We start from the raw sequence: 57,671 nt of genomic DNA on the forward strand, positions 1-57,671 counted from the left end.
TGTGTATCCCGTTAGCTTGAGAAATTAATGGAGTTTCTTCATATGGGGAATTACATCAAACGTAAAATTAAAGGATGGAATTGGATTTACTTCCACAGAAATAGAGTCAGACACAAAACATCCAAGTGTATCAGTGAATTCATATCTTAAATCATATATTCCTTCGCCTGCAACAACAGGATCAAATTTATTGGCTGACACGGCAGGACCGGACCAAATCCCCCCGGCAGGCGTACCCTCAAGAACTAGGAGCTCTGGATAGAGACAAATTGCTGTATCATTACCAGCAAACACTGAAGGTGATGGCCAAACGTTGACTATTACTCTATCTGTATTCAGGCATTGGCCTAAATAGCTATACGTCAAATAATGCGTTCCCGTCCCCGCATTTGCCGGGAAAAATCTATTTCCGCTTACGCCAGGACCGGCCCAAGTCCCACCTGTTGGTGTAGCTGAAAGAATATGTATGGGTGCGTCTTCGCAAATATTAAAATTAGCTTCTGCAACGACCTCTGGTAGCGGCTTAACTTTAACCACAACCGTATCAGAACCTTCACAGCCGTTACCATCAGGAAACTCATATATAAGTTCATGAAAACCCGTATCTGCAACTCCAGGACTGAATTTATTGCCGCTATGCACGCCTGTTCCATTCCAACTTCCACCAGTGGGCAGTCCTACCAACGTCACCGAACTTTCATTCAAACAAGCTTCAAAATCTTTTCCTGCATAAACCGGGTTTAGGCTGAAAACACCGACTATAACCGAATCTGTTATTTGGCAATTACTATCATCAGTAATTAAAACCGAAATGGTGTCATCATTAATAGCTTGTAAATTAACAAAGGATAAAGTATCAGCAGTACTCCATAAATATGAATAAGGTGCTTTACCTCCAGAGGCCAATGCAGAAATTCCGACACTATTTCCCGGGCAAACCATGGTGTCTGATGAAACCTGAATTTCAAGCTGTGTTGTATTATAATTTATCGTAGTGGAATCAAAAAACAAAAGACAACCATTCCCTGAATGTATTTTTAAATAAGCCTTATAGTTACCAACACCGGGATAAATAAATTCAGGAGTCCTTGTGGAGTCTGCAAAGCCGGCTTCTCCATACCATTCGAATGACAATTCCGATCTCGCAGTATCAGTATTGGCCGAGAATTTCATAATCCCGCAATCATTATATGCGGTTATTGACGCATTAGCGGGAGGGTCATTATGAATCACAATATTATAAGCATAATCCCTGATCCCCAAAACATCGCAATGATTATCCTTTACCCTCGCCACAACAATATAGGGCGTAGCGCGCACATCTGATGAATCAGGAATCCATTTGAAGGATGCTGACTGCCTTCTGCCAGGATTAATAGTATAATTCGCCCCGGGTATATACTCGTTCCATTCAATAAATGTGGTGTCCGAAAAGGTGTTACCGTCAGAAGAATAAATACTGAAATCAATTGAATCACCAAGGCAAACTTCTATTTTATAATCCTGGGTATTGTTTATACCTGAAAGGGTAGGTATGCTATTGGCGCCAAAGTTATCCGTCCAAATGGTGAATTCCCTGGAAATCCTCCCAATCACTGTATCATTCCTAATCTCTGTAGCTTCTAATTTTATAATATGCTTTACACCACCAATAGGTCTGTAAATCATGCTGCCAGTTATGCTGTCAAGATCGAAACCTGCTAAACTGGTTTGAACAGGATCATTATAAGGGCGTCCTGAAGTGTGTGCAGTATTTTCATCCTCTAAATAAGGTGCAAGCTTATAAATGACAGTATCACCATCCACATCATAACCTCCCAGGTTTATCCGTGCCTGTTCGTTCAGGTAAAGCAATGAAGGATGTATAAAACTAAACTGAACCGAATTATTTCCGCCCAAGGCACATTTATCCAAAAAAGCATCAATATAGAAAGGCTTATTGTTAAAATTCAAATTCCTGCCACCTACCTTATAATAAGAGAAAATAACATCACAACAGCCAAACGCTGAAAGGTCTACTGTATCTTGATATACCCTTTCTATCGTTCCAATATAGCAAGCGCTTCCGCAAACGCAGGCACTCTTGCAAACTGGTGATATGACGGATGACGAAACCAAAGGGAGGGAAAAAATTGCAGTATCACAACTTGTTTTCGCCTTCAAATTCAAATAAGAATCCTGCCCTTGTGGGCAAGATAAATATACCCTCAGCGTAAGAAGGTACTTTTCACCGCCCAGCTTTGAATAGGTTATTTCTGCTCCTTCAACATTAGCCAGGGATTGACCATTTGACATTAGCAGAATGAAAAACAACAGAAGTAGCAGTTTTTTCATATTGAGTCGTATTTGTAGATCATTAAACTTAAATAATAATTTTTTAGTTCTCTTAATATTGAAAAAATCATGTAGGGCAAGATATCCCCCGCATGATTTTATATAACATTGTTAACTAAAGCTTTAGAGACTTAACCGTTTCTATTGTACCGCAGAAATCACAATTTACTGACAGAATCAGTCCTGAGATATTTCAGTGCCGTACATTTCACGGATATGACCGACAATATCCCGGTAACCCAGGCCAAGGCTATATAACCGTCTGCCGTTTCTCTACCAGTTCCGAATCAAAGCAACTTTTTCGGTCCTGGGGGGCGCCATATCAACCGAGCCGGCTGAACTCCTGATGGTCTTGCTGCCGTTGCGCTTGTTGCCCTGGCTGTGACCTGCCTCATTCAGGTGATCTCCATCTCTGCTTCCAATGTTTTTTCTATAAAGCTTTTAAGCATAGGGGAAAAAGCCCCATCCTTCCCAAATTGAGCAACACTTTCCTTACAGATTCTTTCCCGGAAGTCTTCATCTTCATGAAGTAAATACCGCTTCTTAAATTCTGTACGGAAATCATTTCTGTTTTTGTTTCAGAAACTTTTTCCTGTCAAGTCCATCAATTGATAAGAATTATTTTTACTTTCTTGCAACTTTTCTCCACCCTTGTGGCACTTACTCCCGAATCAAGGAAATCTAACATTCTGCGTGGCATCTGAAACTAATGAAAATGAAAAGGCAACGGCAGCTTTTTTCCGGCTATATGAGCCGGTACATGCTAACTTGAATCATTTTGTGAAAGCGATGATGCACAATTCGGATGACGCAAAGGATATAATTAGCGACACAGTATTGACGGCAGCGGACAATTTTGGCAAGCTCCGGAATCAGCAGGCTTTTTTAGGATTTCTGTTTGGTATAGCCAGCAGGCTCATTAAACGACATTACCGTAAAAATAAACAAACCACGGAATTGCTCAAGAGTGAACATGACACATTACATAGCGCAGAAAATGCTCCCGGCAGTATTGACGCAGCCATTTTACGGCAGGCGCTGGAGGAACTGCCCCCGGAGCAAAGAGAGGCAGTGGTGCTATTTGAACTAATGGGATTTTCATTAAATGAAATTGTAGAGATACAGCAAAGCAGCCTTTCTGCGGTAAAATCGAGGGTGGCGCGAGGCAGAGAAAAGCTGCGAAAACTACTCACCGACAAAGAATCAGCAACCAAAAGCCGGAAAAAATGAAAGAGGAAAACGCTGACATATTGAAACGATATTTCCATGCATTGCAGGAAGAAGCGCCCCTGGTGCCACTGGAAGAAGTGAAGGAATTAATTAATAACAGGACTTCAGAAAAGAAAAGATTGCCCCAACCATTTTTTAACAATTTAAAATTCTGGATTATGACAAGCTTAATTTTAGTTTTAACAACAACGTTATTTCTTTCAGGCTTTTTTGAACAAAAGCCCCTGGAAAATCGCCCTGTAGAAGAGGTGCCACAGAAAGTAATGCCTGATACAGACAAGCCGGAATTAACACAAGGATTTCCCATAAAGGGAATGAAGATGACCAAAGAAGAATTGGCGGATAAGGTGGCGGAGGATTCTTTGAAAATCTCAAATCCTACTAAACCTGTAGTGTATCAGAAAAATGCTGGACAAGAAGTCGGACAAGAAGCATCGTCAGAGATAGCTGACGATGGTACTCCTGACACAATGAAAACAAAACAATCCAGCACTTCGGTTTTAGAAAAGCCAAATGGTATTGATATTAGTGGAATTCCCTTTCTTGAATTAGCGCCAAAAGCGCTTGCATTATTGGGAATTGAGGTTTATAATAAAGAAATTTATTATGCCAATGAGAGCTGGCCTTTTATCTCTGCATTTTATCCCAGTGGTAGCCGACATGACTTTCTGAGTTCAAAGAATAAATTTTTGAGTGAACTTTCATTTATTGATTCTGCTAATTTGCCTTCTCTTGCACCAGTATTTATTTCAGACTATACCGGCAACACTGTACTTTCTTCCTATGATCCCGAAGAGGTTGAGAAAGAATTAAAAGAAGATTTTATTTCATTCTCAAAAGAAAAGGATAATTGGCAAGAGCATAAAGACATGATGAATCGCTATTATTCCAGAAAGCTCAACAGCTACCTCGGTATCCTAGTCCGTTCAGGCGCTGATCCTCTCCATCCTGACTCAAATGGATATCATCCTGATTTAATTTTCTGGTATGAGGTAAATGAAGAATTGCTAAATGCCCTGCCCAAAGAAACTGCTGAAAAGGTACGCCAGGATTATAGCAGCTTATTTTCACCCGAAATGTTTATTACCGGGAAAACAAATGCTACTGCTACCAATCAAAGCTGTACCTACTTCGAATCATGCAAAAATCGGAAAGGCGCGTTTCAGGAATTGTTCGTAAACCCAAATCCATTTACGGAGCAAACGCACCTTACCCTCACCTCCACTGAGGAAAGGCGAGTGACGATCCGGATTTATTCCATCCAGGGAAAATTGATGGCTACGGTGTTCAAAAATGTTTTACAACCGGTTGGTAAAAAGGAATATCTGCTACAATTACCCCATTCCGGGAAAGGAATTTATCTTATTTCCGTGACCACTGACCATGGTGAAATACTCTCTCAGCGTTTAATTAAACAGAACTGATTTTTAGTGAATAGTTCCTTTAAATACCGGATAATAAGTTCAAGAATTCGTTTTTTCAGAATTGAAAAATAACGGAATAAGCCCAATAAGCATTTATGAAGCGCATCATAAAAATTCACTTCTTCAATCAAATGATTCGTTGCCTATAAAAACAACCCGCCCAGGATAGCGATGATGCCGACAAAAGCACAATAATATCCGAACCAGGAAATCTTGCCTCTGCGTACAATGGTGATCATCCAGGTGCAGGCTACCATTCCCGCTACGAAGGCTGCGAGAAAACCGGCCACAAGCGGGGCCGCACCAATGCTGCCGGGATCGGGTGCATCAAAGAGGTCTTTGGCCTCAAGAGCCGTGGCGCCAAGAATGGGCAGCAGCACCATGAGAAATGAAAAACGGGTGGCGCGTTGCTTATCCACGCCCAGGAGCAGCGCCACACCAATGGTTGAGCCGGAGCGAGAGATACCCGGCAGGATGGCTATAGTTTGTGCCAGGCCAATAATCAATGCACGGGGGAAATTTACTTTTTTGTCATGCACCTTTACGAGGGAGGAGAGAAACAGGATGGCTGCAGTGAACAACAGCATGGCCCCAACAAAAATTATTTTTCCTTCAAACAGGGTTTCAAGTTCGTCTTTGAAAAGCAGCCCTACAATTCCCACGGGAATCATGGATACGACAATTTTAGCGATAAACTGCGTTTCCTCGTTCCATTTAAATTCAAAAAATCCTTTGATCAGGCCCCAGAGGTCTTTTCTGAAAACCACGATGGTGCTAAGTACGGTGGCGAAATGTACGAGAACCGAAAAAGCAAGGTTATCAGTGGTTTGTACGCCCAAAAGTACCTTGCCTATTTCGATGTGGCCACTGCTGCTGACGGGCAGGAATTCCGTCAATCCCTGGATTATTCCGAGGATCAGGGCTTGAATTACCGACATATATTTATGATGGGTTTAATTGACCTTAGTCGTCCACCTTTTTCAGGATCGCATAGATCTCGAAACAGAAGCCGAAAATGACGACAATAGGAGCGAGGGTGACTTTGCGAAAGCTGTAGATGTCTTCCGTACCGGCCATGAGGGTGAATCCAATGATGATAATAATAAAACCAATTGCCAGGAGAATGTAGTTCTGCCGGCCAAATGCAAAGCCGAGATGTTCAGGAGACTGTTGCGGGCCAGGGCCGGGTCGAACCTTGTCCATGGGCTTTACTGTCTTTTTAATTGCTTTCTTTTGTGACATTTAAATTCTTTGTGTTTTAATACAACTCGTCAAGCTTGAGCCGCAAATATCTGTTGAGCGCAAAATAACTGCTAATCCATGTGATAATCAAACCAAGAAAAACAATCGCAGCAAAAAGTATGAGCAGGTACTCATAGCGCTGCACAAACTCAGTTACCGGTATGTAATCACTGATGCCGTAAATGAGCAGCACGAGCAGCCCCACGGCAATGATGCTTCCCAGCAATCCATGAAAGATTGCCTTTGCCATAAAGGGCCTGCGAATGAAGCCGGGCGTAGCTCCCACAAGCTGCATGCTTTTGATAAGAAATCTTTTGGAAAAAAGCGTAAGCCGAATCGTGTTATTGATGATGGTAACCGCAATGATGAGAAAGAGGAGTGAAAAAACGCCAATGATCAGAGCCGCATTGCGCCAGATGGAATCCAGCCGGGAGATGAGCAGCCGCTGGTAGTTTACTTCGCGCACCAGCGGATTGGCTTCCAATTGTTGAATGATGGCTTCGAGGCTGTCAGAAGTCGCGAAGTCTGCATTAAAATTCACCACAATAGATGCAGGCAGAAAATCGTAGCCTACCATTTCTGCCGGATCTTCATCCAGCTTTTCCCGCATCAGGTCGTTGGCCTCTTCGCGCGTTACATAGCGTGTGGTTTTTACAAAAGGTTCCCGCTCCATTTCCTTGCGGATCCGCAGCATATCGGGTTCATTTACCCCATCTTTAAAGTATACGCTGAATTCAACGTTTTCACGCAAATAATTCTTCAACTGGTTTGCATAGATCACGATGATGCCAAAAAGGCCCAGCATGAACAGCACAAGGGTAATGCTGATCACGGTTGTGAAATAGGATACGCGTTTTCTCCTTACAGGTCTTGGTTTCGTGGCCAATGGATAAAAAGGTTTTTAACGCAGCAAAGGTAATATTCTGGAAAGAGTATAAAGGGCAGGGATCGGCAGCAAATCCATGTACTTAATTTCATAGTTGCGTTTTTTTAATTTTCTAAAAAAAGGAGTGAATTATTTGGCTCTCAATTTTTTGGGTTAAAATTTAAATTATAAAAAATATTTACTTTAGCTCCATGTTCAGAGCCATCCTTTTTATGATTCTTCTCTTACCTGCCTTGCTGAGGGCACAGATTACTCCCGTGGATGCCTACACGGCAGGCCTTGCAGGGAGCAGCCTGGGCAGTGAGGATCACTGGGCAGCTTTGCAAAATCAGGCGATGCTTTCGGAGGCAGAAGGCTTTTCCGCAGGATTGAGCACTTTCCGGCTCTATGGCCTGGCGGAGCTGACCGGTGGCGCAATGGCCGCAGCGATACCGGTAAAGGAAGTTGCAGTAATTGGTGCCAATGCTACATTCTTTGGCAACCAATATTTCACTCAATACCGGGTAGGATTAACAGGCGCAAGGAAATTCGGAAAGGTGCGGGCCGGGCTGCAGATCAACTGGATGACCAGCAACTGGCAGGGCTACGGAAGCGAATCAACTATCTACGCAGAAGCAGGCTTGGCTTATCAGGTGGAAGAACGGCTGATCATCGCTGCGCATATTTCCAATCCTGCATTATATGGAACCACCCCTGAAGAAGTACCGATGGTACCCATGAAATTTAATGGCGAAGGGCGCTATGAATTTTCAGAAACCATGCGGCTGATGGCAGGAATTGAAAAATCAATGGGCTATCCTGCGCGGGGGCGGGTTGCCTTTTCTTACAAGCCTGCCCAAAAGCTGGAACTTTATGCCGGTATCCTCACTTCGCCCGCAAATTCCAGTTTCGGACTGAACTACGCACTGAATAAGCTGCGGCTGGATCTCTCTTTTTCGCTGCACCAGCAACTGGGCCTCACTCCATACCTCACGCTGAATTACTTCGACAATATTGAGAATTGAAGTAATTATGATGCATTCGTTCTCACAGATTTATTTTTTAAAAACTTCGTTTCTGAAGTTGATTATAGTTTTAACCTCAGTTGTTTTCTCTTTAAATTTAAAAGCTCAGGAAACGAAGGATGAAATAATCAGTGAGATCATTGAGCAGTATCTTGAGAATGCCGATGAAGATATTGATTTTGCGGAGTTGGAACTGGATCTGAAATATTTTGCAGAAAACCCGCTCGATTTAAATGAGGTGGAACGTGAGGAATTGCAACGTCTGCGTTTCCTTACGGAACTCCAGATCAATTCCATTTTGAGCTATCGTCAGCAATTCGGGCTGTTCATGCATATTTTTGAGTTGCAGGCGGTGAGGGGCATAGATCGGGAAACCTGGCATTACTTACGTCATTTCGTAAGCCTGAAATCAGAAGGCGAACCGCAAGCTCTTCGGCTGCGGGATTTCTATCGTATTGGCCGGCATGAGTTGATGCCGCGCTACACACGCATTTTGGAGCAACAGAGAGGTTATGATCCTGATGATCCCAAATATCTCGGAAGTCCGGATTATCTCAGGTTTCGATATCTCTATACGCTGGGTACGCGGGTGAGCTACGGGATTACAGCCGAAAAAGATGCCGGTGAAGAATTCTTTCGGGGATCACAAAAAAGTGGCTTTGATTATTACTCCGCGCATCTTTTTGTCCAGGATGTGGCGGGGCTGGATAAAATAGCGGTAGGCGACTACCAGTTCCAGGCGGGGCAGGGGTTGATCATGGCCTCCGGGCTGGGATTCGGAAAATCGCCAGATGTGGTAAATATCGCCAGAAGTGCGCGCGGCCTTCTTCCTTATCGATCAGCAAACGAAAACCAGTTCCTGAGAGGAGCAGCCGCTACCGGCAGTTTCGAGAATCTGGAAGCAACTGCATTCTTTTCCTATAAAGCGGTAGATGGAAATCTCGATGCAACGGATACACTGGACGAAGAGGAATCAAAGTTTGCATCCCTTAATTATTCAGGATACCACCGCACGCCAGGCGAGTTTGCCGATAAAGACGCGCTGCAGGAAACAGTATTTGGCGGCAACCTGATATACCGGCCTAATAGCGGTGCGGCCATTGGTGCCACCGCTCTCCGCACCAGCTACGATCTGCCGCTGCAACCCTCCGGTCAGCCTTATGATATGTTCGACTTTTCCGGTACGCAGTTCTCCAATTTCTCGGTTGATTATAGCTGGCTGTACCGCAACTTTTACTTTTTTGGAGAGGCTGGAGTGGATGGGAATTTCACACCAGGGTTTCTTTCGGGAGTATTGTTGAGCCTGAGCAATCATGTGGATGGGGCAGTAGCGTATCGCCATTATCCAAAGAATTTCCAGGCTTTGTATGGCAATTCAATGAAGGAAAGCGGCAGAGTAATGAACGAACGGGGCGTTTACGTTGCAACGCAAATAAAGCTGTTGCCAAAGGTTCAGCTAAGAGCGTATGCCGACCATTATCGTTTTCCCTGGCTGCGCTACCGGGTGGACGCACCTTCTCACGGAAATGATTATCTGGTGGAACTTAGCTACACTAAGCGCAAGCATTATGAAATGTACCTGCGCTACCGTGATGAAACGAAACAGCAGAATACCCCATCCGAATCAAATTCATTGAACGTCTTGCAGGATATAAGGAGACGCAGCCTCCGGTATCATTTCAAAATTGACGTGAGTAAATGGTGGAATTTCGCTTCCCGAATAGAATTGAGTCGCTTTGATCAGGAGGAGGCAGCGCCCTCTAACGGGTTTCTGTGCTACCAAAATGTGGGTTACCGGATTCCACGCAGCCGCTGGACTTTCCGGGCCCGCTATACTTTTTTTGATATTGAGGATTTTAATGCGCGTATCTATACGTTTGAGAATGACGTATTGTATGCTTTTTCCATTCCCTTCTTCCAGCATGAGGGCCTTCGGTATTACATTCTCACAAAATATCAAATGAACCGGTATATTAGTTTTTGGCTCCGTTTTGCAAGGACGCGGCTTTATAATTAATCCACAATTGGCAGTGGACTCAATCAAATAGATGCGCCTCATCGCTCAGAAGTGAAAGTGCAGATGCGGGTGAGGTTTTAAAATGTGGCTACGAAAAACAGGAGTAGACACGAAGGCTCAAAGGCACTAAGGCTTTTATTTGGAAATAGACACGAAGGCTCAAAGGGCACTAAGGGGCACGAAGACTTTTGTTTGGAAATAGACACGAAGACTCAAAGGGCACTGAACTCCTTTGGGTAAACCTTTGCGTTCTCTGCCGTTAAAATTTAGGTAAAAATATAAAGGCTGTCACCCGTTCGAGGGACAGCCTTTATTTTGATGTGGAAGAAAACTCCTTATGCTTCGGAAGTAGGACCGCCAAAATTCATTGGAATGCCTTCAAAGCTCATGTCTTCGTCTATCTTTCCATGTGAATTTTCATACTTCGAGATGTTATCAGACATTGCTTTTAACAGTCGCTTGGCATGAACTGGCGTGAGCAGAATGCGGCTTTTCACCTTAGCTCTTGGCACGCCCGGCATCACGCGGATAAAGTCCACGATAAACTCAGTGTTGGAATGGGTAATAATGGCCAGGTTGGAATAAATTCCTTCTGACACCTCTTCACTGAGTTCAATGTCCAGTTGATTGCCTTTTTGCTGCTGTGGCTGCTGTTTCGGCTTGCTATCTTCCTTGTTACTCATGATTTTTCTTTGATTTAAAATATTTATTCAGCTTCTTCCTCTTCGGCTCTTACTGACATCAATTGTTCATATTCTTCTCTGGAGCCAACAATAATGTTATCATATTGGCGCATACCCGTACCTGCGGGAATCTTATGGCCCACGATCACATTTTCCTTCAGTCCTTTGAGGTAATCAGTTTTACCACTTATGGCAGCTTCATTCAGCACCTTAGTAGTTTCCTGGAAAGAAGCAGCGGAAAGGAAACTCTGCGTACCAAGACTTGATTTGGTGATACCCTGCAACAGTGGCCTGATGGTAGCTGCCACAGCATCTCTTGCCTCTACCTGCTTCATGTCTTTGCGTTTCAGATAAGAATTCTCTTCCCGCAATTGTCTGGTGTTAATGATCTGTCCGGGTTTCAGATTAGCTGAATCCCCGCCTTCAATCACTACTTTCTTATCATAGATCCAGTTGTTCTCTTCAATTACGCTGAATTTGTCCACTGCATCTCCTTCAAGAAATCTTGTGTCACCAGGATTCTCTACGGCTACTTTCTGCATCATTTGCCTGACGATCACCTCAATGTGCTTGTCATTGATGCCTACACCCTGAAGCCGGTATACTTCCTGAATTCCATTAAGAATATACTGCTGTACTGCAAAAGGACCTTTAATGCTGAGAATATCCGCAGGCGTGATGGCCCCGTCAGAAAGTGCTTCTCCAGCTTTAATAAAGTCATTTTCCTGCACCAGGATGTGACGGGAAAGAGGCACGAGATACTTTTTCTGTTCGCCATCCTTGCTTTCGATCATGATTTCACGGTTACCCCGTTTAATGCCACCGAAAGATACCACACCATCAATCTCAGAAATGACAGCCGGGTTGGATGGATTCCGTGCTTCAAACAACTCGGTTACCCGTGGTAAACCACCGGTAATGTCCCGTGTTTTGGCAGTTGCCCGTGGAATTTTTACCAGGATCTGTCCGGAGAATACATCCTTGCCGTTGTCCACCATGATGTGGGCACCCACCGGAACATTATATTCTCTCAGTACTTCATCCTTGTTATCCACTACTTTTATGGAAGGAATCCGTGTTTTATCTCGCAGTTCAGTTATAACTTTCTCCTTGTGACCGGTTTGTTCGTCTGATTCTTCCCGGAAGGTGACACCTTCAATGATATTCTCAAATTTGATCTTTCCTTTAAATTCAGAAAGGATTACGGCATTGTATGGATCCCATGAACAAATCCTGTCACCCTTCTTCACCTTCTGGCCGGTCTTTACAAAAAGCTGAGATCCGTAAGGAATATTGTTGGTGCTCAGGTAGCTCTTTGTTTTTGGATCAACGATTCTCACCTCTCCTGAACGACCAAGGACTACCGTTGAAGTTTTAGCTTTATTATCGTCAGTCAGGTTCAGCACCTCGGTGGTTCTCACACCTTCAAATTCCACAATACCGTCAAACTTCGCCAGGATCTGGCTCTCAGAGGCAATCTTTGAAGCCGTACCCCCAACGTGGAAAGTACGGAGTGTAAGCTGCGTACCTGGTTCACCAATGGATTGGGCTGCAATTACTCCTACTGCTTCTCCCTTTTTCACCATTGATCCGGTGGAAAGATTACGACCATAACATTTTTCACAAACGCCATGACGGGTTTCGCAAGTTAATACCGAGCGGATTTCAATGTTATCCAGCGGACTTTCCTCAATTGCCGTGGATATTTCTTCGGTAAGTTCGCTACCGGCCACAGCTATAAGATCCCCGCTTATGGGATCGAAAATGTCATGAAGTGCGGTACGTCCCAGGATTCGTTCATAAAGGGTTTCAACTACTTCTTCATTATCCTTTAAAGCAGAGGTACTAAGTCCTCGTAAAGTTCCACAGTCTTTTTCTCTTACTACCACGTCCTGAGCTACATCATGCAGCCTCCGAGTTAGATAACCGGCATCTGCTGTTTTCAAGGCAGTGTCAGCCAAACCCTTTCTTGCACCGTGTGTAGAAATAAAATATTCCAGTACCGAAAGTCCCTCCTTAAAGTTGGAAAGGATTGGGTTCTCAATGATTTCACCACCTCCGCCTGAAATGTGCTTTCTCGGTTTTGCCATGAGGCCCCGCATTCCGCCAAGCTGCCGGATTTGCTCTTTGGAACCCCGTGCACCGGAATCGAGCATCATATATATCGGGTTAAAGCCTTGTTTATCTTCAGACAAGTGGCGCATGAGATTTTCTGTTACCCGGTTCGTGATGCGGGTCCAGATGTCAATTACCTGATTATATCTTTCATTGTTAGTGATAAAACCGTTGTAATAGTTGTCCCATATTTCATCTACTTCTTGCTGAGCTTCTGCTATTAGTTCTTCCTTTTCTTTTGGAATCGGAACATCTGAAAGATTGAATGACAAGCCCCCTTTGAATGCGTAGTGAAATCCAAGATCTTTTATATCATCAAGAAAACGGGCTGTTCTTGCAAGACCTGTTTCTTTATAGATTCTGCCTATAATCTCCCGCATGTTTTTCTTGGTTAGGAGAATATTGATATATCCAACTTCATCCGGTACGATTTCATTGAATATAATTCGGCCAACGGTGGTTTCAATAAGCTGGTATTCAAGGTTTCCATCCTTGTCCTTTAACTTTACCCTTGCCTTTATGTGAGCATGCAGGTCAACCTTCTGCTGATCGTAAGCAATTAATACCTCTTCAGAAGAGTAGTAAACTCCGCCTTCGCCTTTTACGGCATCATTCCGAAGGTTCTTCTTTCCTTTTGTAATGTAATAAAGGCCCAGAACCATGTCCTGAGATGGTACGGCAATTGGGCTGCCGTTAGCCGGGTTCAGGATGTTGTGTGAAGCCAGCATCAGGAGTTGGGCTTCTAAAACTGCGGCATTGCTCAACGGAACGTGGATGGCCATCTGGTCACCGTCAAAGTCAGCGTTGAAGCCTGTACATACCAACGGGTGCAGTTGAATAGCTTTTCCTTCCACCAGTTTTGGCTGGAAGGACTGGATGCCCAGCCTGTGCAGCGTAGGTGCCCGGTTAAGCATAACCGGATGAGCCTTCAGAACATTCTCAAGGATCTCCCAGATTACAGGGTCTTTGCGATCTACTATTTTCTTTGCAGATTTTACGGTTTTTACAACGCCTCTTTCAATCAGTTTCCTGATAACGAAAGGTTTGAAAAGCTCTGCTGCCATTGCCTTGGGAAGGCCGCACTCATGCAACTTCAGCGTTGGACCCACTACGATTACAGAGCGGCCAGAGTAGTCTACCCGCTTACCGAGCAGGTTTTGGCGAAATCGCCCCTGTTTTCCTTTCAGCATATCGCTGAGGGATTTCAGCGGGCGGTTGCCTTCTGTTTTTACAGCGCTGATCCTGCGTGAGTTATCAAAAAGAGAATCCACCGCTTCCTGCAACATCCTTTTTTCATTTCTGAGGATTACTTCAGGCGCTTTAATTTCCATCAGTCGCTTCAGGCGGTTATTCCTGATAATTACCCTGCGGTAAAGATCATTAAGGTCAGAAGATGCGAACCGGCCACCATCCAAAGGCACTAAAGGTCTTAATTCAGGTGGGATAACAGGCAGCACTTTGATGATCATCCATTCCGGACGGTTCTCAAATTTAGCATTGGCTCTCCTGAAGCTTTCAATAACCTTCAGGCGTTTCAGTGCTTCATTCTTCCGTTGCTGCGAGGTTTCATTATCCGCCTGGTAACGGAGTTGGTAAGAAAGCTCATCGAGTTCTAGGCGGGCAAGCAATTCTATCAAAGCTTCGCCTCCCATTTTAGCGATGAACTTGTTGGGATCGTTGTTATCCAGCAGATGGTTTTCTTTTGGTAGGCTATCCATAATCTCCAGATACTCTTCTTCCGTGAGGAAGTCCAGTTTGGAAATGCCATCACCTTCTTTGATCCCCGGCTGTATCACTACATATCTTTCGTAATAAATGATCAGTTCCATTTTCTTGCTAGGCAATCCGAGCAGGTAACCGATTTTATTAGGAAGTGATTTAAAATACCAGATGTGGGCAACGGGAACCACAAGATTAATGTGTCCCATGCGCTCTCTGCGCACTCTCTTTTCAGTAACCTCTACACCGCAGCGATCACAAACGATCCCTTTGTAGCGGATCCTTTTGTATTTGCCGCAGTGGCATTCGTAGTCTTTTACCGGCCCGAAGATCCTTTCACAGAAAAGGCCTCCCATTTCCGGCTTAAATGTCCGGTAGTTAATGGTTTCCGGCTTCAGTACTTCACCGTGCGACCATTCGAGAATGGTTTCCGGAGAAGCTAAGCTGATTGTAACAGACTTAAAGTTGCTATTTAATTTTTGCTTTTCTCTTCTGAGTGACATGTGGTTCTCCTGTTTTCAGGTTAATCTAAGTTAAGTTGAAGTGCCAGTCCTTTCAGTTCGTGGATAAGTACATTGAAAGACTCAGGAATACCAGGATCGGGAAGATTATCGCCCTTCACGATGGCCTCGTATGTTTTAGCTCTGCCGATAATGTCGTCAGATTTAACGGTAAGCACTTCCTGCAAGATGTTAGAGGCACCAAATGCTTCTAGCGCCCACACCTCCATTTCACCGAAACGCTGTCCACCAAACTGGCTTTTACCGCCAAGTGGCTGTTGCGTAATGAGTGAGTACGGTCCGATAGAGCGGGCGTGCATCTTATCATCTATCATGTGGATGAGCTTAAGCATATAAATCACACCGACCGTTGTGGGCTGATCAAAGCGCTCACCACTCATTCCGTCAAAGAGATACGTTTTCCCGTGTTGCGGCAGTTTCGCATCCTTAATGTATCCATTGATCTCATCAATAGAAGCTCCATCAAAAATCGGAGTAGCGAATTTTACTCCCAGCTTTTTACCGGCCCAGGCCAGGACTGATTCGTAGATCTGCCCCAGGTTCATCCGGGAAGGTACACCCAACGGGTTCAGCACGATATCCACCGGAGATCCGTCCTCAAGGAACGGCATATCTTCCTGCGGAACTATCTTGGCAACCACACCTTTGTTTCCATGTCGGCCTGCCATTTTATCGCCTACCTTCAGCTTCCGCTTCTGCGCTATATAAACTTTCGCAAGTTTCAATACTCCAGCAGGGAGTTCATCTCCTATCGTAATGGCGAACTGTCTTCTCTTAAAGCGGCCCACTTCTTCATTCACTTTCCGCTTATAGTTCATCAACAACCTTTTTACCAACCCGTTCTTGTTTTCATCTGTAGTCCAGTCGTTTGGATCAACAAGCGAATAATCAATTTTAGCCAGTAATTTTTGGTTGAATTTTGATCCTTTTGGAATTAATTCTTCACCATAAATATTCTTGATGCCCTTAGTGGTTTTATTGCTCAGCACGGTCATCAGCTTCTCCACCAGCATATCCTTGATGGAAGCAATATTTTTTGAGTATTCGGCCTCAAGCTTTACCAAGAGTGCTTTGTCCTTGTCTTTGGAGCTTTTATCCTTTTTAGCCCGCTCAAAAAGTTGTTTTTTAATAACATACCCTGTAACGGAAGGAGGCACTCTCAGAGAAACATCCTTAACATCACCTGCCTTTTCACCAAAAATAGCACGCAGTAGTTTTTCTTCAGGAGATGGTTCTGTTTCACCTTTCGGAGTGATTTTGCCGATGAGAATATCGCCTTCTCTTATTTCCGCACCAATACGGATCAATCCGTTTTCGTCCAGATTTTTTGTGGCTTCTTCGCTAACATTGGGAATGTCATCCGTGAATTCTTCGGTCCCTCGCTTTGTATCCCGAACATCTAATTCATATTCCTGAACATGGATAGAGGTGAAGAGATCCTCACGCACCACGCGTTCGGATATTACAATTGCATCTTCAAAGTTGTAACCCTGCCAGGGCATAAAGGCCACCATCAGGTTACGGCCAAGTGCCAACTCTCCTTTTTCGGTAGCAAAACCATCCACCAGAATCTGGCCTGCTGAAACCCGGTCACCTTTTTTGACAATTGGCTTGAGGTTAATTGCGGTGTTCTGGTTGGTTCTCCTGAATTTAATCAGATCATAGGTTTTTGTATCACCCTCAAAATCGAGCAATTGCTCTTCTTCACTTTTATCATATCGTACAATGATCTTGGCTGAATCGGCATATTCCACCACGCCATCATGTTCGGCTGTAGCCAACATTCTGGAATCACGCGCAATGCGGCCTTCAATACCAGTACCTACAAATGGAGCTTCAGGACGGAGCAATGGCACGGCCTGCCGTTGCATGTTACTACCCATGAGCGCACGGTTGGCATCATCATGTTCCAGGAAAGGGATAAGCGAAGCCGCGATGGAAACGATCTGGTTTGGAGACACGTCCATGAAATGAACCTGCTTGTCGTCAACAATCAGGAATTCACCTCCCTGGCGTACTTTTACTTTATCGTTGGTAAACTTGCCATCTTCTTCCAGCGGAGCGTTTGCCTGTGCGATGATCTTATCATCCTCCTCCTCAGCACTGAGATAATGTACAGTTCCTGTGGTCTGAACTACGCCTTGCTGCACTTCGCGATAGGGCGTCTCAATAAAGCCCATGCTATTGATCTTTGCATATACGGAGAGTGAGGAGATCAAACCGATATTCGGACCTTCCGGTGTTTCGATGGTACAGAGGCGGCCATAGTGTGTATAGTGAACATCACGCACTTCAAAACCTGCGCGCTCACGCGAAAGTCCACCTGGCCCGAGGGCAGAAAGTCTTCTCTTGTGCGTAATTTCTGCCAGCGGATTGGTTTGATCCATGAACTGGCTGAGCTGGTTGGTTCCGAAAAATGAATTAATGACCGAGGAAAGCGTCCTGGAATTGATCAGGTCTGTGGGCGTAAATACTTCGTTGTCGCGAACGTTCATCCTTTCACGAATGGTTCTTGCCATACGCGCCAGGCCCACTCCAAACTGGGTGTAGAGCTGCTCGCCCACGGTTCTTACCCGCCTGTTGCTCAGGTGGTCAATATCGTCAACATCCGTCTTTGCATTGCTTAAGCGGATCAGGTATTTTATGATCGAAATGATGTCCTCTGTGGTGAGTACCCGTACATCCGAGGAAATTGTGAGCCCAAGTTTTTTATTGATCCGGTAACGGCCTACATCACCCAGGTCATAGCGTTTGTCGCTAAAAAACAGCCTGTCAATAATACCGCGGGCGGTTTCCTCATCCGGTGGATCAGCATTTCTGAGCTGGCGATAAATATGCTCCAACGCTTCTTTTCCGGAATTGGAAGGATCCTTTTGAAGCGTATTATAAATGATCTCATATTCACCGGCATCTGTGTCTTCCCTGTGAAGAATTACGGATTTGACACTTGCGTTCAGGATCAGATCAATATGATCTTCCTGCAGCACCGTGTCGCGCTCAAGGATAATCTCATTTCTTTCTATTGAAACTACCTCACCGGTATCTTCATCCACAAAATCCTCAATCCATTTCCTAAGAACCCTTGCTGCAAGTTTACGCCCCAATACCGATTTGAGTTTGGTCTTAGAAACCGCCACCTCTTCTGAGAGACCAAAGATCTCAAGAATGTCTTTATCAGATTCGAAACCGATAGCGCGGAGAAGCGTGGTGACCGGGAACTTTTTCCTTCTGTCAATATAGGAAAACATCACGTTATTGACGTCCGTGGCAAATTCCATCCATGATCCCTTGAAAGGAATGACCCGTGCGGAATAAAGCCGGGAACCGTTGGTATGGAAGCTCTGGCTGAAAAATACTCCCGGAGACCTGTGGAGTTGAGAAACGATGATCCTTTCAGAACCATTGATAATGAAAGTACCTCGGTCGGACATATAAGGGATGGTACCTAAATATACATCCTGCACGATGGTTTCAAAATCCTCGTGTTCTTCATCTGTGCAATATAGCTTCAGCTTTGCCTTGAGCGCTACATTATATGTAAGTCCGCGTTCAATGCATTCTTCCACTGAATATTTAGGAGGATCAATAAAATAATCGAGAAATTCCAGAACGAACAGGTTTCGTGCATCTGTGATGGGGAAATTCTCGGTAAATACTTTATATAACCCTTCGTTAATTCTTTGGTCAGGACTGGTTTCTAATTGAAAAAAGTCGTGGAACGACTGTACCTGTACCTCAAGAAAGTCAGGATAAGCAAGCGCATTTTCATCTTCAGCGAAGCTTATTCTGCTGGTTTTTATAGTGTCTTTCAAGGTGGTAAAATTTTAAATAAAGTGAAACTGGAATGCAATTGCCCCAAAACAGGAAAAGACCTGCCAATTTCTTGTCAGGTCTCCGCCCAAAACCTACTCGGGTTTTGGTATACAACTCTGGTTATTTAACTTCAACCTCGGCCCCTGCTTCTTCTAATTTAGCTTTAACACTTTCTGCTTCGTCTTTGGCTACGCCTTCTTTCACGGGCCTGGGTGCATTGTCTACCAATTCTTTAGCCTCCTTGAGACCAAGACCGGTAAGTTCTTTAACAAGCTTAACTACATTCAGCTTTGCGCCTCCTGGTGCCTTAAGAATGACATCGAATTCAGTCTGCACGGCTGCTTCAGCCGCTTCGCCACCACCTGCACCGGCAGCTACTGCAACCGGGGCTGCGGCAGGCTCAATACCATGCTCATCTTTCAGGATTTGCGCCAATTCGTTAACTTCTTTGACAGTCAGATTCACAAGTTGATCTGCTATTTCTTTAACGTCTGCCATTGTATTCTAAAAATTTAGAGTTAGTAAAATGAATAATTTCAATTGTAATTTCTTTCTTATTCCTCTTTCTCGGAAAGAGTCTTAAGGATTCCAGCGATTTTCTGTCCCTGGCCTGTAAGCCCGCTGATGACATTCTTTATCGGAGATTGCAGCAGTGCAATAACATCTGCAATGAGTTCTTCTTTTGACTTCAGACTGATCAATGCTTCTATCTGATCATCTCCCAGATAAAGTGATTCTTCAATGTAGGCTGCTTTAACAGATGGCTTCTCCTTATCCCTTCTGAATTCTTTGATGACTCTTGCCGGGGCATTTACGTTCTCAGAAAAAATCAGGGCAGAGGGGCCTACCAGCGCATCAGACAAGCCTTCTATTTCTATGTTCGCTTTTTCCAGTGCTTTCTTGATAAGTGTATTCTTTACCATTCGAATCGAAATACCCTTTTCAATGGCTTTCTTTCTGAAATCATTCGAAGTATTCACCGGAAGGGTGGAAATGTCCGCGATGTAAAAGTTCTTATTCTCTTGTAATTGTTCACTTAGTTCCTGAACAATCGTGTATTTATCTTCCTTTTTCATAGCCATTTTTATATACCGGGTACTGACTTAGCGTCTATTGAAATACCTGGGCTCATGGTGCTGCTCATTGTGATAGATTTAAAATAAGTACCCTTTGACGCAGAGGGCTTCAGCCTTGAAATAGTTTGAAGCAATTCCTTTGCATTTTCAAAGATCTTATCAGGAGTAAAGGATACCCGTCCTATGGTGGCATGAACGATTCCATAACGGTCAACTTTAAAATCAATCTTACCAGCTTTGATCTCTGTAATAGTTTTAGCCAGATCCATGGTTACGGTCCCGCTTTTGGGGTTTGGCATCAGTCCTCTTGGACCAAGTATCTTTCCATAGCGGCCTATTTTAGGCATAACATCCGGAGTGGTAACGATTACATCAAAATCGAGCCATCCCTGTTCAATTTTTTGCAGGAATTCATCAAGTCCGGCATGGTCCGCTCCGGCCTCTTTTGCTTCCTTTTCCTTATCTCCTGTAGCAAGCGCCAGGATCCTGACCTCCTTACCAATTCCATGTGGGAGAGCCACCGTGCCGCGCACCATTTGATTGGCCTTCCTCGGGTCTACCCCAAGCCGGATATCCAGATCAACAGCCGCGTCAAACTTCGTGAAGGTAATGTCCTTTAAAAGTCCGGATGCTTTTTCCAGATCATAAGCTTTATTCTGCTCAACCTTAGAAACTGCTTCTTTATATTTTTTCGTCAGCTTAACCATTTGTCTGCTGTGTTTTATTTATTCCAGGGTGGTGTTCCGGAGACTGTGATTCCCATACTTCTCGCAGTGCCTGCAACCATTCGCATGGCCGATTCAACTTTTGCCGTATTCAGGTCAGGCATTTTCTCTTCAGCAATAACTTTCACCTGATTCCAGCTTACGGAGGTCACTTTAAGCCGGTTGGGTTCGGCAGAACCCTTTTTGATTTTTGTTGCTTCCAAAAGTTGGGAAGCAACCGGTGGTGTCTTAATGATGAAGTCAAATGACTTATCAGCATATACTGTAATCACTACCGGTAACAGTTTCCCTTGATTTTCCTGAGTACGGGCATTAAAAGCCTTGCAGAACTCCATTATGTTCACGCCTTTCGCGCCCAATGCCGGACCTACCGGGGGAGAAGGGTTGGCTGCTCCGCCCCGGATTTGTAGTTTCACAAAACCTGTTACTTCTTTAGCCATAGCTTATTTTACTAATCTTTTTCTACTTGCATGTAATTCAATTCCACCGGAGTTCTCCGTCCAAAGATCTTGACAATGACCTTCAGCTTTTTCTTTTCTTCGTTGATATCTTCGATCACTCCTGTAAAACTGTTGAACGGCCCGTCAATTACCTTTACCGCTTCTCCTACCATGAAAGGAACTTCGAGGCTTTCACCCTCATCTACCAGTTCATCCACTTTTCCGAGGATACGGTTTACTTCTGCCGGACGCATTGGAATAGGTTCACCCTTGCTGCCTAGAAATCCCACAACTCCGTTAATTGACCGGATGGTGTGCTCCACTTCCCCGATCAGATTCGCTTCCACCAGAATATATCCGGGGTAATAATTTCTTTCCTTGGTAACCTTTTTCCCTTTGCGCAACTGCACCACCTTTTCCATTGGAATCAGGATCTGGTTTACATTTTCCAGCAGGTTACTCCTGTTCAGTTCCAGCTCAATATACTGCTTGAGTTTCTTTTCCTGACCAGTTATTACCCTTACCACATACCACTTAAATTCGCTCATTTTAGAAGCGCCTTATTTATTGAAAGATCTCATAAAACACCTCAAATGTATTTTCAAACACTGTGTCCATAATAAAAACCAACAGTGCGATTATCAAAGATGCAATCAATGTAATTATTGCGCTTTCCTGCAGCTCCTCCCAGGTAGGCCAGGTTACTTTGTACAGCAACTCGTCCACGGTGAGCTTTAAAGAATTTCTCCACTTTTCAAGCATAGAATTATTGCTTAGCACGGGTGGTAAGATTCGAACTCACGACCTTTGGTTTTGGAGACCACTGCTCTACCAACTGAGCTACACCCGTGTCCTGTTTAAAGGATTAATTATTTGTCAATCTCAGTAACCTGGCCGGCACCTACCGTACGTCCACCTTCGCGAATCGCAAAGCGAAGACCTTTGTCAAGTGCGACCGGAGCTATCAGCTTTACGCTTATGGTTACATTGTCTCCCGGCATAATCATTTCCACATTTTCAGGAAGCGTGATTTCTCCGGTAACATCTGTTGTACGCAGATAAAACTGAGGACGGTATTTGTTGAAAAAAGGAGTGTGGCGTCCGCCTTCTTCTTTTTTCAGGATATATACCTCGGCTTTAAATTCTGTGTGCGGAGTGATGGAGCCAGGTGCGGCAATTACCATCCCTCTTTTAATCTGTGTTTTTTCAATTCCTCTGAGCAGAATTCCAGCGTTATCGCCTGCTTCACCTCTGTCAAGCAACTTCCGGAACATTTCTACTCCGGTTACGGTGCTCTTCAGTGGTTGCTCTGAGAATCCAACTATTTCTACAGGATCCCCTGTGTTTATGATTCCTTTTTCAATTCTTCCGGTGGCGACAGTACCACGACCGGTGATTGAAAAAATATCTTCAATTGGCATGAGGAATTTAAGCTCTGTAGCGCGGGGTGGTACAGGGACAAATTCATCCACTGCCGTCATCAGTTCTTCAACTGTTTTCACCCACTGCTCTTCACCATTAAGGGCTCCTAATGCAGAGCCGCGAATGATGGGTGTGTTATCTCCGTCAAAATCGTAGAAAGAGAGCAGATCGCGAATTTCCATTTCAACAAGGTCCAGCAATTCTTCATCGTCTACCATATCCACCTTATTCATGAATACGACAAGCTTTGGTACACCTACCTGGCGGGCCAGCAAGATGTGTTCACGGGTTTGAGGCATAGGTCCATCCGTTGCTGCTACAACAAGGATAGCACCGTCCATTTGGGCAGCACCTGTAACCATGTTTTTAACATAGTCAGCGTGACCTGGACAGTCAACGTGAGCATAATGGCGACTATCCGTCTGATATTCTACATGCGAAGTATTAATGGTAATACCTCTTTCCTTTTCTTCAGGTGCGTTATCAATTGAATCGAATGAACGCGTTTCAGCAAAACCTTTTGATGATAATACAGTAGTGATGGCTGCAGTCAGGGTAGTTTTACCGTGGTCTACGTGGCCAATCGTACCAATGTTTACGTGAGGCTTACTCCTTTCAAATTTTTCCTTTGCCATAGCTAAACACTTAGATTGATTTCGGTGTGAAAATATTTTAGATTTAACGGAAATTCGAGCCAATGACGGGACTTGAACCCGTGACCTCGTCCTTACCAAGGACGCGCTCTACCACTGAGCTACATCGGCTACAAAAAAAGAGCGGGAAATGGGGCTCGAACCCACGACCCTCAGCTTGGAAGGCTGATGCTCTAGCCATCTGAGCTACTCCCGCTTTTTAACAAGATTTTGGATTAATAGATAGCAGATCGTTTGGAAGCGTTGATTTGCTAATTATAAACCTTTAATCGAACTACGTGGGGAGAGCAGGATTCGAACCTACGAAGGCATAAGCCAGCAGATTTACAGTCTGCCCCAGTTGGCCACTTTGGTATCTCCCCAAATTTGTATTTCTTTGAGCCGATGGAGGGATTCGAACCCCCGACCCGCTGATTACAAGTCAGCCGCTCTGGCCAGCTGAGCTACATCGGCAACAATTATTTTCAATAATTTAAAGAACATTATGGCGTGCCACCGCCAAAAAAAGGACTGCAAAGATATAGAAAAGGGCTGCGATTAAATGTAATCATTTTCCCTTTTATTTTTCCTTCAGTTTATCCTTGTACTTTTTGAGTTGCCGGCTCATTGTTTCTATGGCTTTTTCAAGCGCTTCTTCGAAGGTGGTGGCATCTTCTTTTACAAATAATGTCTGATCCTTCACTATTAGTTTTACCTCTAGCTCTTTACTCACACCGCCATTTTCTCGCAGATAAACTACGGTATGTACTATATTTTCATAGTAGCGCTCCAGCTTTTGAAGTTTGCGTTCAATCAGTTCAGTAAGTTGACTATTGACTCCTTCAGGTATTTTTTCGAATTCTACTTTCATGGAATGAGCTTTTACTTCTTGCCGGCTCTGGGATGAGCCTGCTTGTATGATTGTTTTAATTTTTCAATGGAGACGTGGGTATAAACCTGCGTTGCTGCCAGGCTATTATGGCCAAGTAATTCTTTTATCGCGTTGAGATCCGCACCCCGGTTCAGCAAATGAGTAGCAAAAGAATGACGGAGTATATGTGGGCTTCGCTTCTCAAGCGAAGTTACTTGCGACAAATAGTTTTTGATCGTCCTGTAAATAAGCATCTCGTATGCAGGCTTTCCTTTATCGGTTGTTATAACGTTGGCCGCTGAATTATGTCTTTCCTTCTGAACTTGGAGAAAAGTCTTGAATTCTTCAATCAGCTTTTTATGCAGCGGAATGAGGCGTTCTTTATTTCCTTTTCCGTGTACCTTAATAAAGCCATCTACCAGATTTACGTCTTCAATTTTAAGTTTTACCAATTCACCAAGCCGGATGCCGGTACCATAAAGCAACTCCAACATTAGTCTATCCCGGTGGCCTTCATACGTATCAGGGAATGCTATGCGGTCCAGAAGCTTCAGTAATTCCTTTTCAGAAGGATTGCGGATAACCGTTTCTGTCCTTTTTGGAGGGAGTACTCTCTTAGCCGGGTTTTCTGCTAATATGTTTGCTATCATCAGGTATCCAAAAAAAGTACTTAGTGAGGAACGTTTTCGGCCGATTGAGGATGCGGAAATACCATTTTGGCTAAGTGCGGCAATCCAGGATTTTACGTGCTGCTCCTCTATTTCCTGAATAGTTGAGATTTCGTAAAAGACACCGGCATACTCCAAAAATCCAGATACGTCATTAAGATAGGCAGTAATGGTGTGATGGGAATATTTCTTTTCATCTCTGAGCCAGGACGAGAAGTGCTCCAGGTGCCGGTCCATCAGGGCATGAATTAGCTTTCCTGTTGACGCATATGCTCGCGATAGCCCGCTTTAATAACTTCGGTACGCCTTTCAACTGAAGGCTTTACAAAGAACTGACGGCTACGATACTCACGGAAAACACCGCTCTTTTCAAGCTTTTTCTTGAAGCGTTTCAAGGCGCGGTCAATTGATTCATTCTCCTTAATAGACACTTTGATCATAATGTTATTTTATTTTGGCCCGCAAAGGTAGAAAAAAGGAATCGGGATTTGAACGACTGCTTCCTGCTCTTTAATTGCGAAGAAGTTCGCGGCTAATGACGAGCTTCTGTATCTCTGAAGTACCTTCTCCGATGGTGCAGAGTTTCGAATCGCGGTAAAATTTCTCTACCGGATAATCTTTGATGTAGCCATAACCACCAAAAATCTGCACGGCTTCATTGGAAATTTTGACACAGATCTCAGAAGCATAATATTTTGCCATTGAGGAAATAGTTGTGACTTTTTCTCCACGGTTCTTTATGTCGGCTGCTTTTAAAGTCAGGAGTTCTGCGTTTTCTATCTCTAGGGCCATGTCTGCCAGCTTGAACTGAATGGCCTGAAAATCCGCGATGGGCCGGTTAAATTGATGGCGCTCCTTGGAATAGTTCAGTGCGGCTTCATAAGCGCCTTTTGCAACACCCAGCGAAAGGGCAGCTATGGATATTCGTCCCCCGTCCAGCACTTTCATTGCCTGCACAAACCCTTCACCCTCTTTGTCAAGGATTTGATCTTTATGCACCCGGCAGTCCTCGAATATCAATTCAGTGGTTTCAGAGGCACGCATTCCCAGTTTATCTTCTTTTCGCCCGGCCTTAAATCCCGGAGTGCCCTTATCAATTATGAATGCTGTCATCCCGTGCGAATCTCCGGTTTCGCCTGTGCGAATTATTACGACTGCCACATCACCGCTTTTGCCATGAGTAATGAAATTTTTAGCACCGTTGATCACATAATGATCTCCATCCTTTACTGCAGTGGTTTTCATATTTCCGGCATCAGACCCCGTATTGGGTTCTGTAAGACCCCATGCACCAATCCATTCGGCTGTGGCAAGTTTAGGGAGGTATTTCTTCTTTTGCGCAGCGTTACCAAACTGCATTATATGGCCGGTACAAAGCGAATTATGCGCGGCCACCGATAGGCCGATTGAAGGATCAATTTTACCGATCTCGCTTATCACCGTCACATATTCCAGGTAGCCAAATCCGGATCCTTTATATTCCTGAGGAACCAGCACACCCATAAGTCCAAGTTCTCCAAGCTCTTTCATGACAGAGACAGGAAACTCCTGGGACTCGTCCCATTTCATAATATTCGGCCTGATCTTCTTTTCTCCAAAGTCACGGATCATTTCCGCAATCATGCGCTGGTTCTCATTCTGGCTAAAATCCATTTATTAAATTTTGGCAAAATTATGAAAAGAATTATTCGCTTGCTGATACTCCGGCAACCACATAGATTTCAAGTTTTTCAAACTGGTCCTTGTTTATAAGATGAATCTTCCTAAGCTCATTTATATCTGAATAGGCTCCATGCTGTTCCCTGTAGTTCACTATGGCATTCGCAATTTTATACCGGATATAAGGGTGGTTTTTAAGTTCATCAAACCCGGCTGTGTTAATATTTATCCTTTTAATGGAAGTGTCATTTAAAATGACCTGAGGGGCAATTTCCGGATAGCGGGTACTGTCTATTCCCCATACTTCCATTAATTGCTCCTTGGCTACAAAACCTCCCAACTGTTCGCGGTACGCAATGATCCTTGAAGAGAAAGCCGGGCCGATGCCTCTCACAAGTGTTAGTTCTGCAGAATCCGCCTGGTTAATATCTACTATGATTTTTTCGTCAGGCTTGCTCCAATCATCCCGGCTTTCATACTGATAGTTGTTTTCTGAATAAGAATCCGGCTTGCGTTCTGCTTCTTCAGGAAGATCAATGAATGGCCGGATTTTCCGGAATACTTCATCATCCAAGCCGTAAATGCGGGATAGATCATCTTTGGTTTTAAAGCTGCCGCCTTTGCTGCGGTATTTAATAATATTACCGGCCACATATCTTTTGAGTCCTAATTCTTCAAACTCAGCGGCAGAAGCTGTATTAGGATCAAATTTAAAATATCGTGGTTTTGTGGTTTCTGACGTTGTAAGTTCTTCATCCACGAAGTCATTATATTCTTCTACAGTAGTGTCATGGGTGGCCAATTGCTGGCCCTGGCGGTATTCTGCCACCATTTGCTTCAGTTCGCTGAAATCGCCTTCGGTTTTGGGGTGATAAAAATCCAACAGATAATAAATTGCCAGGAACAGGATCATTAACCAGCCCAGTACCAACAAGGCTCTTCGTTCTGCTTTCCTGAAGCTAAAGTAATCCTGGATTTTTCGCCACATTGCTTTTGGTTTCTATAAAAAAGGGAGGGCTAATATACAAAGAGTTACGAAATGCAAAATGGCTTTAAGTGCAGCCATTTTGCAATCCTTTAAATTTGCCGGCTATGATAACGATCATTGCCGGAACTAACCGGCCGTTCTCCAATAGCCGCGTAGTTGCTGATGTTTATGCCGCCACGCTCAGGCGAATGGATGCCAACTGCGAGGTGCTTGATCTGCAGGGATTGCCACCTGATTTTATGTTTTCTGCAATGTTTGATAATGCAGGGAAGGATCCTGAATTCAACAAGTTTCAGCAAGTGATTGATGCTTCTGAGAAATTTGTGATCATTATACCGGAATATAATGGATCCTTTCCGGGAGTGCTGAAGGCTTTTTTTGATGCGCTTGATTATCCCGGCAGCCTGGCAGGAAAAGTCTGTGCATTGGTAGCCATCTCTTCGGGCTCGCAGGGCGGCTCCTTAGCCCTGAGTCATTTTACTGATATTCTCAATTACCTGGATATGCCGGTGCTTCCTCAAAAACCACGGTTATCGTTTATCCACCAGCATCTGGAAGAGCAGGAACTGACGCACCGCCCGTTCATGTCTCTCATCGAAATCCAGGCAAAGGCGCTTCTGGATTATAATGGATAGAAAAACCGGGAATATTTTTTAAAAACAATGCGATCCATTTCCTAATAGGAGACGCTTGAAGCTCCTTCATTCCCTGTGTGCTGCATTGGATATGGCTTCCATCTTTGATTAGCTTTGCACCCCTATAAAAAATCAATCATAATAATGGCTTCAGGAATTCAGAAATTAAACCTGTCCGATCTTGATCTGAAAACCATAAAAGCGCCTACCGGTACGCTTCTTCATACCAAAGGCTGGGTGCAGGAAGCAGCTTTGCGGATGCTGATGAACAACCTGGATGCTGAAGTAGCTGAAAAACCTGAAGAACTCATTGTGTATGGGGGTTCAGGTAAAGCTGCCCGAAATAAGGAGTCGCTTATTTTGATCATGAAGGCGTTGCAGGATCTGGAAGAGGATGAAACATTATTAGTGCAGTCGGGAAAGCCGGTAGGAATATTACCGACCCACAAGGATGCTCCCCGTGTGATCATTTCCAATTCTATGCTGGTGCCGAAGTGGGCGGAGTTTGAATATTTCCTGGAACTTGAGAAAAAGGGACTGACGATGTACGGCCAGATGACGGCCGGTTCCTGGATCTACATCGGTTCGCAGGGAATTGTGCAGGGAACTTACGAAACCTATGCTGCGATGGCCAACCAGCATTTTAACGGATCGCTGCGGGGAACGCTCAATGTTACCGCTGGTCTTGGAGGAATGGGAGGCGCACAACCGCTTTCCATCACCATGAATGAAGGCGTTGCGCTCATCGCGGAAGTAGAAAAGTGGCGGATAGAAAAACGCATTCAGACGCGCTACCTTGATGAATATTATATAGATATAGATGAAGCTATTGACCACGCCCTGAATGCGAAGGAGGAGCAACGGCACATCAGCATTGCGTACCATGGAAATATTGTTGACCTGCTCGAGCGTTTGCTGAAAAGAGACATCGTTCCGGAAACTGTAACAGACCAAACTTCAGCACATGATCCGCTGAATGGCTACCTCCCACAGGGGATCAGTGTGGAAGAAGGGGAGGAGTTGCGAAAGTCCGATCCTTCCGCTTATATGAAGAAAGCGTATGAAAGCATGGGCCGGCACGTGAAGCTGATTCTGCAATTAAAAGATAAAGGGGCAATTGCCTTTGATTATGGAAACAACCTGCGTGGACGCGCTAAGGAGCAGGGCGTTGCCAATGCTTTTGATTATCCGGGTTTTGTTCCGGCCTACATCCGGCCGCTCTTCTGCGAGGGCAAAGGCCCATTCCGCTGGGCGGCACTTTCGGGCGATCCGCAGGATATTTATGAAACTGACAAAAAGATCCTTGAACTTTTTCCTAATGATGAACCGCTTGCCCGCTGGATAAAAATGGCGCAGGATAAAATTGCCTTTCAGGGGCTTCCATGCCGGATATGCTGGCTCGGCCAGGGTGCCAGGGAAAAAGCCGGAGTCGCTTTCAATCAAATGGTGGCGGAAGGCAAATTGAAGGCACCCATCGTCATTGGCCGCGATCACCTTGATACCGGCTCGGTGGCTTCACCCAACCGCGAAACCGAAGCGATGAAAGACGGCTCTGACGCGATTGCCGACTGGCCTATTCTCAACGCCCTCATCAATACAGCCGGTGGAGCCTCCTGGGTTTCGGTGCATCATGGCGGAGGCGTGGGCATTGGCTATTCCATTCATGCCGGAATGGTGATCGTGGCAGACGGAACGGCAGATGCGGTAAAACGGCTCCGCAGGGTGCTGCACAATGATCCCGCTACAGGCGTGATCCGTCATGCAGATGCAGGATATGACATTGCCATTGATACTGCACGGCAGCACCGGCTTGACCTGAAAGAACGGTTGAAATGATTAGTAACATAAGCGAGAATTTTCTTGAAACCCGCAGGACTGCACGCTATTTTACAGCGGGAAATGCAGAATCCGCCCGCCATGTGGTTTACCTGCTTCACGGCTACGGCCATTCGGCAGCCCAAATGCTGGAACGGCTGTCACCCGCATTGCCTGCTGCGTTCGTGGTGGCACCTGAGGGCCTGAGCAGATATTACAAGGAAGGCTACAATGGTCGTGTTGGAGCAAGCTGGATGACCAAGGAAAGTCGCGAGCAGGAAATTTCCGATTATATATTTTATCTGGATCATCTGCACCGGCACCTGTTTCCAGGCCAGAGCCCTCCTGTCACAATTCTTGGATTTTCGCAGGGAGCATCTACGGCAGCACGATGGGCTGCTCTGGGAAAGGTGCAGCCACAACTCCTCATTTTGTGGGGTGGCAAGCTTCCGCCCGATCTTCCTGACAATGCCATCTCAAAGTTGCTGAAAAATACAGCGCTGCATTATATTACTGGAACGGAGGATCAATTTGTAACGCCTGATGTTTTATCAAATGAAAAGGAACGCCTGGAAAAACTGGGAGTTTCTTTTAATTTATTTAATTACGAGACAGGCCACAAATTTGAATTAAAAGTACTTGCATCCTTTTTGGAAAAAAATCCTCTTTATGGTTAAAAGTAAAAATTCAAATGAAGATCAAAAAGCATATTCGTTTTAATATTCCGGCCTTGCTGTTATCGTTGCTAATATTTCAGGCATGTGAAGAACAGCCGGTAAACCTGATGGTTCCTTATAATCCGCCACCTGTGCTGGTAACGGTACCGCCTGTAGCGGCACCTGCCGAAATCATTTTTGGAATGGACTTCACGGTAAAAATGGACAGCGTACTCGCTGCCCAACATCTGGATTGGGATAACATTACACATATCAACACAAACCACCTGACGCTGAATGCTGTGGACGGAGAGCAAATCATCTCGGTACCCCTGGATTCCATTCGTATATATCTCGAAACCGATGACACCGGAAGAGTGCTGATTGGCCACCGTTACCAAAATTTGCTGGACAGCACCTCTCTCATCTCCATATCACCCGACCGGAACGACCTCACACAACATCTGAGATCCGATACCCTCCAATTGATCCTGGCCGCAATGATCCGCGAAGATTTTACGGATACGCTTGTTATGCGGCTAGACATGGAGTGGCATATCAGGGCAGAGGAGCAGGGCGAATAGCATCGTTTAGATAGAATCCTTACAACTGAGACAACCGCATTATTAATCTTTGCATCTCAGTATAGCCTGTTGGCAAATATTTTATCTTCGTAACGAAAAAAACACAATGAATAACATGAACTATTTTAGAATTTTCAGCCAGGTATTGCTCGCAGGAATAATGGGTTTTACTGCCTCCTGCTCCAAAGACAATTTGTCTGTAGCTTTTTCCTTTAATGCAGCAGATATTCATTTCACGGTTGATTCCACTGATCAATTTGGGAGTTTCGATGTAGTGAAAGAAGACATGCCGAACAACCTGAATGCAATGGCCGAGGAAAACGGAGTTGATCCCTCCAGCGTTTCCTCGCTCACTATAGAGCGGGTGGTAATAGCCATCGAAGATCCGGCAGACGCCAATTTTGATGTTGTATCTTCAGCCGAAGTATTTATCTCCACGCCCACCATTGAGGAGGTAAGGATTGCTTCCAAAACAGACATAGAAGCGGGCGCCACATCCATTCTCCTGGACGTAACGGACGAAAATCTTCTTAACTATTTCCACGAAGATGTAATAAACGTGAGGGTAAACCTGGTGACTACCGCCCCGGTCGAGAAATCGGTTGACATGAAGACCAGCATAGTATTTAACTCCAAAGGCGAGGTATTGTAATAAAAGATAAGTTTTCTTTAAATATAGAAAGGCCGTTCTTGATTTTAAGGGCGGCCTTTTCTTATTGGGAATAACTATAATAAACTTTTACCAAAAAGAAATAATTGGTGAATACTTTTGAGGAATCTGGCGTTGGGCTGGGGTAAGGAACTTTAGCTTGTTATTTGGAATTCAGGGGACCATCCTCATACTACCTCCTGTGGAAAAATTTCTTTTCTCCTATCCAAACCCCACCTTAACTTTCCCTCTTTTTTCAGGGATCTTTATCATTTAAACTGAAACAGCCATGAGTAATGTCTATCAACTCAAAATCATCCTTGAAGGAAGCGAGCCGGTAATCTGGCGCTCCGTGCAAGTGCAAGCCGATACTTCCCTTTATGAGCTGCACGAGATCATCCAAGTGCTGATGGATTGGGAAGATTACCACATGTTTTCGTTTGAGGTGAATGGCAATCATATTTCTGAGTTACCGGGGGAATTCGAGCCGGAAGAGGAAGAAGCAGATGATAAAATGAGCATCAAGCTTTCTGAGGAGATACGGAAGGTGGGTGACAATTTTATTTATACATACGGTCATGAGAATAACTGGCGGATGTTAGTGGAGGTGGAGCGGATGATGCCGGATAAATCGGACGCATATTATCCTGTATGTACGGCAGGTGAGAATGCTTCTCCGCCAGAAGATACCGGGGGTATCATAGAATATGTCACGATGTTGGCTGCTCTTTCGGATCCGAAACATAAGGAGCACAAAGATGCCGTGGACTGGCTAGGCGGGGATTGGGATGCGGAATTCTTTGATCTCGCACGGGTAAATAGGGAGCTGCTGAGGATAAATTCTGATTCTTATCCGGACGAATATGGCCTGCGCACATACGATGATGTGAAGAACCTGAATAAACCTACAGTTTTGCTGGATGATGAAATACCTGCTGAGGGCATACATGAATGGCTGGAAGCCGCGCTGAATGAAGAAGGATCGCTTGAGCATTCGGCAATGACGCGACTGAGGGATAAGGGTTTGGACGAGTTCGAGGCGATGGCGGCCATTGCAGGGGCTATGGCTGTGGAATGGTATTATTACATGAAACATGGCGTGGATCAACTGGATGAGCGGTACCGGATAAACCTGGAGCGCCTGCCGGAGCAGCCCCTCGAAGTCCCCGACCTGGAGCATGCCGTGCAGATCATTGAGCAGGCCACCTATGGCATTCCCATAGAGGCCATTGAATACCTGCGAAACCAACCAACGGAAAATGTACTTGACATCATCGTGGAGGGGTTGGAAAAAGCTTATGACAGAAGCCGGTTTTACAAAGAGGAAACTAATCAGTGGATGTCTGCACCGCTGTTCTATGCCATTGCAGCCGAAGCTCATACACATGAGCGCCTCATTGAACCGGTTTTTGGACTTTACCTTACCAGCCCTTATGCCACCGATTTTATACACGAACAGGGAAATTATTTATTGAGCCAGCTTTCTGAAAAATACAGGGATATTGTGGTGCCGAAGGTCATTGAGGCAGCACATCCGGATTCGCCTTACGCATCGGGCTCCATAATTTATCTTTATGATGGAATTCAATATGCCGATCCTGCAAAGTATGGGGCACAAATTTTAGCAGTACTGGAAAATCCTGACACACCTATCAGGGACCAATGGGCGCATGCGGTGGCAAACCTCCAGTTGAAGGAGGCGATCCCAATGATCAAGGCGATTATCAGGAAGCGGGAAGCGGTGAAGCAGCGGAGAGGAACTATCAGTGCCTGGTGGGAATTTCATGATATTATAGAGTATAAAGAGGCTTTGGAAAAACTGGAATCAGGTGAATCAAAGTTCCCGGCCCAGGACGGGCCTAATCATCTTAACCGAGGGGATTGGCGCGAATACTATAAGCAATGGGAGGACAGGTTCTATGATCAATATGAGGCGGAAGAGGACGATGAGGAGGACGAGGATGAGGAATGGGGTTCCTGGCCTATAGTCAAAGATAATCCTGTTTCAAAAATGTTTAAAGACATCCACCAAAAGCCCACGCCATATATAAAAGAAAAGAAACCGGGACGAAACGATCCCTGCTACTGTGGCAGCGATAAGAAATACAAAAAGTGCTGCATGAAGAAAGATGAGGCAGTGGAGGAGATGTAATCAATGGAAGTGGGTTGGGTAACTTTTGACCCTCAGAAGTACCAGGAATATTTCTGTTCTCTGCATCAATATATATTGCAGCTAAATTGTCCATTTCAGACGGTACATGGACGGGTGGGCAGTACATTATTTTCGTGCCATCTTCACGAATTGGGTGTTTTCAAAAGCTTTAAATTTTCCTTTTAATAGTTTTATTTTTGTCTTAATTCCAAATTGATCTCTTCCTTTGGCATATTCTTGATTTCGAGTTACAAGCGCGTGAAGTTCCTTAATAAAACTTATTGTCAATTCCCTGTTTTCTTTAACCACATCAAAGACGAAATCAACAGCCTCTAAGTGATCGGATAAATGAGCCAGTAATTTTGGAACAGGTACGTTAGCATTGTGGCTAATGTAAAACTCAATGAATCCTTTTTTTATAAACGTTTCAGTGATTCCCTTTTCCAGGTCATACATGCGTTCCACAATACCTGTTTCAATAGCATGTTCACGCTTGAGTTCGGCTATAAATAGTTAGTATTCTCTTGAGTTGTTTTTAAGAATTTCCCTCCGTTCAAACCAAGAGGAAGACAGACGTGTCACAGGCAACCCATTTTGGAGTAAGCTCAATGTTTTGCCACAATCGCTGTATTCTTGGTTCGGTCATGTATTATTTAGTTTAATGATAGCATAAATTCAGACACTGGCCCTGTCCCCTGCCCCACTCACCAAAAATAACATATTTCACCAAACCGATCATCAGGAAGTTTCTGCTACCGGCCAATGAGGAAGTTTTCCCTGTACATCCACACATAAAAAGCCCCCGGACTTATCCGCTTCTGACGGTGTCAGATGGGGAAAGTCTGGGGGCTTGAAGTAAGCTTCTCTGAATTGCCCTGTTAGAGGCCGAGTACGATGCCTGCCCAATAATTTGTAGTGGCCATTGGGTAATAATAATTATAATCGGTACGGGTGGTGTTTGCGGTGTTGGGGTTAAATTCACTGGTGCTGAAAGTATAGCCGTTGGCCTCATAAAGTTCGTTCAGGAAGTTGTTTATCTGGAAGGTGAGGCGCAGGCTTTTGAGGCCGGGGATTTTCTCATTCAGGTATTGCAGGCGCAGGTTGTTCACCAGAAAGGGGGCAATGGAGCGGCTTTCGGTGCTGGTGTTGTCCAGGTATTGCCGGCCCACATATTTCGTTTCGTGGGTGGCCTTGAAGTTCCTGGCAAAGGAATAAGAAAGTTGCGAAGCCAGGATCACATCAGGCGAAAAGGCAATGTCAGTATTTGAATATGTGTTTACCACGGTGTCCACGGTTTCAAAGGTTTCAGAATTATAGGTATACAGCACCTCATTAAATTCACGGATCTTGTTTTGGCTAAAGGTGGCGGCCACTTGCCATTGCAGGCCACGGTAGGGTTGCCAGCCGGCTTCCAGTTCCACACCCGCCCGGTAGCTGTTGTCAATGTTTTGGCGCACCAGTCCGCCCACGTCATTAATTTCGCCAGTAGGGATCAGTTGATCTGTAAAATACATGTAGTAGCCGTTAGCGCTCAATTGCAACAGCGGGGAATTAAATACATAGCCGCCTTCAATGTCGTGCAGGCGTTCTGGCTGTGGCTCGCGTTGCGGCAGTGATTCCTGGAAATCGTTGCGGTTGGGTTCGCGGTGGGAGAGGCCATAATAAATATAGCCTTTATTTTTTTTATTAAATTGATAAACAGCGCCTGCTTTTGGATTTACAAATAAATAACTAGTATTATAATCATTGGCTTCCGGGTCGCCCTCAAAGCCGAGCAAAGTGTAATCAATGTAGCGGCTCTGCAGTTCGCCAAAAAGCAGCAGGTTGTCGCGTGGGTTCAGATCCAGCTTTGCGAAGATATTTCCTTCGTCTTTCAGCGCATCATTGTCATAGTATTGATGGCGGATTTCGCTCTCGCCCGCTTGACGCGCCCATATTACTTCGCCAAAGTGCCGGCCTTCATAACGCAACGCAGAAGCACCAAAAGTCACATCCGTATTTTCAGAAGCCTTCCAGTTGGCAGAGAGGATCGTCCCGTAGTAATAATTGTCCAGCCAGCGCCTGCGGATCAGGTCGCTTTCCGTGACAGTTTCGCCCCCGATGACCACAGAAGTGTCCTCCCCGGAAGGATTTACGATCGTATCGTTATTTACGAAAAGCGAATCGCGGAACCGGATTGTATCGCCCGGAAAAGTAATTGGCGCGATGGCATAATCGGGCAGGTATTGATCCACCTTGTACTCTTCGTAATAGCCGCGGCCACGGGTAAGAAATACCGAAGCGTTGCCAAAGAAATTTTCGCTGAAACGGTGGGAGAAGTGGAGCTGGTAGTAGTCCTGCTGGTAGTTGTCGGTTTCACCCTCATACGGATCGCCCGGTTTGCTGCCGTAGTCGGTGCCGCATAAGTTCATGGTGCGGTTGTTTTCCAGAGCAGCTTCGGGTGTGCCACACCAGGCCTGGTAGGTTTCTTCCACGCCCGTCAGTACCACGAATTTGAGGATGCTGCGGGTGCCGAAGTAGCCGCCACTGAGGTAGGCAGACTTGAGGTCGGAATAGGCGCGGTCCACGTACCCGTCAGAGCTGATCTTGCTGAGGCGGCCCTGGAATCCCCAGTTGTTGTCCATTTTTCCGGTGCTGAAATTTACGCTCCCCCGGTAGGAATTGAAGGAGCCGTAACTGCCACTGAGTTCAGCGGATGGCTGGTCTCCGATCTGGCTCGTCTGGATATTGATGCTGCTGCCAAATGCTGCCGAGCCATTGGTGGAGGTTCCCACCCCGCGCTGTATCTGTATATTCTCTACCGAAGCGGCAAGGTCCGGCAGGTCTACGAAAAATACGCCCTGGCTTTCTGCGTCATTTACCGGTACGCCATTCAGCGTTACGTTAATGCGGGTAATGTCCAGTCCACGAATGCGGATGCCGGTGTAGCCTACGCCATTGCCTGCATCAGAGTTGGCCACTACTGATGGCGTCATGTTCAGCAGGAAGGGAAGGTCGCGGCCCACGTTTTCCTCCGTAATTTCTTTTTTGCTAATGGTAGAAAACGTTTTGGGTCCCTCTTCTGAAAAGCGCGTCACCTCTACAACCACCTCTTCACTGAAATAGGGTTTTGGTTGCAACTGCAGGTTCAGTACCATAGGCGCAGTTACGGTAATTTGTGTGTCAAGCGTTTGGAAACCCACGTAACTCACGCGTAACGTGTGGCTTCCCTCGTGTACCTTGGAAATGGCGAAGGAGCCGTCCGCACCAGTTGCAGCACCTTTGGCCTGGTCCTGCACCACAATGTTGGCACCTATGAGCGGTTCGCCTGTTTCGGCATTTGTGATCCTGCCGGTAATTTGGCTTTGTGCGGCCAGCCCTGCAAAGGCCAGCAAAGCGAGCATTGAGAATAGTAGGCTTTTCATTTTCCTGTTGTTTTTTTATGAATAAAAAAAATGAATCAACAGGGAGAACTTTACCAGAAGCCGGTAGCAAGATTCTCTCTCCATCCCTTCGTCAGTATTATCTGCGTCAGGTTCAACGGGTATAATCTCAGCCTTTCCTTTTCAGGACAAAGCACCCCTGGAGATCCGGGGGCAAAGGTAGAAATTAATTGGAAGGCGCGTGATTGGAAAGTGGATTTAACTGATTGATCGGGTTCTCACGAATTTTTAATCGTTCAATCCGTCCGATCCATGTTCCTATTCTATCTTTTAAAAATTAATGTTCCTCTTTGAAATTCTGTTAAGTCATTTCGGTTGACATCCGGTTTATACCTTTTTATAATATCAGAATGAATAAGCTTCACGTCAAATGGAATTTGTTCTTTATAATTTTCACCAATGAAATCAACTACCTTTAAGTGGTGCTCAAAACATAGTTGAAGATAATAAGGATGTCCGAGCCGGTTAGTATAAGCTATAGAATTTCCTGCCCATTTTTCCCAGTACTTGTCAGAATATTTTAAAAAATTGAATTCCGATATTTGATGATCTTTAAAAAGGCCGTCATTGGTAAAATGGTCTATAAAGTTAATAGTATGTACAGAGTACCCATCAGTCCTTAAAGATTTTGAAATTTCTTTAAATAAATGTTCAAGAAACACTGGCCTTATATGCTCCATAACTACTTGTGAAAAAATATAATCATATTTTGCGGAATTCTTTCTTAGATCATGGATATGATAGAAAGGAATGTAGGTGATATTAGCTGATGATAGAACCTCATGTAGGGAGGTAGCATTTTTTAATTTGTATAGCTTACTTTGAATCTGATCCAAAGAGAGATTGCCCTTTGAAGCTATTAGTTTTAAATACGCTTTGCTATCCAGGCATTTTAGCTGTTTTTTGACACTCCTAAAAGTTATGTCTTTAGTTATATCAACTGTGGTAATATGCGCAAACCCAAGCAGATGAAGAATTAGTGGTTGATACAGGAAATAGCCTGTGCCAATTTCGAGTGCAGTTTTTCCTGTGTAAGAATCAAAACTGCAATTGTCAAGCATACGCAGCGCTTCATGCAAATGATAAGTTGCTCCATTAGAATAGTAATTCCGTTTAAATCTTGCCGGTAAATGATTGAGCTTATCACCCAAATTAGCATAAGATATCCATTTTTGAAGCAATGCCTTAACTCTCCAGTCCATGTGCTGAATTTAAACCTAACTGTACTTTCCCGACATTTCTGTTTTGGCCGGCTCGGCAACTTAATCAGCGAAAATTCGTTCGCTCCGTCCGATCAGTGTTCCGCTTCTTCTGATGACTTAGTTCTGAAGAAAACTTTAAATACCGAGCCTTTTCCCAATTCACTCTCAACTTCTATTTCCCCTCCTGCATTTGTAATTATTCTTTTTGTCAAATACAAGCCTATTCCGCTTCCTTCAACATGATAATGTCTTCGATTGAATTTTGTGAATATTTCACTGATTTTATCTTTGTCCAGCCCTAATCCGTTGTCCCTTACAGAAAGCATAATATATTCATTATACTTCTCAGTTTTTATCGTCACTTCAGGTGTACGGTCGGGCGACTGGTACTTTATTGCGTTGGTCAATAAATTTAACAGGATGCTCCTTAAATTCTTTTTAGAAAATGGAATTTGTTGTTCTTTTAAATCAATGTTAATTGTTACATTGGCCTCCAGCAATTTATCCTTTATACTGGATTTCACTTCTTCCAGAACATCTGCTACGGAGATATTATCATGCACATCAATATCACTTTCAATTTTGGTGATATCCGAAAGCTCGTTGATGGTATCTTTGAGTAATAAAACTGACAGATCAATTTTACTTATTATCTCTTTATCCTCTTTATCCATATTGCCAGGTGATTTCTGTAAAAAGTCAACAAGTTTTTCTAAATTAGCCACCGGGCCTTTCAGGTCATGTGAAACTGTATAAATGAAATTGTTATGGTCTTCGTTTATTCTGGTTAACTTGTCCTGTACCCTTTTTATTTCGGTAATATCATTAAAGGTAATGATGGCTCCATCATTTTTATTGTCCTTTTGTTTGATATAAGGTATGACCATCATCTGATACCATCTGCCGTCAGTGGTTTGTACCTCTTTTTCAATGGTGCTTGAACCTGCAATGACAGTATATATATCATCAACCATCGTTGAGAATCTTATGTTGGTTGAAATATCACTGAGCGGACGTCCGATGTCACTTTCTTTAAGGTTGATTTGCCGGATGGCAGAGGGTGTAAACTTCCTGACCACCAAATTTTTATCTACATAAAGTTGACCGTTGATGGTGCTTTTGAAGTAATTGTTTAAATCGTCATACAATTCGCCAAGTTCTTTTATCTTTAACTGGTATTCGTTGTTTACGGTTTGCAACTCTTCATTTACTGATTGAAGTTCTTCATTAGTACTTTGCATTTCCTCATTGCTGGAAATAAGTTCCTCATTGTAGGAAGAAATATTATCACTTGAAACTTCCAGTGCGTCATAAGCTTCTTTGAGTTTGTTTTTGGTTTCTGCAAGTTCGTCCTTTAGGTCTTCGAGGTGGCGACTGGTATGTGCTTCTATACTGAAGACTTCTATATCCTTTTCAGCAATTTTCTTCGTCTTTTCTTCTTTGAACAAAACGAGGAGAACAGTTTGTATCGCTGTATTATTGGGCAAGAAAGGTTTTACAAATAAGCTGACGGAATGCTTTGATCTATTTCTTTTGAACTTTACTGACTTTATCGCTGCCGCTTTTTTCTGTTTCACTGCTTTTCGCAAAGCGGTTGATGTGGCGATAGAAAGTTCTTCGGGCAACATTTCAAGCAGGTTGAAATTAAATATTTTAGGAAGCAGGTATTTCTCGTAGTTCCCAAAAGTTTGTATAATCTCGAAATCGGCATTAACACATATTCCGGCTTCATAACCAGATTCTTCCAGCAGTGTATGATGGATGATTTCCGTAAGGTTATTTTTAATAATACTCTTTTGAGCAAGGGGGCTGTTTCTAAGTTTAACCAATTGTTGATCCGGGCCAGGGGTGCTATAGGTGGTGTCGCGTAAATTCCGGACTACTTCAATACTTTTATAGATTTTCCATTTCTTATCTATCTCTTTGAATGATTTCTTTACCTCTCCCAGGCTTTCGCTGGGGCCTAAAAACAGAAAGCCTCCCAAATTAAGGCAGAAATGAAGGGACGCAATAATTTTCTTTTGCAGGATAGGATTAATATAAATGAGCAGATTGCGACAGCTTATCAGATCTATTTTACCATAGGGAGGCTGCTTTATAATGTCGTGGTCAGCAAAAATTATCATTTTCCTGATGTTGTCCTTTACCTTGTATTTATTGTCTTCTTTAATAAAGAACTTATGGAGCCGCTCCTCAGAAACGTCATTTGCAATGCTTGCGGGGTATACGCCTTTGGAAGCATGCAGCAATGCCGGTTTATCAATATCACTGGCAAATATCTTTACATCAAGACTTTTCTTAAGCTCAGTAAGATGCTCCACGATGAGTATGGCGAGCGAATAGGCTTCCTCACCTGTAGCACATCCCACCACCCAGACTTTTAAAGTATCTACCAGCAATTTATTTTCAATAATTTCTGGAATTACCTCTTTCTTTAGTTTTTCAAAAGCTTCTTTATCTCTGAAGAACTTAGTGACGCTGATAAGAAAATCTTTTGCAAGAAGATCTATTTCAGAAGGATTGGCTTTTAAAAATTCGGTATAATCCCCCAGCGTTGCTATCTTGTTGCGGGTCATTCTTATCACTATCCTTCTGATGATGGTAGGCCGCTTATAATCTGAAAAATCCAGGGGTGTGTTTTGCTGAATCAGTTCAAGGATATTGAGCAATTCAGCTTCATCGTTCTCGGAAATTGTGTGGCTAAAGTTGCTTTCTAATATATCCCGCTTTAGGTAGGCTATTATTTCGTCAGGAATACGTTCTGGGGGAAGCACAATGTCTACATTGCCCGATTCGATGGCGCTGTTGGGCATTCCATTGAATTTGGCGCTTTCCGGGTCCTGCACAATTACGAATCCACCATTTCTTTTGATGGCGGCAATACCTTTGGTTCCGTCCGTCCCTGTACCCGAAAGGATGACGGCAATGCTTTTATCGCCCTGGTCTTCTGCCAAAGAATCAAAAAAGATATCTATGGCGGTGTTGGGTTGGGCGGTTCTGATATCGGTCAGCAACAACATTTTGTTCCTGATCGTCATGTTCTTTCCCCTAGGCATGAGGTATACATGGTTTGGCTCTACGTAGGTCTCGTTTTCGGCCACTGATATTTTCAGCTTGCTGTGCTGGGCAAGGAGTTCTGCCATAAAGCTCTTATGGTCAGGTGAGAGGTGCTGTATGATGACGTAAGCCACCCCATCTTCGGGTGTGTGGTCAAAAAGCAGGTGAATGGCTTCCATGCCTCCGGCTGAGGCGCCTATCGCTATTACATAAAGATCTTCAGGATCATGTCGCTCATTAATGTTCTGTGTCATTTAGGAGGGGTTATTGTGACCCGGTCATCTGATAGGACGGACTTGGATGTAACTCCTTCAAAATTATGAAAAATAGCTTTGGTCGCTGTCAGAAGCGAATGAGGACATCAATAGAACAGGAACGCAAATCAGAGGGATTGAACGGATGTTACGCAAAAAAATCCGTAAGTCTCTGTCCAATCAGTTAATCCTCGTGCCCATCTTCCAGTCACTTCTCAATCCGGAAGAAGAATGTCGTCAACGATTCCAAATAATCAGAAAGCTGCTATCTTTGCACTCCTTTTTTCGGCAGGTATAAATTAAGCAGAACAATGAAAAGAACATTTCAACCCAGTGTCAGGAAAAGAAAGAACAAGCACGGCTTCCGCGAACGCATGAAGTCGAGAAATGGCCGTACCGTCCTGAAGAACAGGCGGAGAAAGGGTCGTAAGAAGCTTTCTGTTTCCTCGGAATACAGGCCGAAGCGATAAGCCTTCTGCTCTTATGAATGCCGTTCGCCATACTTTCAGCAAGGAGGAGCGGCTGTGCAGCAATAAGATCATTGAGCGGCTGCTTGACCGGCAGCAAAACTCTTCCGTTTTCATTTTTCCAATCTTATTTGCGTGGATCGAAACTCCGCTTCCCGGCCGGTTCCCGACTCAGGTCCTGATCTCCGTGCCCCGGAGGCGATTCAGAAAGGCGCACGACCGAAACCTGCTGAAGCGCAGGCTGCGTGAGGCATACCGCCTGCACAAGCACCAGCTATATGACTTCCTCCGAAACCGCCAGATGCAGGTGGCTTTGCTTGTAATGTACAACAGCAATGAGCTGCATGATTATTCCTTTATCGAGGAAAAGCTAATATCAGCCTTTGAAAAATTTCAGCACAAAGTTTAAGCAGGCCGCCTCTTACCCTTTCATCCTGCTGATCCGTTTCTACCAGGCCGGCATCTCTCCTTATTTACCGAACTCCTGCCGCTATACCCCAACCTGCTCTCAGTACAGCCTTGAGGCCATCAAAAAATATGGCCCGCTGAAAGGCATCTATATTGCAATAAAGCGAATTGGGCGCTGTCATCCCTGGGGCGGCAGCGGCTACGATCCCGTTCCTTAAATTTTTCTACCAATAATTAAGTCGCTTTCCAGGTCGTTCTGAAGTGGATCTTTATATTATTCTGCTTCTCCACGTCCGGTACCGGCCATTTTTAAAGTCAGACATAAATTTTATGAAAAACAGAATTAAAAGCATTTCCCGCAAATGGATCCTTCCGGTATTTATTGCACTCACCTTTGTAGGCGGTGCAGGCTATACGGCTGATAATTACTTTGAAGTATCTAAAAATCTTGACATTTTCGCCAGCCTTATTAAGGAGGTCAATACCTATTATGTAGATGAGGTAGATGCTTCTGATCTGGTGCGTACCGGCATTGACGCTATGCTGAAGACGCTGGACCCTTATACCAATTATATCTCTGAATCAGAAATAGAGGATTACCGCTTTATGACCACAGGCGAGTATGGCGGCATTGGCGCGGTGATCTCTACGGCCGGTAAGGATGTGCTGATCGTGGAACCCTATGATGGCTATTCTGCCGTAAAAGCCGGCCTGAGAGCCGGGGATAAAATCCTGGAGATTGACGGCAAGGATATGACGGGAAAAAACACACAGGAAGTAAGTGCCCTCCTGAAGGGACAGCCAGGCACTGTGCTGGAGTTAAAAATATTAAGGCCGGGCAATGACGAGCCTTTTATCAGCAAAGTGACCCGTGAAGAAATTAAGCTAAATAATGTCCCGTATTATGGAATGGTGAATGAGCAGGTGGGCTACATCCAGTTTCGGTCATTCCGGCAAAATGCTGCGAAAGAAGTGAAGTCGGCCCTGTCAGAGCTAAAGAAAAATCCGGGTTTGGAAAGCATTATCCTTGATGTAAGGGGAAACCCGGGGGGATTGCTGAATGAAGCAGTAAACACGGTAAACCTTTTCATTCCGAAAGGAAAAAGCGTAGTAAGCACAAAAGGACGGATCAAAGAATGGGTGAAGGATTATAAAACAATGTACAGCCCGGTGGATACCGATATTCCGTTGATCGTACTCACAAATGGTACCTCCGCCTCAGCTTCTGAAATTGTTTCAGGCGCTGTCCAGGATCATGACCGCGGCATTATCATAGGCCAGCAGACTTATGGGAAAGGCTTAGTGCAGACCACTCGCCCTCTTTCTTATAATGCCCAGTTAAAAATAACCACAGCGAAATATTATATCCCGAGTGGAAGATGCATTCAACGGATTGACTATTCCAGCCGGGATGGATTGGGAAAGGCCGGAAAAATTCCTGATTCATTAATTACTGAATACAAAACGCTTGGTGGCCGCTCAGTCTATGATGGTTGCGGCATTACCCCTGATATTGAAACAGATGTTACACAACATGCGGAAATAACCAAAACGCTGCTGAACAAAAGGTACATTTTTGATTTCGCCACCAAATATCGGAATACGCATGATTCAATTCCACCGGTAAAAGATTTCCAACTCACTTTGCAGGACTTTGAGGACTTCATAGCTTTTATCAGCGATAAGGATTATCAGTATGAAACAAACACCGAGAAGGCCCTTGAAAAACTGAAGGAGAGTGCTGAAACGGAAAAATATTATGAAGCTATTAGTAGCGATTATGAAAGCATGCTGCAAAAATTAAAGCATGATAAAGAAGAAGATTTGCGCAAGCATCAGGAAGAGGTGATCGCCCTGCTGGAAGAGGAGATCGTAAGCCGTTACTATTATCGCAATGGGCGGATCCAGGTTTCTCTGCGCACCGATACGGATGTGCGGGAGGCATTGGAAGTATTTGAAAATCCACAGGAATTTAAAGGAATTCTCACGCTGGCTGAATAAGCTTATAAGTGCTTGATATTGTTGATATTCTGCTGCTTCTTGCAGCAGGCTGTGCGGGTGGTTTTTTAGCCGGGCTTTTAGGAATTGGTGGTGGAGTCATCTTCGTGGTTGTGATCAGTTATTTTCTTTTGCCTTATGAAATGGATCCGCACGAAGCGGTAAAATTTACGCTGGCCAACTCTCTGTTCGCCACTTTTTTTGCCGGCCTTTCCGGTACGATAAAGCAGATCCAGATTAAGAATTTTCATTTGCGGCAAATACTGCTCACGGCATTGCCGGGCGTAATCTCATCTCTTATTATTTCCTTTACTATTATTCATTTCCAGTGGTATTCCAAAGAAAAGTATGGGGTCTTCTTTATGGTGATCCTGATCCTTTTTGCATACCGGATGCTGTTCACCAAGCGCAAGCCGGAAAAAACCGATTTGGTGGTTAGTGACATCAGCAATAACAAATACATGGGTACAGGCCTGGTAAGCGGTATAATTTCCGCCCTCACCGGCCTGGGCGGGGGAATCCTGATCATTCCGGTACTGCATTCATTTATGCGGTTGGACATCAGGAAGGCGGCTTCTATTTCCCTGGGGATCATTCCGATTTTTGCATTTGCTAACAGCCTCGTTTATATGCTTTCCGATCATAATGCTGTCATCAGTATTCCCCTGAGTTTAGGCTATATCATCTTCCCGGTTGTACTGCCTTTGGTAATAGGCGTGATTATATTTGCACCGCTTGGCGTAAGGCTGGCATATCATCTTCCTCAGAAATGGATCAGGGCCTTTTTTGGGACGCTCATTTTGATCCTCTGTTTTAAAATGATCTATGAAAACTTCATCAATTATGCGTAACCTGTTTTTACTGGTTTTAATTCTTATCACTTCAGCTCCATTTCTTTCTGCTCAAACATCTGATACGGCCGGCTCCGCTATGCGGTTATACAATCACGTCAGTATTCTGGCCTCTGATGAATTTGGTGGCCGGCTTACCGGTACTAAATATGAGAAGAAGGCTTCCGGATATATCAGCAATTACTATAAAGAATATGGACTGGAACCTTTGGGAAATAATAAGAATTACCTTCAGGCATTCGCATTTACCCCGGCCATTGAATTGGGAAAAAAGAATTCATTTAAAATTGAAAAGAACAAATATCCTGTTAATGAAAAATGGTACCCTGTGCCAGTTTCTTCGAGTGGAAAGGTGGAAGGAACGGTGGTCAATGAAACAGCCGGCATATCAGAATCGGGAAGCCAGGCAGGTAATATCCTGCTTCTCAATCTTGCAATTCCTGCTGATGCTGATCCGCATGACCCCTCCATCGGCTGGCGCAGCAGGCTTGATGCAGCCGCCAAAACGGAACCTGCAGCGGTGGTTCTCTATAATGCGCCAAACGATATTTCGCTGGATGGAATGCGCGGCATTTCCAACCTGCAGCCATACAAGTTTCTGGTGGTGCATGTGGGGGAGGAAATTGCTACGGAGTTGCAGAGAGATGAAAGTGCAGCCTCAAGCGTAAAAATCTCGGTGGACCTGAAAAAGCCTGAAAAGACGGGACACAATGTGATTGGTTATATTGATAATAATGCTTCATCTACAATTGTAATCGGAGCGCATTATGATCATTTGGGTATGGGAGAATATGGAAGTTCCCTGAGCGCTGCAACGGGCGAAATACATAACGGAGCTGACGACAATGCCAGCGGGACAGCCGTTTTGCTGGAGCTGGCCATGCAGGTAAAGAAGGCCAGCCTGTCCAACCATAATTACCTTTTCCTGGCTTTTTCCGGTGAAGAACTAGGACTGCTTGGCTCCAACTATTTTACGCGCCATTTGCCGGAGGAGCTGCCTAAAATGATGGCGATGCTGAACATGGATATGGTAGGGCGACTGAACCCGCAATCGCAGGAACTTGGGATAAATGGCACCGGCACCTCACCCGTATGGGATTCGCTGTTGAACATTATTAGAGTGGGGAATATCCGGGAAAAGACGACCTCTTCAGGAATGGGATCTTCTGACCATACCTCATTTTATCTCAAGGAAATCCCGGCAATTCATTTCTTTACGGGTGTCCATTCTGATTATCACAAACCTTCAGATGATGTCGAAAAGCTGAATATCACAGGAATGGCAGCCGTATCTCAATATATTTTTGAAATGATCCTGCACCTCGAAAAACTGGATCAGATGGAATTCATCAAAACCAAGAATGATGGCAGCACAGTGCCCCGCTTCAAAGTAACACTGGGAATAATGCCTGATTATTTTTATGACAAAGGCGGTTTGCGCGTAGAAGGAGTTTCAGAAGGGAAACCTGCTTCAGAGGCAGGAATGAAGGATGGCGATATCATCCTTCAAATGGGCGATGTTCCGGTTCGGGATATAATGAGCTACATGCAGGCACTGTCGCATTTCTCGAAAGGAGACGAGGTTGAGGTGCTGGTAAAGCGAAAAGAGGAAACCCGGAAGCTGAAGGTAAAATTTTAGGGTGGCTACAATCCTGCACATTGAAACGGCTACTGATGTCTGTTCGGTAGCCATTTCAACGGATGGTACCGTTGAAGGTGCAAAAACAGGTGAGGAGCCGCGAATGCATTCCACCCATCTTACGCTGTTTATCCAGAAACTGATGCAGGAGATAGACATGAAACCTGCGACCCTCTCAGCGGTTTCCGTGAGCCAGGGGCCAGGGTCATACACCGGTTTGAGAATCGGGACATCTGTCGCTAAAGGGCTTGCATTTTCACTAAATATACCGCTCATTTCGGTGCCTACATTGCTGGCCTTCTCGGCTGCTGCTGCGACCCGTTACCCAGAGGTTCCCTTACTCTGTCCCATGATTGACGCAAGGCGCATGGAAATCTATTACGCCATTTTTGATCAGGCTTTAAATCCACTGCAAAAAACGGCTGCCGAAATAATTGATCAGCATTCCTTTGAAAAACTACTGGTAGAAAAGCAGGTATTGTTTTTTGGAGATGGGATGATGAAGTGCAGAGATATTCTGGAGAAACACGGGAGCGCAAAATTTTGGGATGATTTCTCTCCGCAGGCCGGATACCAGGCCGGGCTTGCATATCAAAAGTTCAGGCGGCAGGAGTTTGAGAACATTGCCGATTTTGAACCATTTTACCTAAAAGATTTTGTGGCTAATAATTTTTCTAAAAAGTGGCAGAAGGTATTGAGAGGCTGATAATTTAATTTTAAGATGATGGAATTAAAATTTTTGGAAATACAGGAATTTAAAAAACTGAAAGAACAGGGGTTGACCGTCCTGGATATCCGGTCACCCCGGCAGTTTGCGGAGGGGCTGGTTCCGGGTTCCATCAATATAGCGAGGAATGAACTGTTTGGAAAGCTGATGCGCAGGCTGCTGCTCGAAGACCAGGCGCTGCTGATCGTAGCGGAGCCGGGCAGCGAAGAGGTACTTTTTAAAGAACTGCAAACGCTTGGATTTGAAGAAGTGAAGGGATTTCTGAAAGGCGGATTTGAGGCATGGCAGGCTGCCGGGGAGCCAATTGATGTTGTGATTGCTACGGATACCGAGGAATTGCTCATAGATCGCAGATTTGGGCAGCCTGTGATTTTAGATCTGCGTCCTGAAAATGAATTTCAGGGGGAGCACCTGGCCGGCAGCAGAAATATTTCGCTGGAAGAGATGCTTCAGGAAGTGGATGATTATGCTTCCAACAAAACCTATTACGTGCTTTCTCGTCCTTCGTCAGAAGCGATGACCGCCATTTCCTACCTTAAACTGGAAGGCAAACACAATTTTTATTATTTAAATGAAGGATTTGAGGCATTAAAAGATGCCGGTGCAGATATGGTAATGCCTGGAAAAAAGAAACCGGGTTGACGTTGAAACCCGGATGCCAGAATCCCTGATCAGGTTTTCTGCTTTTGCTTGCGTGCAGCAGGAAACAATACATTATTAAGAATGAGCCGGTAGCCGGGAGAGTTGGTGTGCAGGTTCAGGTCGGTTGGCGGCTCGCCTACCATGTGCTGGTAATCTTCCGGATCATGTCCGCCATAGAAAGTCCACATTCCCTTCCCGATTTCTCCATGAATATATTTGGCCTCATCCAGTGATCTAGTCTGGCCCATTACCAGCACATCGGATTTAATATACCGGTTTTCAAATGCTGTGGTCTGTCCCATAAAGCCTTTGATCACGCGCGTGTGGTTCTGGCAAAGCATGGAAGGAATAATATCCCACTTCGCAGAAAATTCAAAGAGCGTAAAAAAATCGTTTTGTTCTGAAACGCCCTGCCTTTCCTGGGGCTCAGCATCTATGGAGGAATACTCATAGTCATAAGGACTGGTTTTGAGTACGAAATCCTTGAAGGCAAATGTGGGATCGTAATTCAGTTTCTGCTGTGCGTGTGGATCCATCGGGTCTCCGTCAAACATGGATTCGCAAATATCCACTCCCTCAGCCGCTAATGCGATATCGTAGGTATCCGTTGCAGAGCACATGGCGAAGAGGAATCCACCGCCAAATACATAATCACGGATCTTTTTTGCCACGGCAAGCTTCAATTCTGAGACTTTGCTATAGCCCCATTTAGCAGCTATTGATTCGGCCTCCTGAACCTCTGCCTGATACCAGGTTTGATTTTTATATGCTGCCCAGAATTTTCCAAATTGCCCTGTAAAATCTTCATGATGGAGGTGAAGCCAGTCGTAAAGGGCCAGTTTATTTCCCAATACGTCATCATCATATATAACGTCATAAGGAATCTCAGCATGGGTTAGTACAAGCGTCACTGCATCGTCCCACGGCTGTTTGGTTTTGGGGGAGTACACTGCAATTTTGGGTGGTTTTTCCAGCTTTACCACTTCCATATTCACTTCCGGCCGAGCTATATCGCTCAGGATTTTATTGTATTGGGCATCAGCCAGAATTTCATAACTCACGCCCCGGATGATGCACTCCTTCTCAAATTCGCTGGCAGATTTAAGCGCAAAGCTCCCGCCCCTGTAGTTCAGAAGCCAGTCTACATCCACTTCATTCGAGAGGCTGAAGTAGGCCAGGCCATAAGCTTTTAAATGATTGCGCTGCACATCGTCCATCGGGATCAGGATGTAGGCGGCTTTTGAAATAAAGAAAGAGGAAGTGAAAAGAAGGATGAGGGAAAATCGTTTTAGCATAAATCAATTGTGTTTCTGCGGGAGGTACAAAAAATGTGCATTCCATCGCTTTTGCTTTCAATACTTATAAAATGGATGAAAATGAATTTCTCTGCGCAATGGCCAGGACTATTTTTGTAGCCTCATTAAAATAGAATTTATGGGCAGGTCATTGATTTTCTTGTTTTTGTTCATGCTGTCGGTTTGTTTTTCAGTAAAGGCTCAGATACGGTTTCCTGAAGGAAACTATCGCACATTCCAAAAGGAAGCGAAGAAGAGCAATAGCAGTTACCTCGTATTTTTCTACACAGATTGGTGCAAGCACTGCCGGTTTATTATTGACAGTACATTTACTGATGCGAAGGTGAAAGCTGCGATGGAGCGCGATTATCTGCTGACAGCAATAAATATGGACAAGCAAAAGACCTGGGGCAGGGTATATAACATAAAGTCATTTCCTGCTATCATTCTGTTCGATCCTCGTGGCCACGAGCTGGCCCGCGTCAGGGGAAGCGTTACACGAGAAGAAATGCTGGACTTCCTGGGTTCCGCGAGCCAATCTCCGGTAAGATGACCCATAGCTCAATCCTATATACGCAGCTTTCGGTACTCTTTGTACAAGCTGAATCCTGTACTTGTCCGCCTATCACATCAGAGGCAGCCTGTTTTCATTTCTCATTGAATCATATTCTGCAAGCCCGTAATCATCGGGATCATACGGAGAGACCCACATTTCACAATTCGATTAAAAATATCTTTAAAATAGTATTGAACATGGTTTGTTACTTTCCTTCAAATTCATTTTCGGGGAACTTTACCGTTGCCGGTAATCTACTGAAACGCTTGTATACAGCGATATGCGGTGATTGCCTGCGCTTATTCTCCTTTATCATCCTGAGCGGGAATAGAGAAATTCTTACACGTGTTACGTACTTCAACTCTATCATTTTTCTCAGGCTATATCGCACCATACTTTTGTATTGTTGAAACGGAAGAAAAAAAATTAAGCACATGAAAAACCTCATAACATTAATCGTAATAGCCGCCCTCGGCACCGGGTGTTTCTCTTTTACCACTACTAATAAGAAGGTGATGTTTTTTGACGGAAACCTGAAGGGAATGAAAAAGATGGCCAAAACAGAGGAGTGTGGATATTTTATAATCTTCTATGCCTCCTGGGATAAGCGTTCTGAGAAGTTCCTCAATGCGCTGGAGCAACCCGAAGTACAACAATATCTTGATAAGCAATACCTGGCATTTAAAGCCAATATAGAGGATCACGAGGATTTAGGACAGCGCTATAATATCACTCATTTTCCGGCAGTGGTAGCTTTTAACAGCAAAGGCTGGGAGGTGAAGCGACTGAGCGGCAGCACGAATTCCGCAGAATTTATTTCATTCCTCAACAACTGACAAAGGCGTGGATTAGGAAATTTGAAGAAGTTAGGTTTTGGGTTTTGTAGGTTGTTGGATGCGGACAACGGAATGTTGTCCCCAAAAAGGTCTCCAGAGGTGGAGGCCTTTTTTGGTTTATATGCTATCGTAAAATCCAGTGCTTCCTACCTATGCCATGACCTGCAAAGACTGCTGCTCAAAAGGAAACAATGGAATCAAGGAGGAATAAATAATATGAGCTTCCGGAAATATAACCTGAAGGACCTCCAGGAATATCTTTTCATCATGATCTCTGGATTTATGATCCATGATAATAGTAAGGTGGCCGTCATATTCCCTGAGATGGATCAGGAAACTGGTTGGGGAATAACTGATTTGCCTGCTAAGATGACCCAGCCGGGTTTTTATAGCATCATCAGTAGTGGGGGCGGATTCAGGCGTAGATTGCAGGGTGATGATTTTCATGGCTCGGTTTGTTTAACATGTAAAGATTCTGAATTTTGTTCTTAATTTTAATCCGTATTTGTACTTGTTTTTACTGTATGAGCTTCAGTATAATATGATGTTCATCGCTCAATGGCCGGAATATCCATCTGGGCCGATTCATACCGGTAATATGTACCTATTAGCTTAAATCGGGTGACTCCGAACAAGAGGTAAGGGTAGTAATGCTTTGGGGTTTGAATCGGTTTATTCTCAGGAGTTATATTTTATAAATCACTGAAGTAGTGTGGGATATACTATTTGATCTTGTAAAATGGTGGAGCAATTTTCCGGTAAAGGATGGTCGCAGTTCAGCAAATTATCTGAAAACGCAGGTTACGGAACTACCCGACATTTTTCTGAAAATCGTGGATATTATTCAATCACCCGTCTCACTTCAAGAAACCGATCCTTGTAACCGGTTCCTTCAACTTCGCTGATTTTTACGCCACTTTCTTTTTGGGAGGAAGAAGCATGGATGAATGTGAGTTGAGTATCTGTGCGGCTGACAACGATCCCGACATGACCTGGCTGCCGGACCTGGGCATTTGTACCGGTGAAAATAATAAGATCACCTTTCCGGGCTTCGCTGTATGGAACGGGGACCCCTGCACCGGCCTGATACTTTGAACTGCGGGGAATAGTGATGTCAAATTCATTATATATAAAATGTGTAAAACCAGAGCAATCAAATCCTTTACGGTTGCTGCTTCCATAAAGATAGCCGGTTCCTAAAAATGTTTCAGCATACGCAATGATGCTGTCAGCGCGAGTGAAGGGATCAGGTTTGCTATGCTGGTCCAGCATCATGGCCGAGCTCTCCTGAAAAAGACCTGGATGCTGCGATTGATTATCTGACTCTGTACACAGCCACAGATACAAGAGCATAGATCCGGTCATGAGTCCCAGTATGGTGAAATTCGTTCTCATCTGCCTTCTTTATTCAAATTCTGCGCCTCGCAAGGGTTGGGGCTCTGAATCAGAAAGATAGATGATTACAAACAGGGCTTCGGGAAAATACATCAGGAAAAACGGGGAAAGTGCTAGGGCGGGAATTTTCGGAGTTCACTTTCCCAATCTTATTATTCTCAGGGCTTGCTGACTAACCAAAACAAAAACAATAGTTCCGATAATCAGGTCAGGCTGCCGGTTTCGGTAAAGTCGGTTTTGCCTGCCCGTTCGGTGGATATTCTTTTCCCACCTAATTTCAGCGAAAGGATCGCTTTTTCGATTTCGTCCGGCTGGCTGGTGATAAACCTTGAGCTCGCGCTGCGGTATATTGAATTCCAGATTCTCAATATTTGAAATTTCGCCCAGTTTCAGCCGGAGCAAGTTCTCCTCTGAAGGACAATCCATTTTTGAAACTTCAAATACGGTCTTTTGCATTAACTATATTCTTACGAATCAGAGGCTTTTTACCGGAATTGTGATTGTATGAATAAATTGAATAAACTCATGAAGTAAAAGGTTTTCAGGAGTTTTGGAGTTTTTTATCACAGACGATATGATCTTTTTTTGTCCTTTTTTCAACTATAAGGATTTTCAACTATACAATTTTTTCTTCCGCTTGCGAATGCTTTGCATAAGCGGCTGCCAGTTTAGTATCATATTTATTGACAGCATATCCTTTTCCATTGTATCGCAGGGCAAAATCTGCCCAATTCTTAGCTTTCAGGTATTGCACCAGATTGTTCTTTTCGATAAAGCGGCCAAACCCATCCAGATGCCAGTATTCTGATTCCTGATGTTTGGCCACAAACTCATGGATGGAGTCGTATTGAAGATTTTCCCAATGATAGCCCATAACCTGAAAAAGTCCCCAGGATGCAGACTGAAGGGCGGCTTCCTCGTGTATTTTCTTGGCCTTTTCCAGCCTGCCATGTTCTTTGGTACCAGTGAGATAATGTTGCCGGGTCCAGTTCTGGTAAATTATATCAGGGTTGGCGGCAGCCAGGGGCGCGGGATCTACGCCTGCTTTTTTCAGTTGCTTCCAGAATACGTGGCCCTCGAACAGGATTTTTGGCCTTCCATCCTTCAGAAACCCGCTGCCGCTGCTTTCCACTTCTATTACAGCTTTTACCACGGCCAGTTCAAGCCCGGTACTTTCTGCAAATTTCCTGATGTCATTTTCGTCCAGGTCTTTATCCTTCTCAAGATCTTCCACGTGCGGATAAAATTTCTTGATATTATCATGGATCAATTTTCCGGGCAGCGAAACGGTATGAACAGGCAGCTTTGCCCCGGACGGTGTTGGTGCAGAAGTGGGAGTGGCAGCGGGCGCAGTTGTTTCAGAACTTGGTGGCGTTGAAACAGGCGCGGCTGGTGTATCCATACCGGTTTCACCTTCATCAGGAAATTTTGATAATTCAGTGCTGCTGCCTCCGGATGATTTCTTTGGGGAAGCCTTGGCCAGTTCCACATTCTTTTCATGCCGCTTGGTGCGTTCCTGTTGCAGGATTCCCAGGGCTTTGGTGCCGAAGTAAAATGCCACCACCATCAGAAATGCCTCTTTAAAGAAGTCGAAATAGTCATGAATAATTGAGCCTTCCTCCACGGTAAAAAGGCGCTCGGAGCCGAAAAAGCTGACGAAAAGCGCCAGGCCCCCTATGAGAATTGTCAGGGCCAATGTTCCCCGGACTGTGCCCGGAGGAAGCCCGAAAGTTTCATCGCCATAAGGATTTTCCTTGGGAGCATGAAGCAGGTCATAAACCGCCTCAACATCCTTAGAAGGATCTGCAGAAAACTCCTTTTGCTTCTTCAGGAAATTGCTCCAGAACTCGTCTGACCGTCCAAAATTGAGATTGTAGAAATAAATGGCCCAACCATAATAGGCGAGCAGAATGGCGATCCAGGCGAGTACGATGATCAGTGCAATTTTATGAAAGGGATTAAGTGTGAGGTCACTTGTAAGTTCAGTTCCTTCTTTCACAAAAAAGGCGACATATCCGATGCACGCCAAAAAGATGAGCTCCAGGCCCAATAAAGAGTAATAGATAAGTTTTCTCATGGCAACAGGTATAGGTTGTTTTTGGATTGTTTTTTAAAAAAGAAATATTCCCGCTAGCAGACCGATAACGCTCCCGCCAATACCGCCAATGATCAGTCCTTCAATTTTCTTTTGGCGGGCAGCAGCAATGGCTTCATCGGTGTTTTTAATGCACTGCACAAGGTTCGTATTCAGCTCTGCAGTTAGCGAATCTGTAGTGGCCTTATGATCTTCAAGAGATTGGATGTCCTTCCCCTGTATTATGATGAGGCTGTCTTTTTCTTCGTTCAATTCCTTCAGCAAAGAATTGCTTCTTTGGAGCAGGTTCAATTCGGTTAGCGCCTTTTCCTTTTCAAAAGTCCACCGCTGAAATGTGGGTTTATTCAGTACCACCATCGAATCGCAGGGGGCTGTGTATTGCTGATTTTTTCTCAGGCCCTTTTGAAAAGTATCGCTGGTGCATTCGGTTTGTGCAGAAAGAATTCCGCACGAAATAAAGAAAAGGAACGCTGTGAGAAAATAGCGGAGAATCTGTTGTGTCATGTTGTTTGGGTATTGATTAAAATTACAGAAGCGAATATTAACGGTTAAAGGCCAAAGTCAACATCTTTCCATGCCTGGTCAATGATCTTGTCTTTTTCCCCGGCAGGCAGATTGTCAATGTATTCCTGATAATTCATCCGGCTCACCCGCAGGAGTTCCTCTTCATTCTTTTCATACTTCTCCTGCAATTCATTGATCTTAACATTGAGCCTGGCGATTTCAGCAGCATGTGCCGCCCGCTCCTCCGCCAGCTTTTTATTAGCTGCTTCCATTTCGCGGGTAATGCGGCTGTGGTTTTCCTTTATTTGCTTATTGCTCTCCTCCAGTTCTTTCAGCCGGTCATTTCCGGAAAACATCTCGCCCAGCCTGCGAATGCCGGCATAAATAAACCCGGCAAAACCCACCAGCCATAGCCAGATATTTTTGATCAATTCAGGATTGACGATTAAAATAACAGCGAGGGTAATGAGGAGAATGACGACAATAGAGATGGTGATGGTGCGTCTCATAGGTCTTCCGGGTTGTTGAATTTATTGAAATGAAACTTTTAAATACAGTTTCATTGTGCGAATAAAGATATAGTTTTTTCTAAATGATGAATTTTTTGCCGAAAATAAAAAATAATCTCTGAGGGCACTTAGGTTTGGTCTCTGCGGCCCGCCCAATCGCGCCAAATGTATATGAGCACCCGCAAACTCCGCAAGCCGCTCTGAAGAATTCCAATGCCTAGTGCGCCAAAAAAGTAGCCGCTCACAAGGTGGCCGTTAAATCCGGTAAAAAATAGCAGGTAGCCGCTGAAACCGCACATTCCCAAGCCAATCGTCAGAATGAGCAGCGTTACCAGCAGGCCCATAACCTGTTCCAGATGAAATGAGACCGGGTCTGGCACTTTCTCTTCAAATGTCTGGTATCGCATCCGGCCATATTTGCGTGCATGCTCATACGCACGCTGCTGGGTCTGCTGATAGCGCCTGTAGGTCTGGCTGCTTTCATTCACCGGTTCGCGTGCTTTCCGGTCTAGCAGCATATTATAAACACCGCGTTTGTAAGGGTCTGCCAGGATTTCGTAAGCGGCATATATCTGTCGGAACCGGTTTCCGGCATCGGGCTCCCGACTTACGTCAGGGTGGTAGCGCTTGGCTTTGGTGCGAAAGGCGCTCTTTATTTCAGCCTCAGATGCGTTGCGGCTAATGCCCAGAATGGCGTAGTAATCTGCGACCGTACTGCTCATGGGTCGTTCTTTTTTCTCAGATCAATAAAGCGCTTTCCCTTCAGTACCTTAAAGCCGAAAAGTCCATCTGCCACTTCCAGTTCCACTGCTTCAGCCTCCATCAGCCCTGTCTCCTGCGGATCGTCAAGGTTCAGCACATACCCGAAGTACCGGTAGGCGCCATCTTCCAGCCTCAGATCCTCGAAAGTTGAAAACGCTTTGTGCCGGTCCTTCGTCAACGCGTGGTATTCGCCATGGGGGTTGCCGGCAAGGTGATAATTGAGCAGGAGCATCAGCCCCAGCCCCAAAAGGCCATTTGATACAAGATTGTAAAACAAGAGTTCTGTCAGTTCTTTTCTATGTCTGATCCCGAAGAGAAGTGCATGAATGGCCGTAGCCAGAATCGCGATCAGTAGGAGCAGATGAAACGCTGCATCAATGGTCACGAAAGTTTTCGTCATATAATATATAGAGAGGCCGAAGCCGGCAAACCATCCAATAATGAGATAGTTGACCGGATACCGGTGTTTTTTTGGTAGGTAAGTCCGCATTTGAAGGGGCAAACTACTTGCGAATATTTAAATTATCAAACATGAATGAATGCGAGTGTATATTAAAATTGTTATCGTTGTAATCGGTATTAATTAAATTTGCACCCTACCCGCCTATGGATCCGGCAATCTCAATTGTCCTTATATCACTGCTTTTTTCCGCGTTTTTCTCGGGAGTTGAAATCGCGTACGTTTCCGCGAACAAGCTGAAGGTGGAACTGCAGCTTCAGCATAACCTGCTTTCAGGCCGGTTGCTTTCCTATTTTATGAAGCGGCCTTCTCATTTCCTCACTTCCACGCTGGTCGGGAATAATATTGCACTGGTAGTATACGGTATTTACATGGCCGCGCTGCTGGAAGAGACGATTCTGAATATTCAGCTCCCATTCCTTCATGGACCGGTAACGTTGTTCCTTTTGCAAACAATTGTTTCAACGTTGCTGGTACTTGTGGTTGCCGAATTTTTCCCCAAAGCGCTTTTTCGTATTAATCCCAATAAGGTGCTGAATGTGCTTTACATTCCAATTGCGATGAGCTACGCCATCTTCTGGCCTGTAATGATATTTATTGTCTGGATTTCGAAAGGCTTTATCCGCCTTATA

General features: G+C 44.6%; 54 protein-coding genes, 5 tRNA genes and 1 riboswitch (1 of these 60 running past the window's edge). Of the genes, 21 read left to right on the forward strand and 38 right to left on the reverse strand.

Annotation, left to right across the window (positions count from 1 at the left end; genetic code table 11):
* Positions 1-24: 24 nt before the first annotated feature.
* Positions 25-2,334: a hypothetical protein gene (locus WD077_13580; protein MEX0968266.1), complete on the reverse strand. Its 2,310-nt coding sequence runs from the start codon at positions 2,332-2,334 to the stop codon at positions 25-27.
* 693 nt (positions 2,335-3,027) lie between these two features.
* On the opposite strand from WD077_13580, the gene WD077_13585 reads away from it, so the two are divergent.
* Both WD077_13585 and WD077_13590 read left to right on the forward strand, forming a co-directional pair.
* Positions 3,028-3,564, forward strand: a complete 537-nt coding sequence (locus tag WD077_13585) for an RNA polymerase sigma factor (protein ID MEX0968267.1) — start codon at positions 3,028-3,030, stop codon at positions 3,562-3,564.
* Positions 3,561-4,988 carry a T9SS type A sorting domain-containing protein gene (locus WD077_13590; protein ID MEX0968268.1) on the forward strand — a complete coding sequence of 476 codons (1,428 nt, stop codon included), beginning with the start codon at positions 3,561-3,563 and terminating at the stop codon, positions 4,986-4,988. The genes WD077_13585 and WD077_13590 overlap by 4 nt, the downstream gene beginning before the upstream one ends.
* Before the next feature lie 143 nt (positions 4,989-5,131).
* Here the strand turns inward: WD077_13590 and WD077_13595 are convergent, their stop codons facing one another.
* From WD077_13595 to WD077_13605, 3 genes are read right to left on the reverse strand one after another with little or no spacing between them, the layout of a single operon-like run.
* Positions 5,132-5,926, reverse strand: a complete 795-nt coding sequence (locus WD077_13595) for an undecaprenyl-diphosphate phosphatase (protein ID MEX0968269.1) — start codon at positions 5,924-5,926, stop codon at positions 5,132-5,134.
* A gap of 25 nt (positions 5,927-5,951) precedes the next feature.
* Positions 5,952-6,230 (reverse strand): DUF3098 domain-containing protein, encoded by a 279-nt coding sequence (locus WD077_13600; protein MEX0968270.1) that lies wholly within the window; start codon positions 6,228-6,230, stop codon positions 5,952-5,954.
* A gap of 16 nt (positions 6,231-6,246) precedes the next feature.
* Positions 6,247-7,116, reverse strand: coding sequence for a permease-like cell division protein FtsX (locus tag WD077_13605; GenBank protein ID MEX0968271.1), 870 nt, complete (start codon positions 7,114-7,116; stop codon positions 6,247-6,249).
* Between the two features lie 212 nt (positions 7,117-7,328).
* Between WD077_13605 and WD077_13610 the strand changes: the two genes are divergently transcribed.
* Positions 7,329-8,120 (forward strand): hypothetical protein, encoded by a 792-nt coding sequence (locus tag WD077_13610; protein ID MEX0968272.1) that lies wholly within the window; start codon positions 7,329-7,331, stop codon positions 8,118-8,120.
* A gap of 58 nt (positions 8,121-8,178) precedes the next feature.
* Positions 8,179-10,137: a helix-hairpin-helix domain-containing protein gene (locus WD077_13615; protein ID MEX0968273.1), complete on the forward strand. Its 1,959-nt coding sequence runs from the start codon at positions 8,179-8,181 to the stop codon at positions 10,135-10,137.
* A 335-nt stretch (positions 10,138-10,472) separates the two neighbouring features.
* On the opposite strand, the gene WD077_13620 is transcribed toward WD077_13615, so the two are convergent.
* From WD077_13620 to WD077_13715, 20 genes are all read right to left on the reverse strand, one after another.
* Complete coding sequence (locus tag WD077_13620; GenBank protein ID MEX0968274.1) at positions 10,473-10,820, reverse strand: DUF3467 domain-containing protein; 348 nt, start codon at positions 10,818-10,820, stop codon at positions 10,473-10,475.
* Positions 10,821-10,843: 23 nt separating this feature from the next.
* Positions 10,844-15,157 carry a DNA-directed RNA polymerase subunit beta' gene (gene rpoC, locus WD077_13625; GenBank protein MEX0968275.1) on the reverse strand — a complete coding sequence of 1,438 codons (4,314 nt, stop codon included), beginning with the start codon at positions 15,155-15,157 and terminating at the stop codon, positions 10,844-10,846.
* Positions 15,158-15,177: 20 nt separating this feature from the next.
* A complete protein-coding gene (rpoB, locus tag WD077_13630) occupies positions 15,178-18,987 on the reverse strand; it encodes a DNA-directed RNA polymerase subunit beta (GenBank protein ID MEX0968276.1) in 3,810 nt (1,269 codons plus the stop codon).
* Between the two features lie 121 nt (positions 18,988-19,108).
* The gene (gene rplL, locus WD077_13635) at positions 19,109-19,486 is read right to left on the reverse strand and encodes a 50S ribosomal protein L7/L12 (GenBank protein MEX0968277.1); all 378 of its coding nucleotides are present in this window, start codon (positions 19,484-19,486) and stop codon (positions 19,109-19,111) included.
* Between the two features lie 56 nt (positions 19,487-19,542).
* Positions 19,543-20,064, reverse strand: coding sequence for a 50S ribosomal protein L10 (gene rplJ / locus WD077_13640; protein ID MEX0968278.1), 522 nt, complete (start codon positions 20,062-20,064; stop codon positions 19,543-19,545).
* Positions 20,065-20,072: 8 nt separating this feature from the next.
* Entirely contained in the window at positions 20,073-20,771 is a 699-nt protein-coding gene (gene rplA, locus WD077_13645) for a 50S ribosomal protein L1 (GenBank protein ID MEX0968279.1), read from the reverse strand.
* A gap of 14 nt (positions 20,772-20,785) precedes the next feature.
* A complete protein-coding gene (gene rplK / locus WD077_13650) occupies positions 20,786-21,229 on the reverse strand; it encodes a 50S ribosomal protein L11 (protein MEX0968280.1) in 444 nt (147 codons plus the stop codon).
* 11 nt (positions 21,230-21,240) lie between these two features.
* Positions 21,241-21,777, reverse strand: a complete 537-nt coding sequence (gene nusG / locus WD077_13655; GenBank protein ID MEX0968281.1) for a transcription termination/antitermination protein NusG — start codon at positions 21,775-21,777, stop codon at positions 21,241-21,243.
* A 16-nt stretch (positions 21,778-21,793) separates the two neighbouring features.
* Entirely contained in the window at positions 21,794-21,991 is a 198-nt protein-coding gene (secE, locus tag WD077_13660) for a preprotein translocase subunit SecE (GenBank protein MEX0968282.1), read from the reverse strand.
* 15 nt (positions 21,992-22,006) lie between these two features.
* Positions 22,007-22,079 (reverse strand) — tRNA-Trp (locus WD077_13665).
* Between the two features lie 19 nt (positions 22,080-22,098).
* Positions 22,099-23,286: an elongation factor Tu gene (gene tuf, locus WD077_13670; protein ID MEX0968283.1), complete on the reverse strand. Its 1,188-nt coding sequence runs from the start codon at positions 23,284-23,286 to the stop codon at positions 22,099-22,101.
* Between the two features lie 57 nt (positions 23,287-23,343).
* Positions 23,344-23,415 (reverse strand) — tRNA-Thr (locus WD077_13675).
* Positions 23,416-23,426: 11 nt separating this feature from the next.
* A tRNA-Gly gene (locus WD077_13680) sits at positions 23,427-23,500 on the reverse strand.
* Between the two features lie 83 nt (positions 23,501-23,583).
* Positions 23,584-23,666: transfer RNA gene (locus WD077_13685), tRNA-Tyr, on the reverse strand.
* Positions 23,667-23,683: 17 nt separating this feature from the next.
* Positions 23,684-23,757 (reverse strand) — tRNA-Thr (locus WD077_13690).
* A 106-nt stretch (positions 23,758-23,863) separates the two neighbouring features.
* Complete coding sequence (raiA, locus tag WD077_13695; GenBank protein ID MEX0968284.1) at positions 23,864-24,154, reverse strand: ribosome-associated translation inhibitor RaiA; 291 nt, start codon at positions 24,152-24,154, stop codon at positions 23,864-23,866.
* An 11-nt stretch (positions 24,155-24,165) separates the two neighbouring features.
* Positions 24,166-25,059 (reverse strand): tyrosine-type recombinase/integrase, encoded by an 894-nt coding sequence (locus WD077_13700; protein MEX0968285.1) that lies wholly within the window; start codon positions 25,057-25,059, stop codon positions 24,166-24,168.
* 11 nt (positions 25,060-25,070) lie between these two features.
* The gene (gene rpsU, locus WD077_13705; protein ID MEX0968286.1) at positions 25,071-25,262 is read right to left on the reverse strand and encodes a 30S ribosomal protein S21; all 192 of its coding nucleotides are present in this window, start codon (positions 25,260-25,262) and stop codon (positions 25,071-25,073) included.
* A gap of 70 nt (positions 25,263-25,332) precedes the next feature.
* Entirely contained in the window at positions 25,333-26,475 is a 1,143-nt protein-coding gene (locus WD077_13710; protein ID MEX0968287.1) for an acyl-CoA dehydrogenase family protein, read from the reverse strand.
* A gap of 31 nt (positions 26,476-26,506) precedes the next feature.
* Entirely contained in the window at positions 26,507-27,469 is a 963-nt protein-coding gene (locus WD077_13715; protein MEX0968288.1) for a helix-hairpin-helix domain-containing protein, read from the reverse strand.
* A gap of 104 nt (positions 27,470-27,573) precedes the next feature.
* Between WD077_13715 and WD077_13720 the strand changes: the two genes are divergently transcribed.
* The 6 genes from WD077_13720 to WD077_13745 all read left to right on the forward strand — a co-directional run bounded on the left by WD077_13720 (position 27,574) and on the right by WD077_13745 (position 33,960).
* Complete coding sequence (locus WD077_13720) at positions 27,574-28,104, forward strand: NAD(P)H-dependent oxidoreductase (protein ID MEX0968289.1); 531 nt, start codon at positions 27,574-27,576, stop codon at positions 28,102-28,104.
* Positions 28,105-28,248: 144 nt separating this feature from the next.
* On the forward strand, positions 28,249-29,940 hold the full coding sequence (gene hutU, locus WD077_13725) for a urocanate hydratase (GenBank protein MEX0968290.1): 1,692 nt from the start codon (positions 28,249-28,251) through the stop codon (positions 29,938-29,940).
* Positions 29,937-30,596, forward strand: coding sequence for a phospholipase (locus tag WD077_13730; GenBank protein MEX0968291.1), 660 nt, complete (start codon positions 29,937-29,939; stop codon positions 30,594-30,596). The genes hutU and WD077_13730 overlap by 4 nt, the downstream gene beginning before the upstream one ends.
* 14 nt (positions 30,597-30,610) lie before the next feature.
* Positions 30,611-31,159, forward strand: a complete 549-nt coding sequence (locus tag WD077_13735) for a hypothetical protein (protein MEX0968292.1) — start codon at positions 30,611-30,613, stop codon at positions 31,157-31,159.
* A 115-nt stretch (positions 31,160-31,274) separates the two neighbouring features.
* Complete coding sequence (locus WD077_13740; GenBank protein MEX0968293.1) at positions 31,275-31,811, forward strand: hypothetical protein; 537 nt, start codon at positions 31,275-31,277, stop codon at positions 31,809-31,811.
* Between the two features lie 286 nt (positions 31,812-32,097).
* The gene (locus WD077_13745; GenBank protein MEX0968294.1) at positions 32,098-33,960 is read left to right on the forward strand and encodes an SEC-C metal-binding domain-containing protein; all 1,863 of its coding nucleotides are present in this window, start codon (positions 32,098-32,100) and stop codon (positions 33,958-33,960) included.
* Between the two features lie 126 nt (positions 33,961-34,086).
* Here WD077_13745 and WD077_13750 read toward each other — a convergent pair whose 3' ends face one another.
* From WD077_13750 to WD077_13765, 4 genes are all read right to left on the reverse strand, one after another.
* Positions 34,087-34,425: a hypothetical protein gene (locus tag WD077_13750; protein MEX0968295.1), complete on the reverse strand. Its 339-nt coding sequence runs from the start codon at positions 34,423-34,425 to the stop codon at positions 34,087-34,089.
* Positions 34,426-34,838: 413 nt separating this feature from the next.
* On the reverse strand, positions 34,839-37,364 hold the full coding sequence (locus WD077_13755) for a TonB-dependent receptor (protein MEX0968296.1): 2,526 nt from the start codon (positions 37,362-37,364) through the stop codon (positions 34,839-34,841).
* Positions 37,365-37,429: 65 nt separating this feature from the next.
* Positions 37,430-37,533, reverse strand: a riboswitch (TPP riboswitch).
* Between the two features lie 112 nt (positions 37,534-37,645).
* Positions 37,646-38,584, reverse strand: coding sequence for a class I SAM-dependent methyltransferase (locus WD077_13760; GenBank protein MEX0968297.1), 939 nt, complete (start codon positions 38,582-38,584; stop codon positions 37,646-37,648).
* A gap of 92 nt (positions 38,585-38,676) precedes the next feature.
* The gene (locus WD077_13765; protein MEX0968298.1) at positions 38,677-41,895 is read right to left on the reverse strand and encodes a chemotaxis protein CheB; all 3,219 of its coding nucleotides are present in this window, start codon (positions 41,893-41,895) and stop codon (positions 38,677-38,679) included.
* Between the two features lie 311 nt (positions 41,896-42,206).
* Here WD077_13765 and rpmH point away from each other — a divergent pair, with 311 nt between their 5' ends.
* From rpmH to WD077_13805, 8 genes are all read left to right on the forward strand, one after another.
* On the forward strand, positions 42,207-42,365 hold the full coding sequence (gene rpmH, locus WD077_13770) for a 50S ribosomal protein L34 (protein MEX0968299.1): 159 nt from the start codon (positions 42,207-42,209) through the stop codon (positions 42,363-42,365).
* A gap of 13 nt (positions 42,366-42,378) precedes the next feature.
* Positions 42,379-42,771, forward strand: coding sequence for a ribonuclease P protein component (locus WD077_13775; protein MEX0968300.1), 393 nt, complete (start codon positions 42,379-42,381; stop codon positions 42,769-42,771).
* Entirely contained in the window at positions 42,746-42,988 is a 243-nt protein-coding gene (yidD, locus tag WD077_13780; GenBank protein MEX0968301.1) for a membrane protein insertion efficiency factor YidD, read from the forward strand. The genes WD077_13775 and yidD overlap by 26 nt, the downstream gene beginning before the upstream one ends.
* A gap of 112 nt (positions 42,989-43,100) precedes the next feature.
* Entirely contained in the window at positions 43,101-44,771 is a 1,671-nt protein-coding gene (locus WD077_13785) for a S41 family peptidase (protein ID MEX0968302.1), read from the forward strand.
* A gap of 8 nt (positions 44,772-44,779) precedes the next feature.
* Positions 44,780-45,619, forward strand: a complete 840-nt coding sequence (locus WD077_13790; protein ID MEX0968303.1) for a sulfite exporter TauE/SafE family protein — start codon at positions 44,780-44,782, stop codon at positions 45,617-45,619.
* Positions 45,594-47,258 carry a M28 family peptidase gene (locus tag WD077_13795; GenBank protein ID MEX0968304.1) on the forward strand — a complete coding sequence of 555 codons (1,665 nt, stop codon included), beginning with the start codon at positions 45,594-45,596 and terminating at the stop codon, positions 47,256-47,258. Before WD077_13790 ends, WD077_13795 begins: the two co-directional genes overlap by 26 nt.
* A 1-nt stretch (position 47,259) precedes the next feature.
* The gene (gene tsaB / locus WD077_13800) at positions 47,260-47,964 is read left to right on the forward strand and encodes a tRNA (adenosine(37)-N6)-threonylcarbamoyltransferase complex dimerization subunit type 1 TsaB (GenBank protein ID MEX0968305.1); all 705 of its coding nucleotides are present in this window, start codon (positions 47,260-47,262) and stop codon (positions 47,962-47,964) included.
* Between the two features lie 15 nt (positions 47,965-47,979).
* Positions 47,980-48,627, forward strand: a complete 648-nt coding sequence (locus WD077_13805) for a rhodanese-like domain-containing protein (GenBank protein ID MEX0968306.1) — start codon at positions 47,980-47,982, stop codon at positions 48,625-48,627.
* 29 nt (positions 48,628-48,656) lie between these two features.
* On the opposite strand, the gene WD077_13810 is transcribed toward WD077_13805, so the two are convergent.
* Entirely contained in the window at positions 48,657-49,922 is a 1,266-nt protein-coding gene (locus WD077_13810; protein ID MEX0968307.1) for an asparagine synthetase B, read from the reverse strand.
* Between the two features lie 139 nt (positions 49,923-50,061).
* Here WD077_13810 and WD077_13815 point away from each other — a divergent pair, with 139 nt between their 5' ends.
* Positions 50,062-50,475, forward strand: a complete 414-nt coding sequence (locus tag WD077_13815) for a thioredoxin family protein (GenBank protein MEX0968308.1) — start codon at positions 50,062-50,064, stop codon at positions 50,473-50,475.
* Between the two features lie 208 nt (positions 50,476-50,683).
* Here WD077_13815 and WD077_13820 read toward each other — a convergent pair whose 3' ends face one another.
* On the reverse strand, positions 50,684-50,872 hold the full coding sequence (locus WD077_13820) for a hypothetical protein (protein MEX0968309.1): 189 nt from the start codon (positions 50,870-50,872) through the stop codon (positions 50,684-50,686).
* 40 nt (positions 50,873-50,912) lie between these two features.
* Here WD077_13820 and WD077_13825 point away from each other — a divergent pair, with 40 nt between their 5' ends.
* The gene (locus WD077_13825; protein MEX0968310.1) at positions 50,913-51,314 is read left to right on the forward strand and encodes a thioredoxin family protein; all 402 of its coding nucleotides are present in this window, start codon (positions 50,913-50,915) and stop codon (positions 51,312-51,314) included.
* Between the two features lie 150 nt (positions 51,315-51,464).
* Here WD077_13825 and WD077_13830 read toward each other — a convergent pair whose 3' ends face one another.
* From WD077_13830 to WD077_13865, 8 genes are all read right to left on the reverse strand, one after another.
* The gene (locus WD077_13830) at positions 51,465-51,761 is read right to left on the reverse strand and encodes a hypothetical protein (protein ID MEX0968311.1); all 297 of its coding nucleotides are present in this window, start codon (positions 51,759-51,761) and stop codon (positions 51,465-51,467) included.
* Positions 51,762-52,154: 393 nt separating this feature from the next.
* Positions 52,155-52,709, reverse strand: coding sequence for a C40 family peptidase (locus tag WD077_13835; protein MEX0968312.1), 555 nt, complete (start codon positions 52,707-52,709; stop codon positions 52,155-52,157).
* A 135-nt stretch (positions 52,710-52,844) separates the two neighbouring features.
* Positions 52,845-53,165 (reverse strand): hypothetical protein, encoded by a 321-nt coding sequence (locus WD077_13840; GenBank protein MEX0968313.1) that lies wholly within the window; start codon positions 53,163-53,165, stop codon positions 52,845-52,847.
* A gap of 160 nt (positions 53,166-53,325) precedes the next feature.
* Positions 53,326-54,786: an N-acetylmuramidase domain-containing protein gene (locus WD077_13845; protein MEX0968314.1), complete on the reverse strand. Its 1,461-nt coding sequence runs from the start codon at positions 54,784-54,786 to the stop codon at positions 53,326-53,328.
* A 33-nt stretch (positions 54,787-54,819) separates the two neighbouring features.
* Positions 54,820-55,308, reverse strand: a complete 489-nt coding sequence (locus WD077_13850) for a hypothetical protein (protein MEX0968315.1) — start codon at positions 55,306-55,308, stop codon at positions 54,820-54,822.
* A 44-nt stretch (positions 55,309-55,352) separates the two neighbouring features.
* Positions 55,353-55,817 (reverse strand): hypothetical protein, encoded by a 465-nt coding sequence (locus WD077_13855; GenBank protein MEX0968316.1) that lies wholly within the window; start codon positions 55,815-55,817, stop codon positions 55,353-55,355.
* A 128-nt stretch (positions 55,818-55,945) separates the two neighbouring features.
* Entirely contained in the window at positions 55,946-56,539 is a 594-nt protein-coding gene (locus tag WD077_13860) for a DnaJ domain-containing protein (protein MEX0968317.1), read from the reverse strand.
* The gene (locus tag WD077_13865) at positions 56,536-57,069 is read right to left on the reverse strand and encodes a hypothetical protein (GenBank protein ID MEX0968318.1); all 534 of its coding nucleotides are present in this window, start codon (positions 57,067-57,069) and stop codon (positions 56,536-56,538) included. The genes WD077_13860 and WD077_13865 overlap by 4 nt, the downstream gene beginning before the upstream one ends.
* A 116-nt stretch (positions 57,070-57,185) precedes the next feature.
* Here WD077_13865 and WD077_13870 point away from each other — a divergent pair, with 116 nt between their 5' ends.
* Positions 57,186-57,671, forward strand: partial view of a hemolysin family protein gene (locus WD077_13870; GenBank protein MEX0968319.1) — the beginning only. 783 nt of this gene lie beyond the right edge of the window; 486 of the gene's 1,269 nt are visible here — the first part of the coding sequence; it begins with the start codon at positions 57,186-57,188; the stop codon falls past the right edge of the window.

This window comes from Bacteroidia bacterium (genome assembly GCA_040880525.1).
GTDB lineage: Bacteria > Bacteroidota > Bacteroidia > CAILMK01 > JBBDIG01 > JBBDIG01.

Bases quoted from the DNA above. Each gene is read 5' to 3' on its own strand.
- WD077_13580 (MEX0968266.1), bottom strand. From the start codon at position 2,334: ATGAAAAAACTGCTACTTCTGTTGTTTTTCATTCTGCTAATGTCAAAT.
- WD077_13590 (MEX0968268.1), top strand. From the start codon at position 3,561: ATGAAAGAGGAAAACGCTGACATATTGAAACGATATTTCCATGCATTG.
- WD077_13595 (MEX0968269.1), bottom strand. From the start codon at position 5,926: ATGTCGGTAATTCAAGCCCTGATCCTCGGAATAATCCAGGGATTGACG.
- WD077_13600 (MEX0968270.1), bottom strand. From the start codon at position 6,230: ATGTCACAAAAGAAAGCAATTAAAAAGACAGTAAAGCCCATGGACAAG.
- WD077_13610 (MEX0968272.1), top strand. From the start codon at position 7,329: ATGATTCTTCTCTTACCTGCCTTGCTGAGGGCACAGATTACTCCCGTG.
- WD077_13620 (MEX0968274.1), bottom strand. From the start codon at position 10,820: ATGAGTAACAAGGAAGATAGCAAGCCGAAACAGCAGCCACAGCAGCAA.
- rpoC (MEX0968275.1), bottom strand. From the start codon at position 15,157: ATGTCACTCAGAAGAGAAAAGCAAAAATTAAATAGCAACTTTAAGTCT.
- rplL (MEX0968277.1), bottom strand. From the start codon at position 19,486: ATGGCAGACGTTAAAGAAATAGCAGATCAACTTGTGAATCTGACTGTC.
- rplJ (MEX0968278.1), bottom strand. From the start codon at position 20,064: ATGAAAAAGGAAGATAAATACACGATTGTTCAGGAACTAAGTGAACAA.
- rplA (MEX0968279.1), bottom strand. From the start codon at position 20,771: ATGGTTAAGCTGACGAAAAAATATAAAGAAGCAGTTTCTAAGGTTGAG.
- rplK (MEX0968280.1), bottom strand. From the start codon at position 21,229: ATGGCTAAAGAAGTAACAGGTTTTGTGAAACTACAAATCCGGGGCGGA.
- nusG (MEX0968281.1), bottom strand. From the start codon at position 21,777: ATGAGCGAATTTAAGTGGTATGTGGTAAGGGTAATAACTGGTCAGGAA.
- secE (MEX0968282.1), bottom strand. From the start codon at position 21,991: ATGCTTGAAAAGTGGAGAAATTCTTTAAAGCTCACCGTGGACGAGTTG.
- tuf (MEX0968283.1), bottom strand. From the start codon at position 23,286: ATGGCAAAGGAAAAATTTGAAAGGAGTAAGCCTCACGTAAACATTGGT.
- raiA (MEX0968284.1), bottom strand. From the start codon at position 24,154: ATGAAAGTAGAATTCGAAAAAATACCTGAAGGAGTCAATAGTCAACTT.
- WD077_13700 (MEX0968285.1), bottom strand. From the start codon at position 25,059: ATGGACCGGCACCTGGAGCACTTCTCGTCCTGGCTCAGAGATGAAAAG.
- rpsU (MEX0968286.1), bottom strand. From the start codon at position 25,262: ATGATCAAAGTGTCTATTAAGGAGAATGAATCAATTGACCGCGCCTTG.
- WD077_13710 (MEX0968287.1), bottom strand. From the start codon at position 26,475: ATGGATTTTAGCCAGAATGAGAACCAGCGCATGATTGCGGAAATGATC.
- WD077_13715 (MEX0968288.1), bottom strand. From the start codon at position 27,469: ATGTGGCGAAAAATCCAGGATTACTTTAGCTTCAGGAAAGCAGAACGA.
- WD077_13720 (MEX0968289.1), top strand. From the start codon at position 27,574: ATGATAACGATCATTGCCGGAACTAACCGGCCGTTCTCCAATAGCCGC.
- hutU (MEX0968290.1), top strand. From the start codon at position 28,249: ATGGCTTCAGGAATTCAGAAATTAAACCTGTCCGATCTTGATCTGAAA.
- WD077_13730 (MEX0968291.1), top strand. From the start codon at position 29,937: ATGATTAGTAACATAAGCGAGAATTTTCTTGAAACCCGCAGGACTGCA.
- WD077_13735 (MEX0968292.1), top strand. From the start codon at position 30,611: ATGAAGATCAAAAAGCATATTCGTTTTAATATTCCGGCCTTGCTGTTA.
- WD077_13740 (MEX0968293.1), top strand. From the start codon at position 31,275: ATGAACTATTTTAGAATTTTCAGCCAGGTATTGCTCGCAGGAATAATG.
- WD077_13745 (MEX0968294.1), top strand. From the start codon at position 32,098: ATGAGTAATGTCTATCAACTCAAAATCATCCTTGAAGGAAGCGAGCCG.
- WD077_13755 (MEX0968296.1), bottom strand. From the start codon at position 37,364: ATGAAAAGCCTACTATTCTCAATGCTCGCTTTGCTGGCCTTTGCAGGG.
- WD077_13760 (MEX0968297.1), bottom strand. From the start codon at position 38,584: ATGGACTGGAGAGTTAAGGCATTGCTTCAAAAATGGATATCTTATGCT.
- WD077_13765 (MEX0968298.1), bottom strand. From the start codon at position 41,895: ATGACACAGAACATTAATGAGCGACATGATCCTGAAGATCTTTATGTA.
- rpmH (MEX0968299.1), top strand. From the start codon at position 42,207: ATGAAAAGAACATTTCAACCCAGTGTCAGGAAAAGAAAGAACAAGCAC.
- WD077_13775 (MEX0968300.1), top strand. From the start codon at position 42,379: ATGAATGCCGTTCGCCATACTTTCAGCAAGGAGGAGCGGCTGTGCAGC.
- WD077_13785 (MEX0968302.1), top strand. From the start codon at position 43,101: ATGAAAAACAGAATTAAAAGCATTTCCCGCAAATGGATCCTTCCGGTA.
- WD077_13795 (MEX0968304.1), top strand. From the start codon at position 45,594: ATGAAAACTTCATCAATTATGCGTAACCTGTTTTTACTGGTTTTAATT.
- WD077_13805 (MEX0968306.1), top strand. From the start codon at position 47,980: ATGATGGAATTAAAATTTTTGGAAATACAGGAATTTAAAAAACTGAAA.
- WD077_13810 (MEX0968307.1), bottom strand. From the start codon at position 49,922: ATGCTAAAACGATTTTCCCTCATCCTTCTTTTCACTTCCTCTTTCTTT.
- WD077_13815 (MEX0968308.1), top strand. From the start codon at position 50,062: ATGGGCAGGTCATTGATTTTCTTGTTTTTGTTCATGCTGTCGGTTTGT.
- WD077_13820 (MEX0968309.1), bottom strand. From the start codon at position 50,872: ATGGTGCGATATAGCCTGAGAAAAATGATAGAGTTGAAGTACGTAACA.
- WD077_13825 (MEX0968310.1), top strand. From the start codon at position 50,913: ATGAAAAACCTCATAACATTAATCGTAATAGCCGCCCTCGGCACCGGG.
- WD077_13830 (MEX0968311.1), bottom strand. From the start codon at position 51,761: ATGAAAATCATCACCCTGCAATCTACGCCTGAATCCGCCCCCACTACT.
- WD077_13835 (MEX0968312.1), bottom strand. From the start codon at position 52,709: ATGAGAACGAATTTCACCATACTGGGACTCATGACCGGATCTATGCTC.
- WD077_13840 (MEX0968313.1), bottom strand. From the start codon at position 53,165: ATGCAAAAGACCGTATTTGAAGTTTCAAAAATGGATTGTCCTTCAGAG.
- WD077_13845 (MEX0968314.1), bottom strand. From the start codon at position 54,786: ATGAGAAAACTTATCTATTACTCTTTATTGGGCCTGGAGCTCATCTTT.
- WD077_13850 (MEX0968315.1), bottom strand. From the start codon at position 55,308: ATGACACAACAGATTCTCCGCTATTTTCTCACAGCGTTCCTTTTCTTT.
- WD077_13855 (MEX0968316.1), bottom strand. From the start codon at position 55,817: ATGAGACGCACCATCACCATCTCTATTGTCGTCATTCTCCTCATTACC.
- WD077_13860 (MEX0968317.1), bottom strand. From the start codon at position 56,539: ATGAGCAGTACGGTCGCAGATTACTACGCCATTCTGGGCATTAGCCGC.
- WD077_13865 (MEX0968318.1), bottom strand. From the start codon at position 57,069: ATGCGGACTTACCTACCAAAAAAACACCGGTATCCGGTCAACTATCTC.